The organism is Streptomyces sp. NPDC093260 (genome assembly GCF_040683715.1).
Taxonomy (GTDB): Bacteria; Actinomycetota; Actinomycetes; order Streptomycetales; family Streptomycetaceae; genus Streptomyces; species Streptomyces sennicomposti.
In genome coordinates, this window is sequence record NZ_JBFBEK010000015.1 from 112,359 (window position 1) to 170,029 (window position 57,671).

Here is a 57,671-nt window from a genome sequence, read left to right on the forward strand (position 1 = left end):
AGGGGTCGGCCTGCGCGGTCCACACCGACGCGGCGGTGGCCACCGCGGTCACCCCGAGCGCCGCCGCGAGCACCCGACCGTGCCATCCCCGTCCGTTGTGCCGTGCCATGTCCCCGCCCCGCTTCTCGCCAGTCCGTGTCCGTAGCGCGCGCCTCCTGGGCACACGCACTTCTGAGGACGGCGGAAACCCCCTCGGGGATCCCGCTGTTACCGATCACTGACAATTCCGCGGACGACCGGGCACCGAACGGCCGGCCACCGCCTGACACACCGTCGCGATCCGTGCCGTTCGCACCGGTTCGCACCGAGTACGGCCCCGGACGCACCACCGCACGGGGGAGACACCGGCGTGAGTGGCCCGGCTCACATGGCGTCACAGGAGTGTCGCCGACACCATGGTCCTCGTCACCGGCAGGCCGAAGGGATCCAGGATGTTCCGCAAGGTACTGGTCGCCAACCGCGGCGAGATCGCCATTCGCGCGTTCCGCGCCGGCTACGAGCTCGGAGCGCGCACCGTCGCCGTCTTCCCTCACGAGGACCGCAACTCGCTGCACCGGCTCAAGGCCGACGAGGCCTACGAGATCGGCGAGCCCGGCCACCCGGTGCGCGCCTACCTGTCGGTGGACGAGATCGTCCGCGCGGCCCGCCGGGCGGACGCGGACGCCGTCTACCCCGGCTACGGCTTCCTGTCGGAGAACCCCGAGCTGGCGCGCGCCTGCGCCGAGGCCGGCATCACCTTCGTCGGACCGGACGCCGACATCCTGGAGCTGACGGGCAACAAGGCCCGCGCGGTGGCGGCGGCCCGCGCGGCCGGGGTCCCGGTGCTGGGTTCCTCCGCGCCCTCCACCGACGTGGACGAACTGGTCCGCGCCGCCGACGACATCGGCTTCCCCGTCTTCGTCAAGGCCGTCGCCGGCGGCGGCGGGCGCGGCATGCGGCGGGTCGAGGACCCGGCCGCGCTGCGCGAGTCCATCGAGGCCGCCTCCCGCGAGGCGGCGTCCGCCTTCGGCGACCCGACCGTCTTCCTGGAGAAGGCCGTCGTCGAACCCCGCCACATCGAGGTGCAGATCCTCGCCGACGGCGAGGGCAACGTCATCCACCTCTTCGAGCGCGACTGCTCCGTGCAGCGCCGCCACCAGAAGGTCATCGAACTCGCCCCCGCCCCCAACCTCGACCCCGCACTGCGCGACCGCATCTGCGCCGACGCGGTCCGCTTCGCCCGCGAGATCGGCTACCGCAACGCCGGCACCGTGGAGTTCCTCCTCGACCGCGACGGCAACCACGTCTTCATCGAGATGAACCCGCGCATCCAGGTCGAGCACACCGTGACCGAGGAGGTCACCGACGTCGACCTGGTCCAGGCCCAGCTGCGCATCGCCGCCGGCGAGACCCTGGCCGACCTCGGACTCTCCCAGGACACCGTGCGGCTGCGCGGCGCCGCCCTGCAGTGCCGTATCACCACCGAGGACCCCGCCAACGGCTTCCGCCCGGACACCGGCCGGATCAGCGCCTACCGCTCACCGGGCGGTTCCGGCATCCGCCTGGACGGCGGAACCACCCACGCCGGCACCGAGATCAGCGCCCACTTCGACTCCATGCTGGTCAAACTGACCTGTCGCGGACGGGACTTCAAGGCCGCCATCGGCCGGGCCCGGCGCGCGGTCGCCGAGTTCCGCATCCGCGGCGTCGCCACCAACATCCCCTTCCTCCAAGCCGTCCTGGACGACCCCGACTTCCAGGCCGGGCGGGTCACCACCTCGTTCATCGAGCAGCGCCCGCACCTGCTGACCGCCCGCACCTCCGCCGACCGCGGCACCAAGCTGCTCACCTACCTCGCCGACGTCACCGTCAACAAGCCGCACGGCGAACGCCCCGAGACCGTCGACCCGGTCACCAAGCTGCCGCCGCTGCCCGCGGGCGAGGCGCCCGCCGGGTCCCGGCAGCGCCTGATCGAACTCGGCCCCGAGGGATTCGCCCGCGCGCTGCGCGACTCGCCCACCCTCGGCGTCACCGACACCACCTTCCGCGACGCCCACCAGTCCCTGCTCGCCACCCGGGTGCGCACCAAGGACCTCCTCGCCGCCGCCCCGGTCGTCGCCCGCACCCTGCCCGAACTGCTCTCCCTGGAGTGCTGGGGCGGCGCCACCTACGACGTCGCCCTGCGCTTCCTCGCCGAGGACCCCTGGGAGCGGCTGGCCGCGCTGCGCGAGGCGGTGCCCAACATCTGCCTCCAGATGCTGCTGCGCGGCCGCAACACCGTCGGCTACACGCCCTACCCGACCGAGGTCACCGACGCCTTCGTCCAGGAGGCCGCCGCCACCGGCATCGACGTCTTCCGCATCTTCGACGCGCTCAACGACGTGGGCCAGATGCGGCCCGCCATCGACGCCGTACGGGAGACCGGCGCCGCCGTCGCCGAAGTCGCCCTGTGCTACACCGCCGACCTGTCCGACCCCGCCGAGCGCCTCTACACCCTGGACTACTACCTGCGCCTGGCCGAGCAGATCGTCGAGGCCGGCGCACACGTGCTGGCCGTCAAGGACATGGCCGGGCTGCTGCGCGCGCCCGCCGCGGCCACGCTGGTCTCGGCGCTGCGCCGCGAGTTCGACCTCCCCGTCCATCTGCACACCCACGACACCGCGGGCGGCCAGCTCGCCACCTACCTCGCCGCGATCCAGGCCGGCGTCGACGCGGTGGACGGCGCGGTCGCCTCGATGGCCGGCACCACCTCGCAGCCCTCGCTGTCCGCGCTCGTCGCCGCCACCGACCACTCCGAACGGCCCACCGGCCTGGACCTGAAGGCGGTCGGCGACCTGGAGCCGTACTGGGAGGGCGTCCGCAAGATCTACGCTCCCTTCGAGGCGGGCCTCGCCTCCCCGACCGGCCGCGTCTACCACCACGAGATCCCCGGCGGCCAGCTGTCCAACCTGCGCACCCAGGCGGTCGCGCTCGGCCTCGGCGACCGCTTCGAGGAGATCGAGGCGATGTACGCCGCCGCCGACCGTATCCTCGGCCGCCTGGTCAAGGTCACCCCCTCCTCCAAGGTGGTGGGTGACCTGGCACTGCACCTGGTGGGCGCCGGGGTCGCCCCGGAGGACTTCGAGCGCTCACCCGACCGGTTCGACATCCCCGACTCCGTCATCGGGTTCCTGCGCGGCGAGCTGGGCACCCCGCCCGGCGGCTGGCCCGAGCCGTTCCGCACCAGGGCGCTCAAGGGCCGCGCACCGGCCAGGCCCGTGCGGGAGCTGACCGACGAGGACCGCGACGGCCTGGAGAAGACCCGCCGCGCCACGCTGAACCGGCTCCTCTTCCCCGGCCCCACGCGGGAGTTCGAGACCCACCGTCAGACCTACGGCGACACCGGCGTCCTGGACAGCAAGGACTTCTTCTACGGGCTGCGCCCCGCCAAGGAGTACGCCGTCGATCTGGAGCCGGGCGTCCGGCTGCTGATCGAGCTGCAGGCCGTGGGAGAGGCCGACGAGCGCGGCATGCGCACCGTGATGGCCACGCTCAACGGTCAGTTGCGGCCGATCCAGGTACGTGACAAGGCGGCCGCCTCCGACATCCCCGTGACGGAGAAGGCCGACCGGACGAACCCGGGTCATGTGGCGGCGCCGTTCGCCGGTGTGGTGACGCTCGCGGTCGCCGAGGGCGACGAGGTGACGGCGGGGGCGACGGTCGCCAGCATCGAGGCGATGAAGATGGAGGCGGCCATCACCGCCACCAAGGGCGGCCGGGTGGGCCGCCTCGCCATCAACCGCATCCAGCAGGTGGAGGGCGGCGACCTGCTGATCGAGATCGCCTGATCCGAACCCCTCCACGATCCGGCCCGGGGGCGCCGGCCACCGGAGACGGCGGTCGGCGCCCCTTCGCGCGCCTGCCGTCAGGGGGCCGAACGCGATCAGGGTCCGCCCGCCGTCAGGGTCCGCCGCCCTCAGGAGTCGCCGGCCGGGATGTCCCGGCCGTTCAGCGCCCGGTAGGCGAACCGGGTGACCACCTCGACGGCCTCCTCCTCGGGGACGTCCGGCCACAGCCGGCCGAGGCTGTCGAACATCGAGGCCAGCAGGGTCAGGGCGACGTCGGGGGAGGCCGGCAGGTCCGGGATGTGGCTCAGATGGCCGCGCAGATCCTCGAACTGGGCGCGCCGCCAGTGCCGCAGGGTGCGGGCGAAGTTCTCGTCGACCAGCGCCGCCTGCTGGAGCGCGAGCATGGTGGCCGCGTGCTCCCGGTACACCCGCGCGTAGCCGGCGACGTGGTCGCGGATCGCCTGCGGGTCGGTGAAGTCCGCCTTGTGCTCGGGGCGCGCCGCCTGGCGGTCGCCCGCCTCGGCCACCTCCGCGAGCAGCGCCTCCAGCAGTTCCTCCTTGCCCGCGAAGTGGGTGTAGAACGACCCCGCCGACCGGCCGGCCTCCGCCGTGATGTCGGTGATCTTGGTGTTCAGATACCCGCGTGCGGCGAACAGGCGCTTGGCCGCCGCCAGCAACGCGGCCCTGGTGTCGGCCGCCTGCGCCGCACGTCTCACATGATCCTCCTCGCCCTTCTTGACAGCGCACGCTAGCAGGCTCCACGATGAATCTAAATTCAGTGAATGGAGATTCAGTATGATGCGCGTGCTCGTCGCCGGCGCCGGACCCACCGGTCTCACCCTCGGCATCGACCTGGCCCGCCGGGGCGTCCGGGTGCGGATCGTCGACAAGGCGGAGCGGTTCTTCGGCGGCTCGCGCGGCGACGGGATCCAGCCGCGCACCCTGGAGGTCTTCGACGACCTCGGCGTCCTGGACGCCGTCCTGAAGGAGGGCGCGCCGCCCGCCCCGATCCGCGTCCACCTCGACGGCCGCCCGGCGGGCGTTCGCCGGATGTTCGAGCCGCGTGAACCCCGCCCGGACGTGCCGTACCCGAACGCCTGGGTGCTCGGCCAGTCCCAGCTCGAGGGCGTCCTGCGCGCCCGGCTGGCCGAGTTCGGCGTACAGGTCGAACTCGGCGTCGCGCTCGTCGGCCTGGAGCAGGACGACGAGCAGGTCACCGCCCGCCTGTCCACCGGCGAGAGCGCCCGCTTCGACTACCTGGTCGGTGCGGACGGCGGCGCGAGCCTCGTCCGCAAGGCGATCGGCGTGCCCTTCCCGGGCACCACCGACGAGACCTTCCGGGTCCTGGTCGGCGACGTGACCGCCCCCGGCCTCGACCCCGCCTTCGGCCACTGGTTCGCGGCCGCCGGCGACCCCATGTCCGGCATCGTCATGACCCCGCTGCCCGGCACCGGCATGTTCCAGTACGCCACCGTGCTCGGCGCGGGCGACGACGCCTCCCTGGCCACCATGCAGGCCGCCCTGGACCGGTTCTCCTCGGGTGTGCGCCTGACCGGGCACGGCTGGGCGACGGTGTGGCGGCCCAACGTACGGCTCGCCGAGCGCTACCGGGCCGGCCGGGTCTTCCTCGCCGGCGACGCCGCGCACGTCCACCCGCCCACCGGCGGCCAGGGCATGAACACCGGCGTCCAGGACGCCTACAACCTCGGCTGGCGGCTGGCCGCCGAGACCGGGCTCGACCGCTACGAGACCGAGCGGCGCGCCGTCGCCGCCCGCGTCCTCGGCGTCAGCACCGCACTGCTCGACCGCTACGCCGAGGGCCACGAGGACGCCTACCGGCGCGGTGAGGAGGGCTTCGGCCTCGACATCACCTACCGCGCCCCCGACGCCGCCGGCGCCCTCGTCACCGGCGACCGCGCGCCGGACGCCCCGCTGCGCGACGCGTCCGGCGCCGCCGTCCGCCTCTTCGACCTCTTCCGCGGACCGCACTTCACCCGCCTGGTCTTCGGCGCCGGCACACCCGACGCGGCCGCACCGGACACACGTGTCCCGGCCGCGTCCGGCGCGCCGCACACCTCTATCGTGCTGCGCCCCGGCGACAAGGCCCCGGCCGGCTCCGCCGACGGGGCCCGCGTCGTCGTGGACGCCGACGGGTACGCGTACGCCGCCTACGCCGCCGCCCCGGGCGACGTCTTCCTGGTCCGCCCCGACGGCTACCTGGCCTGACCGTCCCACCCGGCCGCCGGCCGGGACGGGTGCCTCCTCACCCGGCGGCCCGGACCCCCTGGGAGCCGTGGCCGCCTCGGCCGTACAGCACGACGCGCAGCGAGTCGGAGGCGGCGAACGCCGGTCCGGGGTGCAGTCCGAGACAGCCGGCCGGCAGCGGCGCCACATGCTGGCCGAGCACCGCCTCGGGCCGCCCGAACCGCTCGAACAGCCCGTCGTCGATCATCGCCCGGGCGCCCTGGCCCATCTCCTCGGCGGGCTGGAACACCAGCAGCAGGGTGCCCCGCCAGGAGGCGCGGTCCGCTGCGAGCGCGGCCGCCGCGCCGAGCAGACACGTGACGTGCATGTCGTGGCCGCAGGCGTGCATGAGGGGCACCGTGCGGCCCTCGCCGTCCGTGGTCCGCGCGGTGCTGGCGTAGGGCAGGGCGGTCTGCTCCTCCACCGGCAGGGCGTCCATGTCGGCGCGCAGCGCGACCGTGGGCCCGTCACCGTTGCGCAGCACCCCGACCACGCCCGTGCCGCCGATTCCCTCGGCCGTCTCGTACCCGGCGGCGCGCAGCCGCTCGGCCACGATCCGAGCGGTGCGGTGCTCGGCGAAGGCCAGCTCGGGATGGGCGTGCAGATCGCGGTAGAGGTCGGCGAGGTCGCCGTGCGCGGACGCAGTGCGGGGCATCGTGCCACCTTCCGGTGCTCGGGGCCGGCGGCGCCGTGCGGACGCGCCGCCAGGTGCCCGACATATCCAGTGGACGATCTTCCGGTCCGCCCCGGTTCCCGGCCGTCGGCCGAGCCCCGCGGCCGGTCAGCCGGTCGGGCGGTCGGTCGGGTGCGCGGCGCGCCGCCTGCGGCCCGCCAGCAGGGCGTGGACGACGACGCCGGCGAACAGGAACAGCACGCCCTGGTACACCGCCGCGTAACCGGCGCCGGCCACCAGCCACAGCGAGAACGCCGCCGCGACCGCGGCCACCGCCAGGTCCCGCGCCAGCCGCGCCGGGTTCACCAGCTCGCGCCGTCCGGAGACCAGGTGCATGAGCTGCGCCGCGGAGGCCAGCAGATACGGCACGGTCGCCGTGAACGTGGTCACCAGCACCAGGACCTGGAAGACCCGCGCCGAGCCCGACGTGTAGTTGTAGACGGTGAGCAGCGAGGCCAGCACCACGGTCACGCCCACGCCGACCGTCGGCACGCCCCGCCGCCGGCGCGCGAACACGGCAGGGAACAGCCCGTCCCGGGCCGCGGCGTACGGGGTCTGCGCGCTCAGCAGCGTCCAGCCGTTGAGGCAGCCGGTCATCGACACCAGCGCGGCCGCCGCGACGGCCCAGCCGCCCCAGCTGCCGCCGAACATCGCGTTGACCGCGTCCGAGAAGGGCGCGGCGGAGGTCACCAGGCGGTCGTGGGCGACCGTGCCGAAGACGGAGAGCGTGCCCAGCAGATAGACCAGGGCCGCGCCCGCGGTGCCGATCACGGTGGCGCGCCCCACGTTGCGCCGGGGGTTCTCGACCTCGCCCGCGCTCACGGCGGCCGACTCGACCCCGAGGTAGGAGAACAGCAGCAGCGCGGCGGAGGCGGAGACGGCGCCGACCGGGCTCTGCCCGCTCGCGTTGAACGGCCCGAGGTTGTGCGGATCGAGGAAGAACAGCCCGCCCACCGCGACCAGCAGCAGCGGCACGAACTTCAGCACCGTGGAGACCAGCTGCACGGCGCCCACATAGCGGGTGCCGGCGAAGTTGGCGAGCGCGGGCAGCCACTGGATCACCAGGGCGGCCAGACACGCGGACCAGCGGTGGCCGCCGACCGGGAGCAGCACGTCGAGGTAGCCGACGGCGGCGACGGCGAGCGCGGCGTTCGACACCCAGGTGGTGATCCAGTACGCCCACGCGGCGAGGAAGCCGGCGAAGTCGCCGAAGGCCTCGCGGGCGTAGACGTAGGGTCCGCCGGTGCGCGGGTCGCGCTGCGCGAGCCGGCCGAAGACCAGGGCGAGCGCGATGGCGCCGGCGGTCAGGACGCCGAAGGCGACCAGACTGACCGTGCCGTACGGGGCGACGGAGGCGGGCAGCAGGAAGATGCCGCCGCCGATGATGTTGCCCATGACCAGGGCGGTGGCGACGGGCAGCCCGAACCGGCGGGCGTGCCGGCCGGCGGCGGGGGAGTCCTGGCCCGGGGTGCCGGGGGAGTCCTGGCCGCGGGGGCCGGGGGCGGGGGCCGCAGAGGGGTCCTGCGGGGCCGGAGCCTGCTGCGCGGCGGTCCCGGTGACGTGCATGGGGTGGTGCGCCTCTCATCGAACTGGTGTCCAGGGTCGCCGGACGGACCCATGGTCCGGCATCTGCCGCAGTGGTGCCAAACCGGACATTTTTGTCCCGTGCGGCCTGGTGCGCCACCGGAAGAAGTGCGCCGCCGTGCTCGCGAGGCCGGGAATCCTTCGGGCGGGGAAGCCGCCTGCCGGAGTGGGGGCCGTCGGTGTCCGGATCGGGGAGCCGTCGGCGTCCGGGCGTGCTCGACGGCTTCCGGTGGAGCGGGAGCGTCCCTCTTCGGGTGCGGCGGCAGCGTCCCCGGCAGGTGGAGTGCGGGCGCAATGATCTAGCGTGGGCGCTATGTCAGAGTTGCCGCACGGAGAACACGGCCGGCCGCCCACCCTCGCCCAGCGGTGGGCCGCCTTCCGCGCCTCGCCCTTCCTGCCCGCGACCGTCCTGACGCTCATCCTGGCCGCCGCGGCCGGCCTCTTCGCCGGCTCCTACACCTACGCCATGGCCAACCCCACCCCGCACACCATCCCCACGGCCGTCGTCGGCCCCTACGAGCAGCCGCAGGGGCGGCGCTTCGTCGCCGGCATGGAGAAGGCGCTGGCCGCCTCCCTGCAACTGCACGCCTACGACGACCGGGCCGCGGCCGAGACGGACGTGGACGACCAGCGGGTGTTCGCCGTGCTGGAGATCCCCACGGCCGGCGACACCGTCGTCCTCGACGTCTCCGGGGCCTCGGGGGCCACGGTCGCCCAGGTGCTGGAGGAGGCGGCGCAGCGGGTCGGCAAGGCCACCGGCACACCCGTCACGATCCGCGACCTCAAACCGCTCCAGAAGGGCGACCCGCGCGGCCTGGCGATCTTCTACATCTCGCTCGCCGCCGTGATCATCGGCTTCGTCGGCGCGATCCAGCTCAGCGTGCACGCCCGCGCGCTCAACCCCTTCGAGCGCATCCTCTTCACGGCGGCCTACGCCCTGCTCGGCGGGTTCGTGATCGCCGCGGTGGTGGACTGGCTGCTGGGCGCGCTGAAACTGCCGTTCGTCGAGTCGTGGCTGATCCTCGCGCTGACGATGTTCGCCTCCGGCATGGTCTTCACCATGTTCAACACCCTCTTCGGCCGGTGGGCCATGCTGCCGACCTGGGGACTGATGGTGCTGCTCGGCAACCCCTCCTCGGGCGGCGCGGTGTCCTGGCCGCTGCTGCCCTCCCCGCTCGGCGTCATCGGCCAGTGGCTGCCGCCGGGCGCATCGGTGAACGCGCAGCACACCGCCGTGTACTTCACCGGCCACCAGCACGCCTTCCCCTTCCTGGTGCTGGCGGCCTGGGCCGTCGTCTCCTGCGCGGTCTTCTGGCTCTGGCGCCACCGCCATCCCGGCGGCCGCGCCGTCACCCCCGCCCACGCCGCACCCTGAACCCGCGCTCACCAGGGAGCACCCGCGCCCCCGCCCGGGAGGCGCCCCCACCCTCGCCCGGGAGACCCGGCGCCTTTACCCGAGAGGTCATCGCCCCGGTCCCCGGCGCGTGCGAGGCTCGTCGTCGTACGGAGCGACGGCCGGGACCGGCCGTACGAACCCGGCCGCGACAGACCGCGGCCGCACCGAGCCGACCGACCGGAGGACGCCATGACCGCCTACGCCATCGCCCACCTGCGCGAGGCCGCCCCGCACCCGGAGATCGCCGAGTACATCGAGCGGATCACCGGCACCTTCGAGCCGTACGGCGGCCGCTTCCTCGTGCACGGCGCACAGCACGAGGTGACGGAGGGCGCCTGGCCCGGCCACATCGTCGTCATCGCCTTCCCCGGCATGACCGAGGCGCGGACCTGGTGGGACTCGCCCGCCTACCGGGAGATCGCGCCGCTGCGCTCCCGCCACATCGAGGGCGACATCATCCTGGTGCCCGGCGTCCCCGAGGGCTACGACCCGGCGTCCACCGCCAAGGAGCTGCGGAAGGCGCTGTCCGCCGGATGAGCGCCGCCCGCGGTCACCGGGCGCGCCCCCCGGGGGCCGGCGGCGGTCACTGGTGGACGCGGCCCGTCCGGGGAGCGCCCACGTACTTCTCCTCCGCCCGCCGCCTCGCCTCCTCGGCGGACAGCCCCTGCTCCGTGAGTTCCCTCTGCAGGGCCTCCTTCAGCGGCTTGCTGCCCTGGGCCGCGGCGTTCACGGACCAGGGCGTGCGGCAGGCGTAGATCAGCAGCGCACCGTACTTCCGCAACGCCGGCGCGTTCTCGATGATGACAGGCAGCGGCGGCGTGTCGGCCTTGCGCGCCTCGGCGAACTCGTCGGCGACCGTGTCCGACCACTGGAAGTCCAGCAGCACCGCCACGTCGCAGTGCTCCACCAGCCCGGTCACCCGGTCGATCTCCAGCGTGAGTTCGCTGGCGTGGTGCGGCTGCACGTACTGGCCGGGCGCGCTGCCGGTGGGCTCCACCCCGGCGTTCGCGAACGCGCCCGGCAGCGACGCGAAGACATCCGCGCCGGCCCCGATGCGGTTCAGGCTCTGCTCCTCCTCGACGGCGAAGGCGTACTGGCGCTCGGTGTCGATGGCGATGCGTTGCTTGTCCTCGTACCCGTGGGAGAACCACGACAGCATGTGGGAGTGCTCGGGGCCGGAGGGGCTCTTGAGCATCGCGACGGTTCCCCGGCCGAGCCCCTGGATGTCGAAGGTGACCGTCTCCAGCCGGGGCATCCGCGCCTGCCGCTCCCGCCAGAGCTGATCGGCGCCCGCGACCATGGCCCGGGCCCGCTCCTCGTACTGCTCCATGGTCTCCGGGACCGCGTCCTGCTGCGCGGACGAGGCGCCGGCCCCCAGCTCCGCGTCCATCGCCGCCCGGGTCACCCCCATGTCGGCCAGCTGTTTCAGGGCCGCCGCAGGCGCCAGCTTCTTCACCCGCACCTCGTGGCCGCCGTTGAGTTGGACGAGCTGGTCCCACACCCAGTTGCGCTGGTCCGTGGTCAGGGCCGGGCCATCGCCGGCCCACTGCTTGAAGAAGTCACGCGAGGCCTTCGTCACCCGCTGGACGGCGCCGCCCGAGGTCGGAGCAGGTGAGCGGCCGGCCTCTCCGGGCGTGGCCCGCTGGACGTCCGTCGCCCCCCGCCCCAGCCTGGCCGCCGTGCTCTCCGCGTCGCGCTCCAGGGCGTCGGCGGGGTGACTGACGCCCGAGGGCACGCCTCCGACGCGCTGCTGGCGCACGTGCTGCAACTCGTGGCGCAGGGTGTGGTCGTCCATGTCGGCCGGGCTGCGGAAGACGATGCGGTTGGTCTTCGTGGTGTACGCCTTGGCCCCGAGCGCGTCCGCGGAGTCCCGGTCGACGTGGACGCGGACGTCGCTGAAGTCCTCGCCGCCGAAGTCGCTCTCCATCCGGCGCTGGACGTCCGTCCGCATCGGGCTGCCCGAACCCCGCGTCACCGCCTCCACCCGGTCCATGGCGTCGAACTGCGGGGCCTCGTCGTCGGCGCTGCGCTGCACGGCGGCGCCGTGGCCGCAGTCCGCGCTGTGCTGATGGCGTTCCTCCGCGACCATCCGGGCCACCGCGGCGTTGCCGGCCGTCCGCTGGAGGGACTGCGCGGCCGCGGCGGACATCCGTCCCGTGCGCCCCGCGGCGGCCGTCCCGGGGCCGAAGGCGGCGGCCGGGGCCTGGTCCGCCCGTCGAAGAAGCGCCCGCTGCCGCTCGGACTCCGCGAGGCGTCGCTGCCTGTCGGCACGCATGTCCGCTTCCTCTCGTGTGGGCACGCACAGGTCAGGTTCCCATGCTGCCGGGCCGGTGGCTCGTGAGGAAGGGCGAAGGGGGCAGTTCGGGGGGAACATCGGTCTGCCCCGGGGCACCGGCCGCGGTCGACCGGTGGGGCGGGTGCGGTGGGCGAGGAAGCCGGGCCGTGACGTGCGCGGAGAGCCTCCGGGCCGTCGTCGCCAACGCCGCTCACGGCGCCGGAACGCGGTGAGCGCCGTCACCGCATCCGGCCGCCGGGCGCGAGCAGGCCGGTGGCTCCGGAACCGGCGGCCCCGTCCCGGCCGGCGAGGCCTCCGGCCGCGCCCGACACCCGGGACCCACCCGGGACCCGTGCGGCCCCGCCCGAAGCCCTGGCGGCCCCGCTCGCGGCGGACACGCGGGCCGCCTCGGCCGCGCCCCGAGCCCCCCCGACCGCGCCCCGGGCCGTCCCGGCCGCTTGCGCCGCCCAGGCGGCCCCGCACAGCTCCGCGGCCCAGACCGCACCGCCCGCGGCGGCCCGCTCCAGCCACTCCCGGTACACCGGCGACTCCCGCGCCACCTCGCGATAGGCGTCCGCCAGCTCGGCGAAGACACCGTCGATCTCGGCCTCCGTGCGGGCCGCGAGCATCAGCCGCACTCCGATCGGGTCGCCCCGCAGCGGCCGCAGGGCGAGGTCGGAGCGCGGGTGCGCGGTGGGCTGGCTCACCGTGACCACCTCACCGGTCGCGGCGAGCGAGTACGCCGTGAGGTAGTCGCCGTGCAGGATGTCGGGCTCCTGCCCCGCCGCCCGCAACACCCGGCACAGCGCGTTCCATTCGCCGTCCACGGTGGAGTCGACCATCCACCGGTCCTCGGCGAGATCGGCCAGCGCCACCTCGCGCCGCGCCGCCGCCGGATGGTCCGCGCCCAGCGTCACGAACTGCGGCTCGCGTTCGACCAGTACCCGCAGGCACAGTTGCGGCGGCACCCGCAGCGGACTGCCCTCGACCTCGTGCACGAAGGCCATGTCGAGCCGTCCCGAAGCCACCATGCGCAGCAGGGAGTTCGCGGACACGTCCATCTGGAGCGTCGGTTCGGTCCGCGGCGCCCGGCCCCGCAGCCGGCGCAGCCAGCCCGGGATGGCCCGGCTCGCGGTCGCGCCGATGCGCAGCCGCCGCCCACCGGCGGCCCGCGCGGCCGCCGCCCTCGTCTCGGTGACGAGCGCCGCCAGTTCGGCGACCAACGGGCGTGCGCGGCTGAGCACTTCGTGCCCCAGCGGGGTGGCCCGGCATCCGGTGCGCGCCCGCACGAACAGCTGCCCGCCCAGCGTCTGCTCGATACGCCGCAACTGCGTGCTCAACGAGGGCTGGGCCATGCCGAGTTCACGAGCGGCTCGGTGCAGGCTGCCGGAGTCCGCGATGGCGCAGAGGACGCGCAGATGTCTGACCTCGAGCTCCATGGGCGCAGCGTAGGGCGGCGCCGGGAGAGCCCGCCAGATGTTCAAATCCCAACGGAAGTGCACGAGTCGGCCCCCGATAGCTCCGCGCTATCGCCAGTTGCCATCATCCGCGGGGACGTTGGTCTGCCCGAGACTCCTACGCAACCGATCGTTCACACCCCACAGGAACGAGTAGGAGCCCCCACATGTCTCACACCCGCAGCGACTCCCCGAAGACCGGCCGCAGACTCGTCGCCCTCGCGCTCGGCCTCGGTCTGGCCTCCGCCGCGCTCGGCACCGCGGTCCCCGCCACCGCCCAGCCGGCCGCCGCTCCCTCCACCACCGCCGTCGCCGGCTACTCCCCCTACGCGGGCTCGGCCCAGGAGAGCGCCGCCAACAAGGCGTTCTTCGACGCCGTGGTGCAGTCGGTCGCCAAGCGGCAGGCCGCCCAGCCGAGCCTGAAGTCGGTGACCGTCTACTACAACGCCTCCCAGGCGCCGAGCTTCCGCTCGCAGATATCGAGCGCCGCCTCCATCTGGAACAGTTCGGTCTCCAACGTCAAGCTCCAGGCCACCTCGGGCAGCGCGGACTTCGCCTACTACGAGGGCAACGACTCGCGGGGCTCCTACGCCTCCACCAACGGCCACGGCAGCGGCTACATCTTCCTGGACTACGCGCAGAACCAGCAGTACGACTCGATCCGCGTCGCCGCGCACGAGACCGGCCATGTGCTGGGTCTGCCGGACCACTACAGCGGCCCGTGCAGCGAGCTGATGTCGGGCGGCGGCCCCGGCCCGTCCTGCACCAACCGCTACCCGAACGCCACCGAGCGCTCCCGCGTCAACCAGCTGTGGGCCAACGGCCTGGCCCAGGCCGTGGCCAAGCTCGCCCAGGCGCGCTGACCTTCCGCGCCGGCCCCCGCACCGGCGCCCAGCAGCGGACCGGGGCCCCGCCCCGGTCCGCACCCCTGTTCCCGGTCCTTCCCGGCCGATCCCCCCACCGGCCGGGCGCTGCCCCACCCCGTGCGGCGGCGCCCCCACCGCAACGCGGCCGGGAAGGACCGTCACCACGCCCGCCCCCGCGGGCGGGCGCCGCCGGTCACTTGCTGACGGCGAAACGCATCAGGGCGTGCTCGTCGCCCTGCTTGATCTTCCCGGTCACGTTGATCACTTCCAGCTTCCAGGCTCCGCCGACCCGTACGGCCTTGGCCACCGCACAGCCGTTGTCCTGGGTGAGCAGGCTCGGCCAGATGTCGGCGACCTGCTGGGAACTGCCGCCGGTCGCGTCGTACACCTTGAAGCTGATGTTGCGCGCCTTCTGGAAGGAACTGCCCTTCTTGAACGCGGCCGCGACGAACACGATCGAGGTGATGTTCGGCGGTATCCGGGCGAACTCGACGGTCACGGTCTCGTCGTCGCCGTCCCCGCGGCCGGTCTGGTTGTCGCCGCTGTGGACCAGGGAGCCGTTGCCCATCGGGTCCAGGGAGTCAAGGCCCGCCAGGCGGACCGGGTCCGAGCCCTGCATGGCGATGGCGATGAGGTCCAGATCGGTGCCCGTCTTGCGGCGGAGCATCCCGATGACCCCGCCGCTGGACCCCGCGGTCGGGTCCCAGGACACCCCGATGGACAGATGGGTGACACCGTCCAGGTCGGCCGGGCCGTCTTCCTTCGTCAGCGTAATCATGCGTGGATCATCCTCCGTGGTGGGATCGCGTCACCGCAAAGTCTGCACGGAAGGCGCGCCCCCGCCCACAAGTGGTCCGCGGTTGACCGTTTCCTCCGCAAACGCCGCGGCGTTCCACGGCCTCCCCTGACCCCGGCCCGCCCGGTAGGGTCGGTCGCGCATCGGCGACGAGGCGAGGGGGAGACACCCGATGAGCAGCAACGTCTTCGGCAAGCGCGACGACGGCGGGCCGCCGCGCGACCGCACGGGCCAGGCCGAGGCCTTCGACGCCATCGGCGAGCGCTACGACGAGGCCTTCCCGCACAAGGAGGGGCAGATCTCGGCCACCGAGTGGCTCGTGGCGTCCCTGCCCGCCGGGTCCCGGGTGCTGGACCTCGGCTGCGGCACGGGAGTGCCGACCGCCCGCCGGCTGGCGCAGGCCGGGTTCGAGGTGGTCGGCGTGGACCTGTCGGCCGGGATGGTGGCACGGGCCCGCGCCCAGGTGCCCGGCGCGCGGTTCCACCAGGCCGACATCGCCGACCTCGGTCCCGGCGGCCCCTGCGACCTGGGCCGCTTCGACGCGGTCGCTGCCTTCTTCTCCCTGCTGATGCTGCCCCGCGCCGAGATCCCCGCCGCGCTCCGAACGGTCCGCCGACTCCTGCGTACCGGCGGGCTGTTCACGCTGTCGATGGTGGAGGCCGACGTGGACGACGTCGCGATCCCCTTCCTCGGCCGGCGCATCCGCGTCTCCGGCTACCCGCGCGCCGCCCTGCGCCAGGTGGTCGAGGAGGCCGGTTTCGACGTCGTCGAGGAGACCTCCCACGGGTACGCCCCGGGCGGCGCGGACGTACCGCCCGAGGAGCACCTGTTCCTGCGCTGCCGCCGCGGAGACTGAACGGGCCCCGGCCCGTGACCGGTCGCGGTCACGGGCCGGGGGAGGGGGCGGTCAGTGCAGCGCGGGCGGGGCGGCCTGCGGTCCCGTCGCCCATGCCGACGGCTGTGGGCCGACGGTGTAGTCGAGGGTCCGCAGCGAGCGCAGCGCGCCGGTGGTGAGGTAGGTCCGGTCATAGCGCGAGCCGTCGGCGCGCAGCCCCTGCACGTACCGGTCGGCGTCCGACGTCCCGGGCGCCGTGATCGTCAGCCGTCCGTGCGGGTAGTAGCGGCGGTCCAGGGACAGGTCGACCCGGTCGAACACGGGGGTGGACAGACCCCAGGTGTCGTATCCGGGCTGCACCGGGAACAGCCCGATGGACGACAGGACCACCCAGGCGGACATGGTGCCGAGGTCGTCGTTGCCGGTCATGCCCGTCGGGGTGTCGGTGAACAGGGTCAGCGCGGCGTGCACCACGTCCGTGGTCTTCCACGGCTGCCCGGTCGACAGATACGTGTACGGGGCGACGAGGTCGGGCTCGTTCTGCGGGTTGTACTTGTCGGCGTTGTAGTAGTCGTACGGCCCGTTGACCCACACCTCGCGGGCCGTCTTCGCCGGGTCCGCCAGCAACCGGTCGTAGGCGAAGAAGGAGTCGAGCCGGTCGTTCGCCGCCCGCGTGCCCCCGATGAGGCCGACCACCCCCGGCAGGTCCTGCGGCACCAGCCACTGGTACTGCCAGGACGTCCCCTCGTGGAAGCCCTCGCTCTGCGCGGGGTCGGCCGGCCCGGTGAAGGCGCCGGAGGCGTCACGCGCCCGGAAGAAGCCGGTCGACGCGTCGAAGACCGTGCGGTAGTTCAGCGACCGGGCGGCGTAGCGCTCGGCGTCCTGCCGGTGGCCGAGATCGCGGGCCATCTGCGCGAGCATCGCGTCCGACAGGGCGTACTCCAGCGTGGCCGAGGCGCCGTGGTCGTAGTCCGAGTCACCGGGCTTGGCGTGCGGGCGGTCCTTCAGGTACGGGACGAACCCGTTCGCCAGATACTCCTTGTTGCCCTCGCGGCCCACCGCCGGCGAGGTGGCCGGCGGCACCCCGTCGGCGTTCTTCTTCAGCACCCGGTACGCCCGCTCCTCGTACCCCTTGAGCAGGCCCTGCTGGTAGGCGTTGGTGAGGAACGGCGTCACCGGGTCCCCGGTCATGATGTTCGTCTCGACGGTGCCGTAGCCCCACTTGGGCAGCCAGCCGCTCTCCTCGGCGATCCGGATCACCGAGACCGCCATGTCCCTGGCCTCGCGCGGTGCGAGCAGCGACAGCAGCTGCGACTGGGTGCGGTAGGTGTCCCACAGCGACCAGTTCTGGTAGTACGTGTACCCGTCGGCGCGGTGTACGCGCTGGTCCCAGCCGGTGTAGCGGCCGTCGGCGTCGCTGCCGACGTTGGGCGCCAGGAACGACCGGTACAGCGCCGAGTAGAAGGTGCGCCGCGAGGTCTCACCGCCCCCGGACACCCGCACGTCCTCCAGCCGCTTCTCCCACGCGCGCTGCGCGGCGGAGCGCACGGCGTCGAACGAACGGCCGCCCTCCGCCCGCAGGTTGCCCGCCGCGCCGGCCGCGTCCACGTACGACAGCGCGGTGGTCGCCTCGACGGTACGGTCCTTCCGCGTGTCGAACCGGACGTAGGCGCCGCCGCTGCCGGTCGCCGAGCCCGGCGTCACCGCTGAGCCGTCCCAGGTGCCGTAGGAGGTGAAGGGACGGTCGAAACGGGTGACCGTGTAGACCGTGTACGGAAGCGTGTCCTGGCAGAAGCCGCGGCCGGTGATCGCCGTGCGCACGGTGCGGTTGTCGAGGACCTCCACCTTGGTGGAGACCGTCTGGTGCAGGGCCTGCCCGGCGTCGAGCAGGACGTTGGCCTTGTCGGTGGCGGGGAAGGTGTAGCGCTGCACGCCGGTGCGGGTGGTCGCGGTCAGCTCCGCCTCGATGCCGGAGGCCAGGCCGACCCGGTAGTAGCCGGGGCTCGCCGACTCGTCCTCGTGGGAGAAACCGGCCGCGTACTTCGCGTAGTCGGTCTGCGTCACCTCACCGGTGGTCGGCAGCACCGGCAGGTCGCCGCCGAGCCCGCAGCCGACACCCGAGAGATGGACGAGGGAGAAGCCGCGGATGTGGTCCTGGGAGTAGTCGTAGCCGGTGTTGTGACCGGTGTCCGGAGACAACTGCACCATGCCGAACGGCACGGCGGCCCCCGGATAGGTGTTGCCTTCGTTCTGGGTGCCGATGAACGGGTTGACCAGGTCGGTGAGCGGCCCGCCGCGCTGCTCGGCGGCCTGTGCGGCGACGGGTGCGGTCAGCAGCGCGGACGCCGCCACCGCCCCCGCCACGCACAGGCGCAGACCGCGCAGCCGGCCGGCACGGGTGTTTGTGAGGGATCCGGCGCGCACAGGACCTCCTGTCTCGGACAACGTTGTCAAGGAGTGAGTCAGGGGCATGACAGCACGGCGGGGACGGGCAGGGCAAGGGTCGTGACACAGCCGACAGCGGCCGGACCCGCGCCGGCCGGGGGAGTGCCGGTCACCACAATTCCGCCCGTCACACCCGCAACCGGACGTGACGGATCTCGCTCTCGCCCGTCGGTCCGTTTGCCGCTGCCACCAGTGAGCAGGCGGTGGTCTGAGCACGACCGCGCGCAGGCAGAGAGGAACCAGCATGGCGGACAACGAAGACGGTCTCCAGGACATCGACGCCGACCCGGCGGCCCTCAAACGCCACCGCACGCTGTTCCGGGCCGTCCAGCGGCGCAGAAACCCACCGTTGCGGCGCACCGACATCACGGTCACCGACGAGGCCGCCGTGAAACGGGCGGTCAAGGCCGCCTCGCTCGGCAACGCCATGGAGTGGTTCGACTTCGGCATCTACAGCTATCTCGCGGTCACCATCGGCCATGTGTTCTTCCCGTCCGGGAACGACACCGTCCAGCTGCTGTCGTCGTTCGCGACCTTCGCCGTGTCCTTCCTGGTGCGCCCGCTCGGCGGCATGGTGTTCGGCCCGATGGGCGACAAGATCGGCCGCAAGAAGGTCCTCGCCCTGACTATGATCATGATGGCGGTCGGCACCTTCGCCATCGGCCTGATCCCGCCCTACGCCCTCATCGGCTTCTGGGCGCCCGTGCTGCTGATCCTGTTCCGGCTGGTCCAGGGCTTCTCCACGGGCGGCGAGTACGGCGGCGCCTCCACGTTCATCGCCGAGTACGCTCCTGACCGCCGGCGCGGCTTCTTCGGGAGCTTCCTGGAACTGGGCACGCTGGCCGGCTACGTCGGCGCGGCCGGCCTGGTGACGATCCTGACCTCGCTGCTCGGCAGCGACGGGATGGAGTCCTGGGGCTGGCGGGTGCCGTTCCTGGTGGCCGGGCCCATCGGCCTGATCGGCCTGTACCTGCGGCTGAAGCTGGACGAGACCCCGGCCTTCCGGAAACTGGAGGACGCCTCCCTGCACCGGGCCTCGGAGGCCGCTTCCGCCGTCGAGACCAGCGCCAAGGGCGATCTGGCGAAGATCTTCCGCGACCACTGGCGGACCCTCGTCCTGTGCATCTGCCTGGTCGGCGGCTACAACGTCACCGACTACATGCTCCTGTCGTACATGCCGACCTATCTGTCGGACGAGATGGGCTACTCCGAGACCCACGGCCTGCTCATCCTCATCGCCACCATGATGGTGCTGATGCTGCTGGTCAGCCAGGTGGGCCGGCTTTCGGACCGGGTCGGCCGCAAGCCGGTCCTCATGGCCGGCATGCTCGGTTTCTTCGTGCTGTCGGTGCCGGCCTTCCTGCTGGTCCAGCGGGGCGGTCTGGCAGCGGTGTCCGCCGGGATGCTGATGCTCGGCCTCTCCCTGGTGTGCCTGCTCGGGACCATGTCCGCCGCACTGCCGGCCCTCTTCCCGACCCAGGTGCGCTACGGCTCCCTGTCCATCGGCTACAACGTCTCCACGTCCGTCTTCGGCGGCACCACACCGCTGGTGATCACCGCCCTGATCTCCGCCACCGGCAGTGAGCTGATGCCCGCCTACTACGCGATGGCGGCGGCCCTGGTCGGGGCGATCGCGGTGGCCTGCATGAAGGAGACGGCGCGCCGCCCGCTGGCGGGCTCCCCGCCGTCGGTGGCGACGCCCGAGGAGGCCGCGCGACTGGTGGAGAGCCAGGCGGCGACCCCCAGGTTCTGACCCGCCCGGGCCCTGACGCGAAGGGAAGCCCGCCGGATCACCGGCGGGCTCCGCCATGCCGCGCTCAGCGCGCCGGCCGCCTGCCGCGCCGGCCGCCGAGCCTGAGGCCCAGCAGCAGCACATCGGCGACGAACACCACGATGCCGATGATCAGCAGGTACATCAGACCGGAAGCGGCGACGCCGATCACTCCGAGGACGACGGCCACCAGGACGAGGAACAGGAAGAGGGCCAGCATTTTCCGATCGCTTTCTCGGGCCGCCGGCGAAGCGCTGCCGGGACGGTGATGGTCAGGGACTCGGGGGCCCGGGCCGGGCGGGGGCCCCGTGGGGCCGGCGCCTCAGCGGCGGGCGAGCCGCCGCTGCCCGGTGGCGCCGGTCTCGTACGGCAGCCCGTAGTGCTCGAACACCGCCGGCTCGTCCCCAACGGGAAGCTCCCCGTCGGTGTCGATGGACGGGGCGTCCTTGACGTACTTCTTGTCGTAGGCGACGTTCAGGTGGCCGGGGCTCACGGTCGCCCCGGCGAGCGGCACGAACACCAGCCGCTGCCGGCCGAGCATGCCCGTCTTCACGGTGGCGAAGAACGGCTCGTCCGTGATCGTGTCGACGTAGACGGCCTCCAGCTCGCCGATCTTGCTGCCGTCGCCCCCGTGCACGGGGTGTCCCCGCCACTCGCGGATGTCCTGGGCCTCGAACATGGGGTCCTCCACTGATGTGCGCGATTCACTGGCTGGAACATCACCTACCCCACCCCCCGCGAATCTCACGGTGCCGGAGGCCGCCGGAAGCCATCGGTCACCTCTTCGCCCGCCCGCTGCCGGGGCGGCGGCGGGCACCGGGGACCGGACAGGGGGACGTGCGGCGCGCCGGGGCCGTAGGATCGGAGCTTCCTTGGGGGAGGTGGCCATGGGCAGGCGGCGCCCGGACACGCCGACGCTGGAGGAGGTGGCCGCCCGCGCGGGTGTCGGGCGGGGCACCGTCTCGCGCGTCGTCAACAACGCGGCGGGTGTGAAGGAGTCGACCCGCCGCGCCGTGCGCGAGGCCATCGCGGAACTGGGCTACGTCCCCAATCTGGCGGCCCGCTCCCTGGCGGGACGGCGCGCGGACGCGGTCGCGCTCGCCATGACGGAGCGGGACTGGCGGCTGTTCGGCGAGCCGTTCTTCGCCGAGACCGTGCACAGCGTCGGCGACGCCCTCGCCGAGACCGGCGTCCAGCTCCTGCTCACCCTCATCCGCACCGACGACGAGCGCAAGCGGTTCGTGGAGTACGCGCGCGGCGGCCGGGTCGACGGAGTGCTGCTCGTGTCGGTACGCGCCGACGACCCGCTGCCCGACATGCTCGCCGAGGCCCGGCTGCCCACGGTCCTGCTCGGCCGGCGCTCGGGCGGCGAACGCGTCGCCTACGTCGACGCGGACAACACCGGCGGAGCCCGCGACGCCGTCGACCGTCTCCTCGGCCGGGGCCGCACCGCGATCGCCGCCATCACCGGGCCGCTGGACATGTACGTCGCCCAGTGCCGGCTGCAGGGCTACCGGGAGGCCCTGGCGCGGGCGGGCCTGGACGGCGGACCGTCCTGGACGGCCGAGGGCGACTTCACCGAGGCGAGCGGCCGCCGCGCGATGGCGGAACTCCTCGCGCGGCACCCGGACGTCGACGGGGTGCTGGCCGCCTCCGACACCACCGCCGCCGGGGCGCTGACCGCCCTGCGGGAGGCCGGCCGCCGGGTGCCCGAGGACGTCGCCGTGATCGGCTTCGACGACTTCCCGCTGGCCCGGGACACCGTCCCGCAGCTCACCACCGTCCGCCAGCCGATGGCGGAGATCGGCCGTGCGATGGTCCGCCTGCTGCTGGCGGAGATGGAGGACCGCCAGACGGTCCCGCGGCACGTGGTGCTGCCCACCGAACTGGTGATCCGCGAGTCGGCCTGAGGACGGTGCGGGACTCGTGCCGCGCTCCCTGCCGGGACCCGCGCCGTACGGCAGGCCTTGCACATCGAAACTTTTCGGGGGCGCGCCGGGCCGCGCACCACGTTCCCCGCGCCCACCGAAAGCCCTCTGACCAGGCCTTCGGTCACCGTCTCCCACCTCCTTCCGTCCACAGTCTTGTCAGGGACATGCGTTGCTCCTACAGTCCCGTGCAACCGGTGCTGGGAGCGCTCCCACTTCCGTGGGGTGGAGCGGGAGCGCTCACATGCCGCCGGTCCCGCTCCCTCGTCCGTCCGGCGGCGCCTCCCCCGGGCGGACGAGGGCTCCAGCACCCACCGGACACCGCACGACGAGAACGCACGGATCACGACGCAACGCAGCTGATCACGGCGACAACCCAACCGATCGACCTCGTCCGACGGAAGGACCGAACGTGGCTCGACGCAGCAGACTCCTGTCGGTGGCGGCGGCCTTCGCCACCCTCCTCGCGGCCCTGGGGCTGACCCTCCTCGGGCAGGGCCGCGCCGAAGCGCACGGCGTGGCGATGCTCCCCGGATCGCGCACCTACCTGTGCTATCTGGACGCCCAGACCAGCACCGGCGCCCTCGACCCGACGAACCCCGCGTGCAAGGACGCGCTGGCCAAGAGCGGCGCGACGGCGCTGTACAACTGGTTCGCCGTGCTCGACTCCAACGCCGGCGGCCGGGGCGCCGGTTACGTGCCGGACGGCACCCTGTGCAGCGCGGGCGACAGGTCGCCGTACGACTTCTCGGCCTACAACGCCGCCCGCTCCGACTGGCCGAGGACGCACCTCACCTCCGGCGCGACGATCCAGGCGCAGTACAGCAACTGGGCCGCGCACCCGGGCGACTTCCGGGTCTACGTGACCAAGGCGGGCTGGTCACCGTCCTCGCAACTACGCTGGTCCGACCTGGAGTTGATCCAGACGGTCACCAACCCGCCGCAAGTGGGCTCGCCCGGCACCAACGGCGGCCACTACTACTGGGACCTGAAGCTGCCCTCCGGCCGTTCCGGCGACGCGCTGGTGTTCATCCAGTGGGTGCGCTCGGACAGCCAGGAGAACTTCTTCTCCTGCTCGGACGTCGTCTTCGACGGCGGCCACGGCGAGGTGACCGGCATCCGCGGCCAGGGCTCCTCGACGCCCACCCCCACCCCCACGCCGACCCCCACCCCCACCCCCACGCCGACCCCCACCCCCACCCCCACCCCGAGCGACCCGCACACCGGCTCCTGCATGGCCGTGTACTCCGTGACCAACTCCTGGAGCGGCGGGTTCCAGGGCTCGGTGGAGGTGATGAACCACGGCACCACGCCGCTGAACGGCTGGTCGGTGGCGTGGAAGCCGGGTGCCGGCACCCGGATCGGCACCGCGTGGAACGGCGCCCTGACGACGGCCGCAGACGGCACGGTCACGGTCACGAACGCGGACTACAACCGGGTCGTGCCGCCCGACGGCAGCGTGACCTTCGGCTTCACCGCCACGTCCACGGGCAACGACTACCCGATCGGCTCGATCGGCTGCGTCAATCCGTGACGACCGGATAGCCCCGGTCCAGGGGTGGGGGCCGGAGACACCGGCCTCCGCCCCGCCGCATCCGTGACGCCCGTGCGGCCGTCCCGGGAAGCCCAAAGACGCCCGCGCGCCGGGCGACGGTACCGGCCAGGAACCGTACGTCCGAAAGCAATATTGCAGCCCCCTGCACGATTGCCTAGGGTGCCGAATACTGGAGAAACGCGACGGTCCGGGCACCGGACGCGAGCACCGGCCGCCCTCCGAGGCGGTATGACCGGCGCGCGGTCCCGTGCGGACGGCTCTCCCCCCACGAGAGGCGGCACCCCTTATGACCATCAGCAGTCCTCGGCCCTACCCGTTCAAGGTGACCGACGAGCTCTACGTCGAACCGCGCTTCGAACAGCTCCGCGAGAACGAGCCGCTGTGCCCGGTACGGCTGCCGCACGGCGAGCCGGCCTGGCTGGTGACCCGCTACGAGGACGTGAAGACCGTACTGGGCGACCCCCGCTTCAGCCGGGCCCGCGCGGTCACCGAGGACGAGCCCCGCACCCGTCCCTACCGCGGCCTGCCCGGCAACATCCTGGAGTTCGACCCGCCCGAGCACACCCGGCTCAGGCGTGTGGTCGCCAAGGCCTTCACCGTCCGCCGGGTGGAGGAACTGCGGGTGCGCGCCCAGGCGATCGCCGACGGACTCGTCGACGCCATGATCGCCCAGGGGCCGCCCGCCGACCTGGTGGCCGGCTTCGCCCTGCCGCTGCCCGTCACGGTGATCTGCGAGCTGCTCGGCGTGCCGCTGGAGGACCGTACCCGCTTCAGGCTCTGGTCGGACGCCCTGCTGTCCACCACCCGCTTCACCCCGGAGGAGGTGGAGCGGTACGCCGACGAACTGTCCGCCTACATGGCCGCCCTGATCGCCGAACGACGCACGGAGCCCACGGACGACCTGCTCGGCGTGATGGTCGCCGCCCGCGACGAGGAGGAGCGGCTCTCGGAGGACGAACTCGTGGCCATGGGCGTCGGCGTGCTCGTCGCGGGCCACGAGACGACCGCCAGCCAGATCCCGAACTTCGTGTACACACTGCTCGACCACCCCGACCAGCTGGCCCGCCTCCGCGCCGACCTGGACCTCGTGCCCCAGGCGGTGGAGGAGCTGATGCGGTTCGTGCCGCTCGGCGACGCCGGGATCGCCCGCTACGCCCTGGAGGACGTGGAGCTGAGCGGCGGCGTGGTGCGCGCCGGCGAACCCGTCGTCACCTCCAACGTGGCGGCCAACCGCGACGCCGCCGTCTTCACCTGCCCCGAGCAACTGGACGTGACCCGGCAGGAGGCCTCCCACGTCGGATTCGGCCACGGCCCGCACCACTGCCTGGGCGCGCAACTGGCCCGGATGGAACTCCAGGTGACCCTGCGCACCCTCCTCACCCGGCTGCCCGGCCTGCGTCTGGCCGGCACCGGCGCCGACCTCGAACGCAAGACCGGCTCCGGGGTGAAGGGCTTCTCGAAGATGCTCGTCACCTGGGACGAGGCGTGACCGGCCCGCCTCACACGCATCCCGGACCCAAGGGCGCACGGACGGGGGCAGTCCACCGCGACGGCCCCGTCCGTGCGCCGCCCGCCCCGGCTACGCTACGGGCCATGACTGGCGAGAGCGGAACCTCCCACCGGGAGCGGAGCAAGGCCCGGCGCCGGGAGGCGATCAGACGCTCGGGCATGCGCCTGTTCGCCGAGCGGGGCTACGACGGCACCACCATCGCCGACATCGCCCAGGCGGCCGAGGTCGCCCCCCGCACCGTCTCGCTGTACTTCCCCTCCAAGCACGACATCGCCCTGTCCGTGCCGAACGAGATCGCGGCCCGGCTCTCCGCCGTCTTCACGGCCCGCCCCGGCGCCGGCTTCCTGGACGTCGTCGACATCTGGCTCACCGGCGAGGCCGACGCCCTGGACCCGGAGCTGCTGGCCCTGCTCACCGCGATGTTCGAGGCCAACCCCGCGCTCGAGGCGCACGGCAGCAGCCAGCTGGCCGAAGCGGTACGCCTCACCGGCCCCGCGCTCGCCGCCGCGACCGGACTGCCCGAGACCCACCCGATGCACGCCGTCATCGGCTCCGCCGTGGGCGGCGCCCTGAGCCAGTACTTCGGCGCCGTCCTGCGGCACGACGACGCGCCCGCGCACCACCCCCTCTTCATGGCCTGCCTGCGCGCCCTCGTCGACACCGCCCGGCAGGGCGCCCCCGCGCGTCCGGCGGACCCGCACACCACCTGACGATCTTCTTCGCACATCGCCACGTTACGAATGCGAATTCGGGGGCAAGGTGGTGTGGTGGCCGATGTGACACCTGAAGGACAGACCGACCCCCTCGGCACGGAGCGGCTGAGGGAAGCTCTCGCGACGATGCCGCGGCAGGTCCGCGAGGAGCTGACCCGCAGGCTCAGGCGCAGCAGGAGAGCGCTGCGCGAGGAGGACGTGCAGGTCGTGGAACCGCCCCTGCTCAAACGGGCGGTCGGCGCCTCCGCCCTCGGCAACTGCATGGAGTGGTTCGACTTCGGCGTCTACAGCTACCTCGCCGCCACCATCGGCAAGGTGTTCTTCCCCGGCGCCTCCCCGGGCGCCCAGGTGATCTCCTCCTTCGCGACCTTCGCGGCCGCGTTCGTCGTACGGCCGCTCGGCGGCTTGGTGTTCGGACCCCTCGGCGACCGGCTCGGCCGGCAGAAGGTCCTCGCCACCACCATGATCATGATGGCGATCGGGACGTTCGCCATCGGCCTGATCCCGAGCTACGCCACCATCGGCATCGCCGCCCCCGTCCTGCTGCTGCTCGCCCGTATGGTGCAGGGTTTCTCCACCGGCGGCGAGTACGGCGGTGCGACCACCTTCGTGGCCGAGTACTCGCCCGACCGCCGCCGCGGCTTCCTCTCCAGCTGGCTCGACTTCGGCACCTTCGTCGGCTACGCGCTCGGTTCCGCCCTGGTCACGGTCCTCAACCTCGCCCTCACCGACGCCCAGATGCTCGCCTGGGGCTGGCGGGTGCCGTTCCTCATCGCCGGACCGCTCGGCGCCATCGGCCTGTACATGCGGCTCAGGCTGGAGGAGTCGCCGGCCTTCCAGCAGCAGCTGGACGAGCACGAGAAGTCCCTCGCCCAGAAGTCGGCGGGCAGCGAGTTCAAGACCATCGTCAGGAAGCACTGGAAGGCCCTGCTGGTCTGCATGGGCATCGTGCTGCTCTACAACGTCACCAACTACATGGTGACCGGCTACCTGCCCACTTACCAGACCGAGACCCTGCACCGCTCCAGCGGCTCCGCCGACCTCCTGGTGCTGCTCGGCATGGTGTGGATCGTGCTGCTCATCACCTTCGTCGGCCGGCTCAGCGACCACGTCGGCCGCCGCCCGGTGTACGCGGTCGCGGCGGCCGCGATGATCGTCCTGGCCGTCCCCGCCTTCCTGCTGATCAAGGCGCACGGCACCTGGCCGCCGATCCTCGGCGTGCTGATCCTCTCCACCCTGCTGGCCGGCTTCGCCGCGCCGAGCGCCGCCACCCTGCCCGCGCTCTTCCCGACCGCCGTCCGCTACGCCGCCATGGGCATCGGCTTCAACTTCGCCGTCGCCGCGTTCGGCGGCACCACTCCGCTGGTCACCGCCGCCCTGGTCGGCGCCACCGGCAACGATCTGATGCCCGCTTACTATCTGATGGCGGCCGGCGTCATCGGCCTGGTCACCGTGAAGTTCCTGCCCGAGAGCGCACAGGTGCCGCTGCACGGCTCCCAGCCGATGGTCGGCTCCGAGGAGGAGCAGCGCGAGCTGCTGTCCACCTCCGAGGCGCTGTACCGGGCCGCCCGCAAGACGGTCTGAGCCGGGCGGGCGGCCTGCCTCCGAGCCCTGGCGCCGGTGTCCGCGCCTATGCGCCGAGCCGGTCGGCGAGCCGCGTGAGGGTGGCGCCGAGGGGCAGCCCGAGCCGTACGGCGGCCAGGTCGTCGCCGCGCGTCGCCCCCTGGTTGACGATGGCGACCGGCTTGCCCTGCTTCGCCGCCCGGCGCACGAACCGCAGGCCGGACATGACGCTCAGCGAGGACCCGGCCACCAGCAGCGCGGACGCCGCGTCGACCAGCTCGTAGCACTGCGCCACCCGCGGCTTGGGTACGTTCTCGCCGAAGAAGACCACGTCCGGCTTGAGCGTCCCGGTGCCGCACACCTGGCAGGGCACCGTATGGAAATGGGCCTCCTGCTCGGGCGCCAGTTCCGCGTCGCCGTCGGGGTTGACCCGGGCGGCGAGGTCGCGGAAGCCCGGGTTGGCCTCCCGCAGCCGCTGGTCGAGATGCGCACGCGAGACGGTGTTGCCGCAGGTCAGGCAGATGACCCGGTGCAGGCTGCCGTGGAGTTCGACCGCCTCGCGGGTACCCGCCGCCGCGTGCAGGCCGTCCACGTTCTGGGTGATGACGCCGCAGACGGCGCCGGCCGAGGCAAGGCGGGCGACCGCCCGGTGCCCGGCGTTCGGCCGCGCGGCGGTGATCGTCTCCCACCCCAGATGGCTGCGGGCCCAGTAGCGGCGGCGGCTCTCCTCGCTGCCGGTGAACTCCTGGTAGGTCATCGGCGTGTGCCGGCGGCGGCTGCCCGTGGGCCCGCGGTAGTCGGGGATGCCGGACTCGGTGGAGATGCCGGCGCCGCTGAGTACGAGGACGCGCCCCGCCTCCAGCAGCCGTGAGACCGCCTCGAAGGCGCGGCTCCGGAGCGGCGCGGACGGCGGTGACATCGCGCCGCTCATCGGCGGATCGGGCAGCACACGAGCGTCCATGCGGGCAGGGTACGCCTCCCCGCCCCCCGGCCGGCCCCTTCGCGCCCCGCCGCCCACAGCTCCGCCCCCTGCCGAAAGCTGTCGGCAGGGGGCGAGCAGGAGCCGGGTGCGGGCCCCGGGAGGTGTCAGGCGGCCGACGCCGCCGCGGGCTGCGGCTCGCTGTAGACGCTCTCCAGGTCGTCGACGGCGGAGGCCGACGCGGTGTCGTACTTCGTCCGGTCCAGGATGTTCTCGCGGGCGGAGACGAGGACCGGGACGAGGGCCTGGCCGGCCACGTTGGTGGCGGTGCGCATCATGTCCAGGATCGGGTCGATGGCCAGCAGCAGACCCACGCCCTCCATCGGCAGGCCGAGGGTGGACAGGGTGAGCGTCAGCATGACCGTCGCACCGGTCAGACCGGCGGTGGCCGCCGAGCCGATCACCGAGACGAACGCGATGAGCAGGTACTCCTTGATGCCCAGCGGCACGTCGAAGATCTGCGCCACGAAGATCGCGGAGATGGCCGGGTAGATCGCCGCGCAGCCGTCCATCTTGGTCGTCGCGCCGAACGGCACGGCGAAGGAGGCGTAGTCCTTCGGGACGCCGAGGCGGATCGCCGACTGCTGGGTGACCGGCATGGTGCCGACCGAGGAGCGGGAGACGAACGCCAGCTGGATCGCGGGCCAGGCGCCCTTGAAGAACTGGAGCGGGTTCAGCTTGGCGACGGTGCCGAGCAGCAGCGGGTAGACGCCGAACAGGACCAGCGCGCAGCCGATGTAGATGTCGGCGGTGAAGGTGGCGTAGTCGCCGAGAAGGTTCCAGCCGTACTCCACGATCGCGCGGCCGATCAGACCGGCGGAACCGATCGGGGCGAGCAGGATCACCCACCACAGGGCCTTCTGCAGCAGCTCCAGGACCGACTCGGACAGGGTCAGGATCGGCTGGGCCTTCGTGCCGATCTTCAGGATGGCGATGCCGGCGACGACCGCCATGAAGACGATCTGGAGCACGTTCAGCTCGGTGAACGGGGTGACGACGTCCGTCGGGATGATGCCGGTGAGGAAGTCCAGCCAGCTGCCGGCGTGGTCCGGCTTGGCGCCGTCGGCCGCGGTGAGGTCGGAGCCGGAGCCCGGGTTGGAGATCAGGCCGATGGCCAGACCGATGACCACCGCGATCAGCGAGGTGATCATGAACCAGAGCAGGGTCCGGCCGGCCAGCCGGGCCGCGTTGTTGACCTTCCGCAGATTGGTGATGGACACCATGATCGCGAAGAAGACCAGCGGGGCCACGGCCAGCTTCAGCAGCTGCACGAAGATGCCGCCCACCTTGTCGAGGGTGGTGGCCAGCCATGACACGTCGTAGGTGCGGGCGACGAACCCGAGGACCAGTCCGACGGCGAGGCCGAGCAGGACCTGGGCCCAGAACGGTACGGGTATCCGGAAGCCGCGCTTCGCGGGCTTGGGATCGGTGGCGTCGGACACGGACACACTCCAGCTGGGAGACGCACGGAAGGGGACGGGAGGAACGGGCAACAAGGAAGCGGCGACCGTGAGAGAAGCGTCGACGGCGCCGCTGCGAGGGGGAGCGCGGTCAGGCGCGACAGACCGCGGACATGCAGCGGCAGAGATCGACGTGCAGACGCGCCACGAGCGCGACGCCCATGACGACGCGGCCGGCGCCGTGAGAGGCGTCGGCGCGGTGCGCTGCTGCTGACTTCATGGCAGAAACGTTAACACTTGTACTTTGAGAACATCAAAGCTGTTCTTTGGGAACGGCATACGTCGGCCGTTCTTCCGCGGCGCTCCCGACGGGCCGTCCCCGGGACGCCGCCCGTGCCTCAGAACGGCGGCCGCGCCTCCGTCAGCGGCCCCACCAGGGCGTCGGCATGGGCCAGCCCGCTCTCCTCGGAGATCTCCCGCAGCGTCTGCGCGCGCCGGACCGTCGCGAACACGATGCGCCCGTCGGCCTCCGCACAGCCGTACACCGCGGGCCGCGGCAGGCTGTTGTACGCCCAGGGCGTCGAGAAGTAGTAGGCCCCGGTGTCGTGCAGCACCACCAGATCGCCCTCGGCCAGCTCGGGCAGCGCCCGGTCGTGCGCGACCACGTCACCGGCGAAGCAGCAGGGCCCCGCCACGTCCTGCCGCAGCAGGGGAGCCCGCTTCGCGCCGCCGTCCGGCCCGTACGCCGACGCCCGCAGCGGCCACGCCTCGGGCATGAACACCGTGCGCGTGGCGATGTGCGCCCCGGCATGGGTGAGCGCGACCCGCCGCCCGCCCGCGTCCTTGACGTACTCCACGACCGCCGCCATGAAGCCGTTCTTGGCGAGGAGGGAGCGGCCGAACTCGGTGACGATCCCGTACCGCCCGCCCAGCAGGCCCGGCTCGGCGGCGTCCAGGGCGGCGACGTAGTCGGCGTAGGTGGGCAGTGTCCTGTCGTCGGCGAAGTTCACCGGCAGCCCGCCGCCGAGATCGAGACTGGTGACCTGTCGGCGCCCGGCCCGTTCGTTGATCTCCTCGGCCAGCCGGTACGCGGCGGCCAGCCCTTCGGCGATCAGCGGCAGCGGACACCCCTGCGAGCCGACGTGCGCGTGCAGCCGGGTCAGCCAGGGCCGCCGCACGAAGGCCTCGACGACCCGCTCCCGGGCGCCCGGGTCGCCCAGTGCCACACCGAACTTCGAGTGCCGGGTCGCGGTGCTCATGGCCTCGATCGCCCCGCCGCCGACCTGCGGATTGACCCGCAGCCCCAGCACGGAGGCGCAGCCGGGCGGGCGCAGCGCGTCGATCCGGTCCAGCTCGTCGAGGTTGTCGGCGTTCAGCGCCACCCCCAGGGCCAGCGCCCGCGCGATCTCCGGACGCGTCTTGGCGGGCGCGTCCAGGACGATGCGCTCCGGCGGGAACCCCGCGTCCAGGGCGAGCCGCAGTTCGCCGGGACTGGCGACCTCGCAGCCCATGCCGGTCTCGCGCAACAGCCGCAGCACCGGCACCAGGGAACAGGCTTTCACCGCGAAGGTGTGGAGGACGTCCGGCACACGTGTGAACGCCGCGTGCAGTCCGGCGACGCTCTCGCGCACACCCCGCACGTCGATGAACCCGGCCACCGGTTGCCGGGGGCCGAGGATCCCCTCGGCCACGGCACGCCGCAGGACTCGCTCCACGGACACACGCTCTCCCGCCAGCGGCCCGGGCGCGTCCTCGGCCGGCAGCGCGCCGGGTGTGTTCTCGGCGGGCAGGGGGCCGGGCGTCGGGCCCGGTGTGCGGTCGGCGGAGGCGGGCATCTGGGGGTCTCCTCGTTCGGCGGCGGCAGTGCGGTCCCGGCCGCGCGCCGTCACGCGGGCGGCGGACCGGGCACCAGCGTCGCGCCCGGCCGGCCCGGACGTCTTCGGACCGCGCCACAAAGCCGGACCACTTCTTCGTACACCCGCACAACACACCCGGCGGACCCGGCACGGCTCCCGCCGGGCCGGTCACCCGGGCGGGGGAACGGTGAGCCGGGCGGCCAGCGCGACCAGGAGCCGGGTGTCCGGATCGGCCAGGTCGATGCCGTACCGCTCGCGGACGCGCCCGAGCCGGTAGCGCAGGGTGTTGGGATGGACGACGAGCCGCCGCGCGGCCGCCTGCACATCGCCCCCGGCGTCGAGGAACGCGGCCAGCGTCCGCAGCAGCTCACCGCCCGCGGCGGCGTCCGTCCGCACGAACGTGTGCACCGGTCCCGCCCCCGACTCCCACACCGGCCGCGCGGCGTCCAGCACACGCAGGACCTCCAGCGTCGTGTCCACCCCGGACGGCCCGGAGTGCCGCGACGGCCGGGGCAGCCCGGCGGCCAGGGCGCGCGTCTCCCGCTCCCGCAGCGCCCGCACGACGAGTTCGGCGCGCTCGCGGGACTCCGCGGCCCGCACCGAGGGCAGTACGGGGCCGGCCCCCACCCACACCGGGGCGGCCCCGGCCACCACCGCGGCCGACAGGTCCAACTCCCGGACGAGAGCGAGCACTTCCCCGGCCTCCGCGCTCATCCCGTCCTCCTCGCCTCCGCTCTCCTCCGCTTCCCCGCCCGCCGCGCCGGTCCGGCCCTTCTCGTCGCGCCCGCGCCCTCCCGGCGTCCGCCGACGAGACCGCCCGTCCCGCTCGGCGAGGCCGCCCTGCCCGTTCCCCCCGGGCGGTGGCGAGCCGTTCCCTCCGGGCGGTGGCGTGTCGCAGACGACCAGCAGCACCAGCCGGTCCCCGTCCCGCACCACCCCGGTCCCCGGACGCAGGGCCGCGGCCTGAAGCGCCAGCACGTCCAGCGCCCGGTCGGCGCCCGCCACGCCCGGCGCGTCGGCCCGGCGCTCGGCCACGACGACCGCGCACGCCGTGTCCGCTGACAGACCCAGCGACCAGGCATGTGTACGCCGGTGACCGGAACCCTCCAGCAGCCCGCGCAGCGCGGACTCACGGCGTCGTGCCGTCCCGCTCTCCCGCAGCCGCTCGCCGACCAGCAGCGGAGCCGCCAGTCCCGCCGCCGCCCGCAGATGGGCGGCGGCGTCGGGAGCCAGCGGGCCGCCGTCCGCCGCCGCCCAGATCGAGCCCAGCACCTCGCGCCCGCCGCGCACCGCGACCACCAGCCGTTCGGGCCCGTCCGCGTCGGCCGGCCGGTGGATCACCTCCGGCGAGGTCCACAGCGCGCGCAGCAGACCGCTGTGCCGCAGTTCGGCGATCCGCCACGAGGGCACCCGGCCGCCCAGGATCGTGGTGCGGCGCAGCGGATCGGCCTCATCGCCGGTCGCGGAGTGGGCCAGGACCCGCAGCCGGGTGTCCTCGATGGTGATGGAGCCGCCGACCCGGACGGCCACCTGAGCGGCGAGTGCGGCGAGCGAGGAGGCCTCCTCGCCCGCCTCGGCGGCCCCGGCGTCCGGACCGGTCCGCCCGGCGACGGCGTAGGCCAGGGCGCTGCGCAGCAGCGCGGCCACCTGGCCCCAGTCGGCCCCCTCGGCGCGGGCGAGCAGGGCGACGCCGGTCTCCTCGGCCGCCGTGACCAACCCCGCCCGCGCATCGGGCTCGTGAGCAGGCGAGTCGCCCAGTACGACGGCACGGACCCCGCGCCGTGCCGCCCGCCGGACGGTCGAGGGCACGGCGGGCGCGCCCACGGCCAGCAGCAGCGCGTGCTCCCGCCCCGGCACCAAGTCGTCGAAGCCCACGGCGACATGAGCGACGGCGGTGTCCGCTCCGGCCGGTGCGCACAGCAGCCGGACGGCCTCCCCGTCGTCGAAGGACAGCAGGGCGCGCAGACTCGCGGCCCCCGCACCCCTGCCGAGAGTTCCGGCGCTCCGCGCCCCGCCGTCCATCAGCCGACCTCCCGCACCCGCCCCCAGTCCGCGGCGACCTTCGTCGCCATCGTCGCAGAGGACGCGCCCGGGGGACCGGTCAGGCCAGGCTTCCCAGCACCTCCCAGGTGCGCAACCGGTCCTCCGGGCCGCCGAGTTCGCTCGCGGAGACGACGACCTGGGTGGCGCCGGCGTCGCGGTAGCGGCGGACCGTGTCGGCGAGGTCCTTCTCGTCGCCGATGGCCGCGAGGTCCACCGGGTGGGAGACGCCGGACTGCTCGATCACCCGGGCGTAGGAGGGGATCTGCTGGTAGAAGCCGAGCGCCTCGTGGGCCGCGGTGCGGACCCGGTCGGGGGCGGAGGTGACGACGCCGGGCACGAAGGCGACCACGCGCGGCGCGGGCCGGCCGGCCTCCTCGGCGGCCCGGGTGAGGGCCGGGACGATGTGCTCCTCCAGGGCACGCGGGCCGGCGAGGTAGGGCAGGATGCCGTCGGCCAGGCGGCCGCTGACCCGCAGCGCCTGCGGGCCCATCGCGGCCACCAGCAGCGGCACGCGGGGTTCGGCGCCGGGCACGGACGCGGGCAGCGGGGTGCGCGCGGTGAGCAGTTCTCCCTCGAACTCGGACCGGCCGGTTTCGGTCAACTGGCGCAGCGCGGTGAGGAATTCCCGCAGCCGGGCGACCGGCCGCTCGAAGGGCAGCCCGAAGGCGCCCTCCGTGAACAGCTTGGTGCCGAGGGCGAGCCCGAGATGGTAGCGGCCCCCGGTGGCGGCCTGCACGGTCTGCGCCTGGCTGTTGACGAGCAGCGGATGCCGGCCGAACACCGGGAGCGCGGACGTGCCGAGGTGGATGTCGGGCACCTCGCGGCCGACGATCGCGGCGATCGTCGGCGAGTCGTAGCCGAAGGTCTGGCCGAACCAGAGGGAGGTGAGTCCGGACGCCCGCGCTTCACGCGCCTGGCGCACCACCTCCTCGACGGGCAAGGGGGATCCGGTCGTGTCGATGGTCGCTCCCACAGTCATGCCGGTACAACGCCCGCGCGTGACAGGGGGATTCCACCGCGAACATGAACAGTGTGTGTCGGCGTACGGCACCGGACGTGCGGAACGGACCGTCCCGGCGAGGAAGGGGGAGCGCCCCGTCCCCGTGAGTGCCCCGACCCGTGGCACACGCCACCGCGCCGCATACGCCACCTGGGTGCACGCGTGACCAGGCGGCACGCGGGTCGCGCCGGGACGCGGAGGCCCTGCACGGCTGTCTGACCCGTGGCCTGGGAGTCGGTGGCACGTCTCGAGACGGCCGGCTCCGGTGTCGCGGACGTACAAGGCGGCCGTCACCCCGCGCACCCCCTGACCGCGGCACGGCCGACGGCCCGGCGGACACCGCCGGGCCGTCCAAGGGCCGTCCCACGAGGCGCCGGCGGCGCCCTAACCGGCTTGCCGCTCCATGACGCGCCGGGCCGCCTCGGCCTCCGCCGCCGACGGGGACAGCTCGTCGAGGGTGTCCAGCTCGTCGTCCGCCTCGAGTTCGCGTTCCCAGGCCGCCGCGAGCCGCTCCTGCTCCTCACGCGGCCCGGCGGCGACGGCGTCCCGGTGCTCCGGGTCGAGGGCCGCCAGGAATCGTCCGACCGGGTCCGTCGGCATGCTGTGCTCCTTGTCGCCGGGAAGGGTCACTCGGCCGGCTCGGTGGAGTCGAGGTGGGCGAACACCACCAGGTTGGCCTCATAGTCCTGCGCGGTGCGGTCGTAGGGCCCACCGCAGGTGATCAGACGCAGTTCCGCGTCGGGGGTGTCGGCGTAGACCTCCTCGTCGGGGAAGTCCGCCTTGCTGAAGGTGTCCAGGGCGTCGACCTTGAAGCTCGCGACCGTGCCGTCCGCCCGCGTGATGTCGATGTCGCTGCCGGGCTCCAGCGTCGACAGGCCGGCGAAGACCGCGGGACCGGTCTTCGTGTCGACATGGCCCACGACGATCGACGCGCCGCGCTCACCCGGCGACGCCCCGCCCTGGAACCAGCCGACCAGATTGGTGTCGTCGGCCGGCGGCGCGTTCAGCTGTCCCGAGGTGCCGATCGACAGATTGGTGAACGGCGCGTCCACGCCGATGTCCGGGATCGAGATCCGCTTCGGCTCCGACCGGGGCAGGGCCGGGCCGTCGGGACTCGGGGAGGCCTTCGGCCGCGGGGTCGCCGGTGCGACCGTCTTGGAGCGGGCCGGGTACGGCAGACTCGCCTGCGTGGTGGTGCCGAGTGAGTTGTGGATCAGCACGAGCCCCAGTCCGACCGCCGCCGCGGGCCACAGCAGCCGACGTCGGTGAGGACCCCTGTGCCTGGTCCCGGACTGCTCGTTCTGGGACGGCTGCTGCACGGACATGCTCGGTGCCTTTCATGAACCGGTGGTGATGAGGATGGCTGCGGGCCGGCGGACACTCCGTCGCCTCGGCCCCTGCCACGCTCCGGGCATGTCGCCCGGAGCGCGCGGGGCTACGGAACCCGCGACAGCGGTGCGTGGCCGACCGGAGACCGGTCAGGCAGCGGAGCCGTCCGCGGCGCGCCGGCGACGCAGCATGTAGGCGCCGACCCCCAGACCGCCGAGCACCAGCGCGGCACCCGCGCCCATGCTGTTGGAGTCCTGGGCGAGGAAGCCGCCGCCGGCGTGGACGCCGCCGCGAGGCTTGTCCTTGCCGTGACCGCCCTCGTCGCCGCCGCGGCCACCGCGGTCGCCGCCGTTGTCGCCGCCGCGTCCGCCTTCGTCGCCGCCGCGGCCACCACGGTCGCCGCCGCCGTTGTCGCCGCCGCGACCGCCGCGGTCGCCGCCGTTGTCGCCGCCGCGGCCACCACGGTCGGAGCCGTTGTCGTCGCCGCCGTTGTCGCCGGTGGGAGCCAGGGCGAGGAAGCCGCCGCCGGCGTGGACGCCGCCGCGAGGCTTGTCCTTGCCGTGACCGCCCTCGTCGCCGCCGCGTCCGCCTTCGTCGCCGCCGCGACCGCCACGGTCGCCGCCGCCGTTGTCGCCGCCGCGACCGCCGCGGTCGCCGCCGTTGTCGCCGCCGCGGCCACCGCGGTCGCCGCCGTTGTCCCCGCCGTCGTCCGAGCCGTGGTCGTCGGAGTCACCCTTGGCCGTGACGCCGGCCGTGTGGGAGACGACGCCGGAGAGGGTGGCCGCAGTCACGGCACCCGCTCCCGGAGCTGAGAGGGCCACGGCGGTGGCGACCGCAGCAGAGGTGAACAGGGTACGAGTGATACGCATGGGTGTTCCCTTCGCCATTCGTGAGTCATCACGACTCCCGCTCTTCGGGATCACAGTCGTGACGTGATCACCTTGTGCGGGCTCGCGGCCCCGCACCACTTGAGCGCCGCATTCGGAGCACGGCACGACATCTGACGGCCGCTTCCCTGCTCCACCAGGGGGACGCCCGGGACGCCCCCGCAACGCCCCTACCTGCGCACATGCCCCACAGCGCGACACACCGGGCCGCCTACACGACGTCAGCCACGTATGGACGTGTCATGATCATGAGCTTAAATGCACACCCGTCACACCCGGATGACGGCGCGAAAGCCGCCCCACCCGCATCCATCGCGGCCGGGGCCGGACCGGGGGACGGGCAGTCGGAACCACTCCGTGTCCGCACCACCACGCCACGGCGTCCGCACCACGGTCCGCGACCGCGGGTGCCGGCCACACGTGTCGAGGAGCGCCGACCACACGTGCCGAACGCGGCACACCTGGCGGCGGCACACCTGGCGGCGACGGCGCGTCGCCGCCCACCGACGAGCCGCGGCATCCAGGCCTCGGCCCCGGCGTCCCGCACGCCCTGCCGACCTCGTGCGGCAACGGCACCGTACCGCCCATGGACCGAAGTCCCCCGTTCTGTAGGTGGCTTGGCGGCCATCAGCACCTCCTCGGTATGCCGCAGAGGCCGCCGGAGAGCCGGCCCTGGTTCCGTTCGAAGCAGTGCCACCCGGTGAGCGGGGGAGCTGATCGCCATGGGGCGTCCGCGGGGCGCTCGCCGCCCGCCTTCCCATCACCTCGTCGGTGCGAACTCATCGGAGCCTCCAGCAGATTGGAAGTTCGACACCGCATGTCTGATCGTCCGGTGACTTCTTGGCAGCAGGCATTGCGCCGTTTGGGGATCGGGAAGCCTTCACTGACCGGTGAGGGTTCAGTCGTGGGCGAGCACACGAAGTACGTCACGGGTTTCCTCGCCGCGGCCAGGCCCCGGTGGCCGCTCACCCGCGGCGATCCGGCTGCCCGCCTACACTGACGCCCATGGCATGCCGCATCAGTGAACTGGTCCTCGACTGCGCCGACCCGGAGCGGCTCGCCGCGTTCTGGAGCGAGGTCCTCGGCTACGTCGAACTGGGCCGGGAGGACGACGGAAGCATCGAGATCGGCCCGCCCGGCGCGGGATTCGGCGGCCCCCAGCCCACCCTGGTCCTCAGCCCCAGCACCGATGCCCGGGCCGGCAAGCTACCCCTGCACATCGACGTCAACGCCACCGACCGCGACCAGGACGCCGAACTGGAGCGCCTGCTCGCCCTCGGCGCCACTCCCGCCGACGTCGGCCAGACCGGCACCGAGAGCTGGCACGTGCTGACCGATCCCGAAGGCAACGAGTTCTGCCTCCTGCGCGCCCGCATCCAGCCCGCCTGAGCCGGTGGGCCGCCCGGCTGACGGGCGCCCGGGCCTCCCCACGCCCCACTGTCCAGGACCCAAAGCCCCTGCTCGGGCGGGACGTCGGGGCATATGCCCGTGATGCCATACCGGCCCGCGTCTCCACGGCGGTGGATCACCCGCGCCCAGGCGTGGCCGCCCATCGCCCTCCACCCCTGGCGCAGGAGTTCACCGATGGACGCGCAGAACGGGACGTACCACACCCCGCTCGCCCGGCACGAGGCGCGGCGCTGCTCGGCGGCGCGTCCGTGGTGGCCGGCCTGGCCAGTTCCCGCGTCCTCGCCCGGACAGGTCTGGCCCGCCTCGCGCTCCTGGGGCCGGCCGCGTTCGCCGTCGGCTCGGCCCTGCGTTCCGTCCCGTGGCCGCCCGCGGTGTGGCTGGGTTCCTCCGTCCTCGGCTTCGCACTTCCCCGAGTGTTCCCCGCCGCGCTCAACGCCGGCCAACCCGGTCTGCCGCAGCGCAGACGCGCCTCCCGGACCGGCGCACTCTCAGCACATCCGCCGTCCGGAGCTGTCTCCACCGCTACGGCTACCTTCGGGGACAGCCGCTCGCGGTGCATCTGACACATCCCGCCCCTGTGCGCTCATCACACCTTCTCCAGGAGCAGTGTTGTCACCCGTCCTGCTTTCCGCACTCCGCCGCGCGGCTGTGACCGCGACCCTCGTGCTGCCCGCCGCCCTGCTCGGCGGCGGATGCCCCCTCACGCACGGCGGGAGCTGCGACGGCACCGGGGCCGCCCGCGAGGACCTCGCCGCCCAACCGGTGCTGTCCGCTGCCCCCGACGGCGCTTGGGAACCCGCCAACTACCGCGGAGCGGCCGTGTCGACCGGCTGCGACGACGACAGCCCCGGCAAGGCGTGGCTGCACGCGGACCGCGTCTACGCCTTCACCGGCACCCGCCAGGCGGTCATCGAGCACTACGCCCGCACCGCCGCCGTTCAGGGCTGGCGCGACGAGCCCGACCCCGCCCCCGGCGGGGCTCCGGCCGCCGAGGAAGGCGCCTGCTGGACCAGGACCGCCCACGGCCGTCACCTGGTGCTCACCGTCGACTTCCGCCTCGGCGGCTGGTCTCCCGCCCCTGACGTGGGTCCAGGCCTCGCCTACGAGGTCTCGGTCGGCGCCAACGCCGACGGCAGTGCCGAGGACGCGGGGTGCTGGTCCTGACCGATCGTCGCTGCTGAACGCGGCGAGCACCGCGGCCTGGTCATCTCGGCCGAGACCTCGCCGCCACCGCGACCCACCGTACTGTCGAGCGAGGATCCGGCCCCGAAGTCCCGGCTGCCCGATATCCGGTCGTGCCGGGGCGCGCCTGCTGGAATGATCCCCTTGCGTGGTCACTACCATGTGGCCCTTAAGACACCCATCCGGCCGGTGCGTTGGACGCGCGTCGGCCGGGGTCGCCGATGCCGGGGACCGCTCCCCGGGCTGCGGTGATCTTCCTGTCCAGGAGGACCCCCCGCATGTTCCGACGAATAGGCAACGCTGTCGTCCGACACCCCGTCTGGACGATCGTGGCCTGGCTGATCGCCGCGGTGGCGATCGTCGCCACGGCTCCCGGCCTGCCTTCGAACAGTGACGAGAGCAGTTTCCTGCCGAAGAGTTACGAATCCATCCGAGCGGCGGACCTGCAGCAGAAGGCGTTCCCCAGCGCCTTCACGCCGTCCGCGATCGCGTTGTACCAGCGCACCGACGGCGGCCGGCTGACCGACGCCGACAAACAGGACGTCGCCCGGATCACCACCGAACTGAGCAAGAAGCACATCGACCAGGTGCAGAAGGTCGTCCCCGGCCAGCCGTCCAAGGACGGCAGGTACGACCTGACCCTGGTCCAGATGGACAGCAAGAAGGCCGGTCAGCCCGAACAGGCCGACGCGGCCGAGGTGTTGCGCGAAGACGTCAAGCAACTCGCCAAGGGCACGCACCTGGAGGTCAAACTGGGCGGCTCCGCGGCCCAGGCACTCGACCAGCAGGACTCGTCCAAACGCGGAGAGGCACTGATCGGCATCGGCACCTTCGTCATCATCCTGGTGACGCTGCTGATCATCTTCCGGGCACCGATCCTCGCCATCCTGCCGCTGATCCTGATCGGCCTGGTGTCCGCCGTCGCCAACGGGCTGATCGCCTACGCCACCAAGCTGTTCGGCCTCCAGGCCAACAGCTCGATCTCGTCGATCCTGATCGTCGTGCTCTTCGGCGTGGGCACGGACTACTTCCTGTTCCTGATGTTCCGCTACCGCGAGCGCCTGCGCGCCGGCGACGAACCCAAGCAGGCCATGGTCAACGCGGTCGACCGCGTCGGTGAGGCCATCGCCTCGGCCGCCGGCGCGGTCATCATCGCCTTCCTCGCGCTGGTGCTGTCCACGCTCGGCTTCCTCAAGCAGATGGGACCGGCCCTCGCCATCGCGGTCGCCGCCACGCTGGTCGCGGGCCTGACCCTGATCCCGGCCGTGGTCTCGCTCATCGGGCCGAAGGTCTTCTGGCCGTCAAAGTCCTGGCAGCGGGAACCGGAGAACGCCCGCTTCGCCGCCCTCGGCCGCGGAGTGCAGCGCCGTCCGGCGCTGACCGCCGGACTGTCCGGACTCGTCCTGGTCGTGCTGTCCCTGGGCATCCTGAACTTCAACGCCACCTTCGACCTGGCGTCCGGGTCCATGCCCAAGACCAAGGAGTCCATGGTCGCCCAGGACGAGATGCAGAAGGCGTACTCGGCGGGCGCGGCCGCTCCCACCGACGTCTACCTGTCCAGCACCGACGGCAAGCCGCTGGACCGGGGCGCGTTCGACTCCTACGTGCGCAAGCTCGGCGCCGTGGACGGGGTCGCGGACGCCCGCATGACCCAGGTCGACAAGGCGGGCACCACCGCCGACTTCACGGTCACGCTGAAGTACGAGGCGTCGACGGACGAGGCCATCGACGCCGTGGGCCGGGTGCGCGACGTCGCGCACGCCGGCGCCCCCGACGGCACGGAGGCCCTGGTCGGCGGCATGTCCTCGATCTACAAGGACATCGACGCCGCGGTCAACCACGACTACCGCACGGTCTTCCCCGTCGCCGCGGTCCTCATCATGATCATTCTGGGACTGCTGTTGCGCAGTGTGGTCGCACCCTGGTACCTGATGGCCTCCGTGGGCCTGGGCTTCGGCGCCACCCTCGGTGCCACCGTATGGATCTTCCAGAACGGCCAGGGGCACTCGGGCCTGATGTTCATGCTGCCGGTGATCATGTACCTCTTCGTGGTCGCCATCGGCACGGACTACAACATCCTCATGATCGCCCGGCTGCGCGAGGAGGCCCGCGAGGGCCGCGAGCCGCGCGAGGCCGCCGGCATGGCACTCAGGCACGCCGGGCCGACCGTCGCCGCGGCCGGCTTCATCCTGGCGGCCACCTTCGCCACGATGATGCTGGCGGGCAACTCGCTGCTCACGGAGATGGGTTTCGCCGTCTCCTTCGGCATCGCGGTCGCCGCCTTCGTGATGTCGATGTTCTTCACGCCCAGTCTCACCGCGCTCATCGGGCACGCGGCCTGGTGGCCCGGGCACGGCGACCGGGCCACCGGGACCGGGTCCGCCGGCGCGGTCCCGGCCCCCGGGGACGGGGGCCGCGACAGCGTCGCCCACGATCCCGCGGGCCGCAGCAACTAGCGGCAACGCGTGAGCGGCCCCGCCGGACGGTGTTCCGGCGGGGCCGTCCTCGTGCCTCGTGTGCTGCGGCCGCCGGCGGGCACTGCGATCGCGCATCCCCGTCGCGGCAGCCGGTTCGAGCGGCCGAGTCTGCCGTCGTCGCCGAGCGTGAGCAGCGACGCATGGTCCTCCGGTGCCCGGCGCGGTGAGCGACGGCTGCCGCGCGGGCGGTGGCGGCGGGAAAGCCCCCCCGGGTCGGGCGCGGCGGCTGTGCTCACCAGCCCGCCGCCGCCCGGGGAGGGCGCCGATCATCTGCCCGGGCAGGACTCAGATCGTCGCCGCGTCGATCACGAAGCGGTACCGCACGTCCGAGTTCACGACCCGCTCGTACGCCTCGTTGACCTGGCTCGCCTCGATGAGTTCGATCTCCGCGCCCAGACCGTGCTCCGCACAGAAGTCGAGCATTTCCTGGGTCTCGGCGATGCCGCCGATCATCGAGCCGGCGAGGGTCTTGTTGCCGCCGATGAGGGAGAACAGGTTCAGCGCGACCGGCTCCTCGGGGGCGCCGACGTTGACCAGGGCGCCGCCCGTCTTGAGCAGGCCGAGGTACGCGCCGAAGTCCAGCGGGGCCGACACCGTGGAGAGGACGACGTCGAACGTGCCCGCCAGCTCCTCGAAGGTCTTCGGGTCGCTCGTCGCGTAGTAGTGGTCCGCGCCGAGCTTCAGCCCGTCGTCCTTCTTGCGCAGCGACTGCGACAGGACGGTGACCTCCGCGCCGAGGGCATGGGCGATCTTGACGCCCATGTGGCCGAGACCGCCGAGGCCGACGACGGCGACCTTCTTGCCGGGGCCGGCGCCCCAGTGCCTGAGCGGGGAGTACGTGGTGATGCCGGCGCAGAGCAGCGGGGCGGCCACGTCGAGGGAGATGCCGTCGGGGATGCGCAGGGTGAACGCCTCGTCGACGACGATCTTCTGGGAGTAGCCGCCGTACGTCGGCCGGCCGTCCTTGCCGACGCCGTTGTACGTCGGGACGTTCCCTCGTACGCAGTGCTGCTCGCGGCCGCTGCGGCAGGGCTCGCACTCGCGGCAGGAGTCGACCATGCAGCCGACGCCGACGCGGTCGCCGACCTTGAACTTGGTGACGCCGGAGCCGACCTCGGAGACGACACCGGCGATCTCGTGGCCGGGGACCATCGGGAAGATGGCCTCGCCCCAGCCCTCACGGGCCTGGTGGATGTCGGAGTGGCAGATGCCGGCGTACTGGATGTCGATCAGTACATCGTGCTCGCCGACCGTGCGGCGCTCGATGGTGGTGCGCTCCAGCGGAGCCTTGGCGCTGGGCGCGGCGTATGCGGCAACAGTGGTGGTCATGACTCCCAGGGTGGCATCGTCACGCACGTTCACCCAGATCACCGCTTTGCGTACGCTCAGCGGTCCTACTACTGGCGGGGTCAGGCTCGTGGGCGTACGACCGGGAATACTGGACGGCATGGATGCCGAACCGGACAATCTCGAGGGCCTCGACCAGCGTGCCGGGCTGAGCGAGTTCCTGCGTACCCGGCGGGCCCGGCTCAAGCCCGAGGACGTGGGGATCGCGACGATCGGACGGCACCGGCGGGTGCCGGGCCTGCGGCGCGAGGAGCTGGCGCAACTGGCCGGGGTGTCGGTGGCGTACTACACCCGTCTGGAACAGGGCAACGGGCGCAATGTGTCGGCGGAGGTCCTCGACGCCATCGCGCGTGCCCTGCGGCTGAGCGAGACCGAGCACGCGCACCTGACCCACCTCGCCAAGCCGAGGCAGCAGCGCAGGAGGTACCGGGCGCCGAAGCGGCAGCAGGCGCGCGTGGCACTGCAGCAACTCGTCGACTCGATGGAGGGCGTGCCCGCGTACATCGGCGGGGCGCGCTCGGACATCCTCGCCTGGAACCGGATGGCGGCGGCCCTCTTCGGCGACTGGGGGGCGATGTCGGCCCACGAGCGCAACTGGGCGCGCCTGACGTTCCTCCACCCGGACTACCGGGAGCTGTTCCGCGACTGGGAGCAGAAGGCGTCGGACATGGTCAGCTATCTGCGCCTGTACGCGGGCCAGCATCCGGACGACCCGGAGCTTTCGGCTCTCGTCGGTGAACTCTCCGTCAAGAGCGAGGAGTTCCGGAAGCTGTGGGCCACGCACGACGTGAAGGAGAAGGGACACGGAGTGAAGCGGATGCGGCATCCGCTGGTAGGCGAGCTGGCCCTCGCCTACGAGACGCTGCACCTGCCGGACGACGACGGCCAGTTCCTGTGCGTGTACCACGCGGAGCCGGGTTCCACATCGGCGGAGGCGCTGCGCCTGCTGGCGAACTGGGGCGCCGACGCCGTACGCGCGGGCAACGAGGTCCCGCGTCCCTGACGCACCGACTCCCGCCCCGGTCCTGAGGCGCGCAGCGGGAGCGGGCCTCCCGCGCGAGTGTCAGGCGGCGGAGCCGTTCTCCGTCACCTCGACACGCTCCTGCGGACCGCCGCGAGGCGCGGTGCGTTGCTCTTTGAGGGCAGGTGCCCGGGCGTTCGCCGAGGCCGGCGGGCCCGGCCGCCTCGGCGGCGCCCTCGCGCCGACCGCAGCGCGCGCCGTGCCGTCTCACGCGCCTGCTGCGCCTGCAGGACCGCAGAGATGCGGTACAGCGGGTTGCGGTGGCATTCCTCAGCATCCGTACGGGACCGCGAAGGACGGTGGGCATGGGGGCGGACGGGTGGCAGGGATTCCAGCGGGGTCAGAGCGGCAGGACCTCCTTCGCGAACAGGCGCAGGGAGGCGAACGCCTTCTCGGTCGGCAGAGACCCGTACTCGAAGGCCGCGTTGACCTGGGTGACACCCGCGTCGGCGAGTCCGGCGAGCTGCTTGCGGATCTCGTCCGGCGACCCCGCCAGTAGGCGTTCCGCGGCCAGGGCCTCGTCCGCCGGGTCGACGCGAGCGGGCAGCGGAGGCAGACCGCCGTCGGGTACGGCGCCCTGGGCGAGGGCACGGGAGGTCTGGATCTGGCGGGCCACCTCACGGGCCGCGACGCGGCGGTCGTCGGGGTCGGTGCCGCAGTACACGAACCGGTTCACCCCGTACTCCAGGCCGTCCCTAACGGTGTTCTCCGCCGCGGCCAGGTCCTGGGCCGTCCGCCACTGCTGTGCCAGCTCGGCGGGGGTGGCGAGGGCGAGGCCCAGCAGGTGGAAACCGCGGCGGACGGCGAAACGCGTCGACTCGTGGCTCACCGCCGCCAGCCAGACGGGCGGACGCGGTGTCTGCACCGGGCGGGGAAGCACGGTCACCGGCGTGTCGACGGTGTGGTACGTGCCCGCGTACGAGTCGACCGGGCCCTCGAGGAGCCGCACCAGCAGGTCGGTCGCCTCCTCGAACCGGTCGCGGCTGGTGTCGAGTGCCCGCCCGAACCCCTGGAACTCGTGCGGCTGGTAGCCCCGTCCGATGCCGATGTCGAGCCGGCCGTCGGAGAGGGTGTCGAGCGTGCCGAGGTCGGCGGCGAGCCGCACCGGGTCCCACAGCGGCAGTACCAGGATGCCGGTGCCGATCCTGAGGGTCGAGGCCGCGGCGGCGGCCCGGGTGAGCAGCAGCAGAGGTGAGGCGCTCAGACTGTAGCCGGAGAAGTGGTGCTCGGTGATCCAGATGCCGGTGAAGTCGTGGCCGCCCGCCCACTCCACCTGGCGCAGGAACTCGTGATATTTCTCGCGTGCCGATTCCCGGTCGACGGCGGGCGATACGCCGAGGTACGTGATGCCGATCCGCACGGGAATCCCCTCAGGCCGGTGACACGGGCAGTGACAGCGGTGGTACGCGGCCAGCCTCCCAGGCCCCGGCAAACCCCTTCTTAGCCCCGCCTAAACCGGCTTGACAGGTTGCCTCATCTGACATGTTCGATAGCCTGCGGGTGTGGATCGTCGAGCGGCTGGTGCCGGACGGACTGTGGGAGTTGTTCCGGCGGGTGGTACCGGAGGCGCCGACTCGTCCGCAAGGCGGCGGACGGACCCTGGCCCGGTCAACATGTCGGGCGGTTCCGCCCCAGTGGCCCGCACCGGGCGCCGAACCGTACGTCCAGCAGTCGGCACCGGCGGGCCGGCGTGCCACTCCTTGACCGCCTCGGTCGACCAGTCCTTGACGGCCACTCGTCGACGAGCCGCGCACGGTCGGCCTGCACGGCCCGGAAGGCCGCCTGCTGGCGGAGAGCAGTACTCGGGCGCGCCGAATACCTCCAAGGGACCTCACGCTGTGTGACGTTGCTGCCCTCGGATCATTCTCACGGGCGTGCGCCAGGTTGCCCTGGCGCGGCATGCTGTGGTGTCGAGAGGTCAGACGCGGAGCAGGTGGCTCGAGAGGGTCCAGAGGCGCTGCGCGGCGGCGGGGTCGAGCGCCCATTCCTTGACACCATGCGGGTGCTGCGCGAGGTCGGCGTCGTTCGGCACGGTGTAGGCCTCCCGCGCATCGTCGAGATAGTGGCCGCCGGAGTGAGCGAACTCGGGGGCGACGGCCGCGATGATACTGGTGGCGGCCCCCTGCTCGACCGTCTTGTACGTGAAGACTCCGGCAGCCTCGGCCGCGTCGAGTGACGCCTTCTGTTCCGGTGTGAAGTTCCGCTGCAGTCCCGTCGCGACACCGCCGGGGTTCACCGCGTTGGCGACGATGCCGTCGGCCGCCCACAGGCGGGTCGCCTCGACGGCGAAGAGGGAGTTCGCCGTCTTCGACTGGGCGTAGGCGATCTGTGGGTCGTAGCTGCGGCGCTCGAAGTGGAGGTCGTCGAAGTCGAGGCCGGACCGCATGTGCGCCGTCGAACTGACCGAGACGATCCGTGCTCCGTCGCGGTCGGCCGCTCCCCGGGCCAGGGCGTGGTGAAGGCCGGTGGCCAGCGCGAAGTGGCCGAGATGGTTCGTCGCGAACTGCAGCTCCCAGCCCTCATGCGTTCGTTCGAGGCCGCCGGTGACCACGCCGGCGTTGTTGATCAGCAGGTGAAGCGGGCCGTCCCACGCGTCGACGAACCGTGTGACGGTGGCCTTGTCCGCGAGGTCGAGGCGGACGACCCGGGGCCGGATCCCTCCGGTCGACTTTCCGATCGTCTCGGCGACGGCGTCACCCGCAGTCGTGTTCCGGACGGCGAGCGTCACTTCCGCCCCGGCGGCGGTCAGCGCACGAGCCGTCTCGATCCCGAGCCCGGAGGAAGCTCCCGTCACGATCGCGCGGACGCCGGCGAGGTCGATGTCCCGCAGCACCTCGTCCGCGGTGCTGGAGGAGGTGAAGGGTGTGGAGATGAGTTTGCGCGCGTTCATGGCACGACTATACGAACTAGACTTGATTTGTATAGTCAGGTTCCCGCTCGTATGCTCGCTCCATGAGCAGTCCCGACGCCGGCCGCCCGCCGTCGACAGTCGCTGACAACGACCGTCGAACCATGGTTCTGGAGTCCGCCATGGCGACGTTCGCGCGGTTCGGTTACCGGAAGACCTCGATGGAGGAGGTGGCGCGGGCGGCGCGCATCTCCCGTCCCGGGCTCTACTTCCTCTTCTCCTCGAAGGAGACTCTGTTCCGTGCCGCGGTCGCCCAGGCCTTGGAGCGCGACATCGCCGCGGTCGAACAGATCCTGGCCGGGAGGGGCCGCCCCCTTTCGGAGCGCCTCGTCGAAGCGTTCGACCAGTGGGCGGGCCGTTACATCGGCCCGCTGACGCGCGATGTCGCGACGGTCATCGAGGACAATCCAGACATCCTCGGCGAGATCATCGAGACCATGCCGCGACGTTTCGAGGAACTGATCACAGACGCGATCGCCGTCGAGTCGGGACGCGAGAGGGCCCTCCCTGTCGCGCAGACGATGATCAGCGCCTCGATCGGCCTCAAGCACCAATCCGCGTCGCGGGAGTTCTACCTCGAACGGCTGGCGGTCGCCATCGGTCTCCTGGTGCGCTGAAGGCGCTCCCGGCACCCTGGTGAACCGCCCGCGGTCCCGGACGGCGACGCGCTCTTGCGACAGCAGGGGCTGCCCATGCCCTGGAAGCGGCCGTGCGCCGCGATCTCGGTCAGCGGGCTGCGCGGCCTCCGGGGTTCCCGTTCCCCCGCACGGGCACGGACCGTCTTCGAAACATTCGAAAGCTGTCAGCGCGCAGTTGATCCAGGCATCAGAATCCGTACCGTGTGGTGCGCCTGCGGCCGCTCTATTGGTCGAACTGAGCTGCAAGGAGAGCCATTTCGAGCGACTCGGCACGTCACGAAGCTTTCGAAATAATTACCGAAAGTGTTGACACCCGGCAGGGGCGGCCCAACACTCGGTCGTCGTCACCTCCTGGCCGCCGGCACTGCCCTCACGGGCCCGCCGCGCTGCCCACCCCCACCTGCCCGCACGAGGAGGAAGCACGGACATGAACGCACTCGCACGGCTCAACCGCCCCCGAGGCGGCCGGTTCAGGCTGCTCGTCAGAAGTGCCTGGGCCGTCGCGCTGCTCGCCCTGGCCGCCCTGGCGATGCCGGGCACCGCGAGCGCCGACACGGTCATCACCTCGAACCAGACCGGCACCAACAACGGCTACTACTACTCGTTCTGGACCGACGGCGGCGGCTCGACGTCCATGAACCTCGGCTCCGGCGGCAACTACAGCACCTCCTGGACCAACAGCGGCAACTTCGTGGCCGGCAAGGGCTGGAGTACCGGCGGTCGCAAGGCGGTCACCTACTCCGGCAGCTTCAACCCGTCCGGCAACGCCTACCTGTCGTTGTACGGCTGGACGACCAACCCACTGGTGGAGTACTACGTCGTCGACAACTGGGGCACCTACCGTCCCACCGGCACCTACAAGGGCACCGTCACCAGCGACGGCGGCACCTACGACATCTACGAGACGACCCGGGTCAACGCCCCTTCCATCGAGGGGACCAGGACCTTCAACCAGTACTGGAGCGTACGGCAGTCCAAGCGGACCGGCGGCACCATCACCACCGGCAACCACTTCGACGCCTGGGCCTCTCACGGCATGAACCTCGGCACCTTCAACTACATGATCCTCGCCACCGAGGGCTACCAGAGCAGCGGCAACTCCAACATCACGCTGGGTGACGGAGGTTCGGGCGGCGGCACCGGCGGTGGCGGTGGCGGTACGGGTGGTGGTTGTACGGCGACGTTGTCGGCGGGGCAGCAGTGGAGCGACCGGTACAACCTGAACGTGTCGGTGAGCGGGTCGAGCAACTGGACGGTGACGATGAACGTGCCGTCGCCGCAGAAGGTGCTCGCGACGTGGAACGTGAGCGCGAGCTATCCGAGTGCGCAGGTGTTGTCGGCGAAGCCGAACGGTAGCGGCAACAACTGGGGTGTGACCCTCCAGTCCAACGGATCGTGGACCTGGCCCACGGTCACCTGCACGGCGAACTGACCGCACCCGACCCGTGAGGGAGGACCCTTCCATGCGCGCTACCGCACCCCCGTCGTCGCGTGCCCTGGCCGTGAGAGCGGCAGTCGCGGCGCTCGCCGTGACCGGCGCCGCCGCCGTCGGCGCCACGCCGGGCCAGGCCGCCCCCGCACCCCGGGCGGCCGCCGCCTGCACCGGATACGTCGGGCTGACCTTCGACGACGGCCCGTCCAACGACCACACCCCGGCCCTGCTCAATGCGCTCCGGCAGAACGGCCTGCGGGCCACCATGTTCAACGAGGGCCAGTACGCCGCCGCCTACCCGGCGCAGGTCAAGGCGCAGGTGGACGCCGGCATGTGGGTCGGCAACCACAGCTACACCCACCCGCACCTCACCCAGCAGAGCCAGGCGCAGATCGACTCGGAGATCTCCCGCACCCAGCAGGCCGTCGCGAACGCGGGCGGCGGCACACCGAAGCTGTTCCGGCCGCCGTACGGGGAGACCAACGCCACGCTCAAGGCGGCCGAGGCGAAGTACGGTCTGACCGAGATCATCTGGGACGTCGACTCGCAGGACTGGAACGGCGCGAGCACCGACGCGATCGTGCAGGCCGTCGGCCGGCTCACCGACGGCCAGGTCATCCTGATGCACGAGTGGCCCGCCAACACCCTCGCGGCGATCCCGCGCATCGCGCAGACGCTGGCGAGCAAGGGCCTGTGCGCCGGCATGATCTCCCCGCAGACCGGCCGAGCGGTCGCCCCCACCGGCGGCGGCACCGGCGGTGGCGGTGGCGGTACGGGTGGTGGTTGTACGGCGACGTTGTCGGCGGGGCAGCAGTGGAGCGACCGGTACAACCTGAACGTGTCGGTGAGCGGGTCGAGCAACTGGACGGTGACGATGAACGTGCCGTCGCCGCAGAAGGTGCTCGCGACGTGGAACGTGAGCGCGAGTTATCCGAGTGCGCAGGTGTTGTCGGCGAAGCCGAACGGTAGCGGCAACAACTGGGGTGTGACCCTCCAGTCCAACGGATCGTGGACCTGGCCCACGGTCACCTGCACGGCGAACTGAGCTCACCGGCGCACCTGTGCCAGGCATGGAACACACCCACGTGTGACGCCGCGGTCCCGGCCGCCGCGTCACACGTGTCTTCCGTCGGCCATGTCACACGGACGCGACCCGACCGCCCGGCCCCGTCGCCCCCGCCTCCGGCGTCTTCCCGTCCCCCGGCCGGTTCCGTGCGGCGGGGGACTGAGACCGTTCGGCTCTGCACAGGGTTTCGTAGGCGTTGATCGTCCATGGCTGAGTGTCAGTTCAGCAGGCTGACGTGACGCAGGGGGCGGTGGCCGGCACGGCCGTACATCAGGCGCTTGAGGATCTTGATCTTGGTGTTGCCGCCCTCGGCGCGGCCGTTGCGGCAGGGCAGGGTGGGGGAGGGGCGTCGACGCGCTGCCGGGGAATGTGCACAGGCTCCGTCATGAAGTTGCTCGCTTTCGTGCGCTGGCGTGGGCTGCGTCGTCTCCCATCGCCGGACGGGCCACACAGCCAGGGCCCGGTGTGGAAGAGTCACGTGCCCAGGGCCGAGCCGGTCCCGGCGAGACAGCCGTCGATCACGCCCGGCCGGTACCGGAGCGTCTCGGAGCCGATGCTTCACCGCGGGGGTGACGTGGCTGAGGCTGGCGGCGGGCTCACCACAGGGGCGGCAACAGCCGGACGTATATGCGGCAAAGGCGCTTCGTACGGGCCGATGGGGCGCTACCCTCGCAATCCGACTGGCGTTCGGTGAGTAGCAGCAGGGAGACGGAATGTTGCCCGAGGCGTTGACGGCACTGGCCGCGGCAGGGGGTTCCGCGGTGGTGCAGGCGGCGGGAAGCGACGTGTGGGAAGGCCTGAGCAGCCGGCTGGCGCAGTGGTTCGGCCGCGGCGACGCGCAGCGCGCACGCGACGAACTGCAACGGCTGGAGCGCACCGCGTCCGATCTGACCACCGCCGACCCCGCTGTCGTCGAGCAGCTCGGGGCGCGGCAGGAGGCCATGTGGCAGCTCCGCATCGAAGCCCTGCTGGAGGCCCTGGACGACGCCGAGGAGCGTGAGCGGACCGCAGCCCGGCTACGGCAGTTGCTGCAAGAGGCCGCGCCGCCGGTGCCCGGTGGAGGCGGACAGACGTCCGGCAACACTTTCAACGGTCCGACCTTCTTGCAGAACGGGGCGAGGAGCGTCCAGAACATCCGCTTCGGCTCCTCGGCATGACCGGCCCGGAGACGGGCACGCCGGGCGGCGGTGTGCACGGCAGCATCTTCAACGGCTCCACCGTCGTCCAGACCGGCGCCAACAGCATCCAGCATGTCCAGATCGTCCGCCCACGTGAACTGCCGTACCGCATCGAGGACTTCCCGCTCGTGCCCCGCCCGGTGCGTCCCCGGGTGCTGGCGGAGCAGCCTTCCAGGCTGCTGCGGACGCTCCACCAGGTGGTGCCCTTCAGCGGCCGCCACGCCGAACTGGAGGCTCTGGCCTCCTGGCGTGACGACCCGGCGGAGGAGACGGCGGTCCGGTTGGTGCACGGCCCGGGCGGACAGGGCAAGTCCCGGCTGGCCGCGCAGGTCGCCCGGTTGTGGGCCGCCGACGGGTGGTCCGTGCTGGCCGCCCATCACCGCCGGGATCCCTCCGGACCGGACACGGAGTCCCCCCGCCCGACGACGGGCGTCCCCGGAACGCTGGTGGTGGTGGACTACGCCGAGCGGTGGGACGTCCACGATCTGCTGTCCCTGCTGAAGGACCTCGGCGTGTCCGGCGCCCCCGTCCGGGCACTCCTTCTCGCCCGGTCGACCGGCCACTGGTGGCAGCACCTCCGGCACAAGATCGAAGACACTCTGGACACAGTCGCGGACACCCAGGAGCTGGGCCCACTCGCCCGGCGTCCCGCCGACCGTGTCGACCTGTTCGCGGCGGCGCGCGACAGCTTCGCCGAGCAACTGGGCGTACCGGATCCGCAAGCCGTCGCGCCGCCGGCGGCCCTCGTGCGGCACGAGGAGTACGGTCTGGTCCTCAGCGTGCACATGGCCGCGCTCACCGCCGTCCTCGCCCATCTCGACGGCAGGCCGGCCCCCAGCGAGCCCACGGCGGTCTCCGCCTACCTCCTCACCCGCGAACGCGGCTACTGGCATGAGCTGCACGACAACCCCCAGCGCTTATTCCCCGCCGACCCGGACACCATGGCACGGACCGTCTACACCGCGACGCTCACCGGCCCCCTGCCCTACGGCGTCGGACTGGACGTCCTGCGGAAGAGCGGCCTGAACGGCACGCACTCCGCCGACCCCGCGCAGGTCCTCGCCAACCACTCCTTCTGCTATCCCCCGTCGGCCGCGGGCACGGTCCTCGAACCGCTCCGCCCGGACCGCCTCGGTGAGGACTTCCTCGCGCTCTCCACTCCCGGGCACACCTCCCCGTACCCGTCCGACCTGTGGGCGGACGAGGCGTTGGCGGTGCTGCTGCCCGACGCGCCGCAGGACCCGCCGGCCTCCTGGGTCCCACCGGCCCTGACCGCCCTGATCGAAACCGCGCGCCGATGGCCCCACATCGCCGGGCGACTGCGCCGGGCGCTGCGGACACGTCCCTGGCTCGCTCTGCGGGGCGGTAACAGCGTGCTGACCGCGCTGGCCGAACTCGACTTCCTCGACAGCGAGTTGCTGGAGGCGATCGGCGCCCACATCCCGGCCGGTCCCAGCCTCGAACTCGACGTCGGCATCGCCGCGTTCGCCCGGCGTCTGACCGAGGACCGGCTGGCCCGCACCGACGACGCCGCAACCCGTGCCTGGCTGCGCGCCGAACTCGGTGCCAGGCTGTCGTCCGCCGACCTCCATCGCGAGGCGGTGGTCGAGTACCAAGAGGCCCTCGCCATCTACCGTGGGCTCGACCCCGACCACTACACGCTCGACCAAGCGGGCGGGCTGGCGGTCTCCCTCGGCGGACTCGGCAACTCCCAAGCCGCGCTGGGGCGGTACGAGGAGGCGCTGACGAACACCACGTCAGCGGTCCAGGCCTACCGCGCGATGGCCTCGGTCTTTCCCACCACTCACGGACCGGTACTGGCCAGGACCCTGATCAACCAGGGCGGGCAGCTGTGGGAGCTGCGCCGCAGGCAGGAGGCGGTGCAGGCCACCGAAGAGGCCGTCCGGATCTGCCGGCCGGGGGACGACGGCCAGGTCACGCAGGAGGCCGCGGCGGCCCTCGGTGCCGCGCTGAGCAACCTCGGCATGATGCTGCTGCAGACGGGAGAACCGCAGCGGGCACTCGCCGCCACCGCCGAATCGGTGGAGGTCCATCAGCGGCTCGTCGAGGCCGATCCGGCCGCCCACCGCCCGGGCCTCGCGGAGAGCCTGCACAGATACGCGGCGGTCCGCGAGGTGCTCCGGACCGACACCGGCCACGCCGCCACCGCCGCGGCCGAGGCCACCGCTCTCTACACGGAGTTGACCGGTGTACGGCGGTCCCGGTTCGCCGGAGCCCTGGACTCCAGCCGACGGCTGGAGGAAGACCTCGATGACACCGCGTTCCCGGCCGAGCTGAGACGGGCCGCTCTCCAAGGGGGAGCCGTCCACATGTCGGCATCCCCCGGGGACGCCCATGCCATGGCAGCAGCCCTCCTGGTGCTCCGGGGGGACGAATGCCTCACCGAGGGCGCGTTCGCGGAGGGCCGCGACCTGTTCAACGAGGCCGCGGAACGGTACCGCCGCCTCGCCGAGCACGACCCCGGGACATACGGGCACGAGCTGGCGAACGCACTGCACCAGGCCGCTCTCGCGGAAGCCAAGCTGGAAGACTTCGAGCCGGCCCTGGCGCACTCTGCGGAAGCGGTGGAGCTCACCCGGCAGTGCGTACAGGCCGACCCCGCGGCCCAGCCGGCGCTGGCCGTCGTCCTCCTGGCGAACGCGAGCATCCGCTCCACGGCGGGGGCGGAGCTCTCCGCGGCACTCGACTCGACCCTGGAAGCGATAGAGATCTACCAGCAGCTCGCGAAGCGGGCGCCGGCCACGTTCGGCGAAGACCTCGTCTTCGCCCATCGCGTCCTCGTCGACATCCTGCACGACCTGGGCGAGCACGCGAAGGCCGACAGGATCTCCCACGCCCTCGACACGCTCGGTCAGGGCGAGTCGTAGGACAGGCACCCGCCGGAACCGGTTCGCCTCCGCACCGCTCGACGCGCCCCGCCTCGCCCGGCCCTGCGTCGCGCACCCCGGGCCACGTCACCGCCTTGGCGGCCAGGCGGCACCGGCTGGGCCGCCGACGTGAAGACGGTCGACGGGCGTATCCGCCACCCGGCGCGGCGGCGTCGAGGCCAAGCCGGAGGACCTCCAGCGCGTCGCCGACGCCGTCGCCGCCGGAAGGATCACCGTTCCGATCGCCGACACGGCTCCAGGCGGACCGCCACGTCCACGGAGAGATCGTCGTCACCCCGCAGGGAGCGCGAAGCTCCGAGATCCCGCCGGAAGGAACAGCGCGAGGTCACGATGTGATCCGGACGGCCGAGCCGCAGTCCACGCCTCGGGCCGGTCCGCGTCGCGCAGGGGCGCGGACGGCGGGGCGGGGGCCGCCGACTTCGCCGAGAGCCGGGTCGGTCTCCGTCAGCGGAGTCCGTCCGTCAGATGACCTCCTTCTCCTCGGTGACCATCACGGCCACCGAGTTCATGTCGATGAAGCGTGCTTCGTCGGGGTTGACCAGTTTCCGGTAGTTCTCGGAGGCGAAGAAGGCGTCGTGGTCCTCCCAGTTCTCGAACCAGATTTCCGTCAGGCCGTCGTAGGCCCGGGGCGGGTAGTTCTCGGCGGGGACCGGGTGGGACACGGTGTACTTGCGCATGTAGCGCTCCGCCTCCGGGATGGAGGTGAACAGCGGCGCGTGCCGGTCCCGGTGGTGCGCCACGAAGCGCTCCTACGACATTCCCTCGACACGGTTGATCATGAAGATGAGTTTCAGCATGGAGTTGACCTAAAAGCTCACATCGATGTCAGGGGCAAGTAAGCCAGCAGCATGCGGGGAGTTCGTCATGCGGATCGGTGAACTGTCCGCCCGTACGGGAGCCAGCCGCCGGTCGCTGCGCTACTACGAGGAACAGGGCCTGCTCGTCAGCTCCCGCTCACCCAGCGGGCAGCGCCACTACGAGGACGAGCACGTCCAGCGGGTGCTCCTCGTACGGGCGTTCCTGGCGGCCGGCATGCCCAGCGGCACCATCGCCGAGATGGCGCCGTGCATGTCCGAGCCGACCGAGGACAGGGCGCGGCAGGCGCTGGAGATCATGGGCCGCGAGCGGGCCCGGCTGTCTGAGGCCATCGACGGCCTCGCCGCCGCCAGGGACGCGCTGGACCACCTCATCGAGGACAACCAGGCGTACCTGGCGCGGTCGGCCGATGACGGTCCGTGACCCGGGGCCGTTCGGGTCAGCGCGCGGACCGCAGGAGGATGCCTGCGACATGGAGGCCCGGCCAGGGCATTTCCTTCTGCATCACTTCGCGTGGCCCCGCCCACGGGTGACTGTGCGCAGCCGTCACCGCTGGCCGGTGGCCGCGGAGGCTGCACCGGGCGCGGCCAGAAGCAGGACGAAGGCGCTGCAGGCGGTGCCGACCGCCGCCGTTATCGAGCGAACAGACACGGTCATCTCTTCCTGTGGGGTTGTTTGTCCTGTCAGTGGCAGCGATGTTCATGAAAGAGGAGAGGCAGGCGCTATGTCCCCCGGACGGGGACACTGAATCGTTCCTCTCGAGCAGCTGGTTACCTCGGTCGGTGCGGAAGAGCGACCAGCATCCGACGCGACTGGTCATCGGCGACGCTGACGACAACGCGATCCCGGAGGGGCGTGAGGACCTGAATCCCCCCGGCGGTGGCGGCACTGGTGGAAGCCCCGGGCACCCTGGTGATGGGGCGATGTCACATATCCGGCTGATAAACCGCAGTCAGTCGGTTGTCACTGCTTCGGGGTAAGCATCTCGCCTCACTGATGTGTGCGGCCGGTTCGGCGGCTAGCTTCCTGCGGGTGGACGGATCGGGCCGTGAACTCCCCGTTCGTTGCCTGCTCCTCCGTGTCTCCCGGCCGGCGTATCCGTGTGCGCCGGGCGCTCCGTCGTGCAAGGAGAAAGCCCCGCGATGTCCGTCGACAGCTCTCCGGAAGCCCGGATCACCCCAGAAGCGCCGCAGCAGTCCCTGAGCACCGCCGCCGCCCGCAACCTCGCCACGACCACCAAGTCCGCTCCGCAGATGCAGGAGATCACGTCCCGCTGGCTGCTGCGGATGTTGCCCTGGGTCGAGGCCAAGGGCGGCGCCTACCGCGTCAACCGGCGGCTGCGTCACACCCTTGGCGACGGGCTCATCGAGTTCGTCCAGGAGGGCGCCACAGTCCGGGTGATCCCCCGGGAGCTGGGCGAACTGGCCCTTCTGCGCGGCTTTGAGGACACCAGCGCCCTCACCGCCCTCGCCGACCGCTGCACCCAGCGCGACTTCACGCCGGGTGAGGTCCTTGCCGAGCGAGGCAGCCCCGCCGACCGGCTGTACATGATCGCCCACGGCCGGGTCAGCCAGACCTCCGAGGGCAAGTACGGCGGAGGGATCGGCATCGCCGTGCTCGCGGACGGCGACCACTTCGGCGAGCACGCATTACTGGACTCCGGCGCCCGCTACGACTCCACGGTCACCGCGGAGACCTCCGGCACCCTCCTGACCCTCTCCCGTGCCGACTTCGACGCGGTCCGGGCCTCCGCTCCGAACCTCCAGGCACACATCGACGAGTTCAGGTCCCGCACGCGGCAACGGCAGAACAAACACGGTGAGGCCGAGATCGCTGTGTCAGCCGGTCACGTCGGCGAGGCCGAGCTGCCGGGCACCTTCGTCGACTACGAACTCGATCCGCGCGAGTACGAGCTCTCCGTCGCACAGACCGTCCTGCGCATCCACACCCGGGTCGCGGACCTCTACAACGGCCCGATGAACCAGAGCGAGGAGCAACTCAGGCTCACGGTCGAGGCGTTGCGGGAGCGCCAGGAACACGAGCTGATCAACAACCGCGACTTCGGGCTGCTGCACAACGCCGACTACAAGCAACGCGTCCAGACCCGCTCCGGCCCGCCGACCCCGGACGACATGGACGAGCTGCTGTGCCGCCGACGGGGCACGAAAGTGTTCCTCGCCCACCCCAGGACGATCGCGGCCATCGGGCGCGGTCTCACCGCCTGCGGTCTCTATCCCGATCACGTCGACCTCGGCGGGCAGTCCGTCCCCGCCTGGCGCGGAGTCCCCATCCTGCCCTGCAACAAGATCCCGATCAGCAAGGAGCAGACCAGCTCCGTCATCGCGATGCGCACCGGCGAGGAGAACCAGGGCGTCA

At 72.3% G+C, this 57,671-nt stretch carries 44 protein-coding genes and 3 pseudogenes (2 of these 47 cut by a window edge); 24 read left to right on the top strand and 23 right to left on the bottom strand.

The window, feature by feature from the left end; genetic code table 11:
* A protein-coding gene (locus AB0N63_RS20660; protein WP_365530446.1) for a polysaccharide deacetylase family protein crosses the window boundary here: on the bottom strand, window positions 1-109 show its start. 689 nt of this gene lie to the left of the window's left edge; the window shows 109 of its 798 coding nt (coding positions 1-109); its start codon is at window positions 107-109; its stop codon lies off the left edge, out of view.
* 322 nt (window positions 110-431) lie between these two features.
* On the opposite strand from AB0N63_RS20660, the gene AB0N63_RS20665 reads away from it, so the two are divergent.
* A complete protein-coding gene (locus AB0N63_RS20665; protein WP_365530447.1) occupies window positions 432-3,806 on the top strand; it encodes a pyruvate carboxylase in 3,375 nt (1,124 codons plus the stop codon).
* A 128-nt stretch (window positions 3,807-3,934) separates the two neighbouring features.
* Here AB0N63_RS20665 and AB0N63_RS20670 read toward each other — a convergent pair whose 3' ends face one another.
* Window positions 3,935-4,522 (bottom strand): TetR/AcrR family transcriptional regulator, encoded by a 588-nt coding sequence (locus tag AB0N63_RS20670; protein WP_365530448.1) that lies wholly within the window; start codon window positions 4,520-4,522, stop codon window positions 3,935-3,937.
* A gap of 82 nt (window positions 4,523-4,604) precedes the next feature.
* Here AB0N63_RS20670 and AB0N63_RS20675 point away from each other — a divergent pair, with 82 nt between their 5' ends.
* On the top strand, window positions 4,605-6,032 hold the full coding sequence (locus AB0N63_RS20675; RefSeq protein ID WP_365530509.1) for an FAD-dependent monooxygenase: 1,428 nt from the start codon (window positions 4,605-4,607) through the stop codon (window positions 6,030-6,032).
* A 61-nt stretch (window positions 6,033-6,093) separates the two neighbouring features.
* Here AB0N63_RS20675 and AB0N63_RS20680 read toward each other — a convergent pair.
* Together AB0N63_RS20680 and AB0N63_RS20685 are read right to left on the bottom strand one after the other, a co-directional pair.
* Window positions 6,094-6,705: pseudogene (locus AB0N63_RS20680) on the bottom strand (amidohydrolase); the annotation flags it as partial.
* A 126-nt stretch (window positions 6,706-6,831) separates the two neighbouring features.
* The gene (locus AB0N63_RS20685) at window positions 6,832-8,289 is read right to left on the bottom strand and encodes an amino acid permease (protein WP_365530449.1); all 1,458 of its coding nucleotides are present in this window, start codon (window positions 8,287-8,289) and stop codon (window positions 6,832-6,834) included.
* Window positions 8,290-8,620: 331 nt separating this feature from the next.
* Between AB0N63_RS20685 and AB0N63_RS20690 the strand changes: the two genes are divergently transcribed.
* Both AB0N63_RS20690 and AB0N63_RS20695 read left to right on the top strand, forming a co-directional pair.
* The gene (locus AB0N63_RS20690) at window positions 8,621-9,682 is read left to right on the top strand and encodes an ABC transporter permease (protein ID WP_365530450.1); all 1,062 of its coding nucleotides are present in this window, start codon (window positions 8,621-8,623) and stop codon (window positions 9,680-9,682) included.
* A gap of 210 nt (window positions 9,683-9,892) precedes the next feature.
* Complete coding sequence (locus AB0N63_RS20695) at window positions 9,893-10,240, top strand: DUF1330 domain-containing protein (protein ID WP_365530451.1); 348 nt, start codon at window positions 9,893-9,895, stop codon at window positions 10,238-10,240.
* 46 nt (window positions 10,241-10,286) lie between these two features.
* Here the strand turns inward: AB0N63_RS20695 and AB0N63_RS20700 are convergent, their stop codons facing one another.
* Both AB0N63_RS20700 and AB0N63_RS20705 read right to left on the bottom strand, forming a co-directional pair.
* Window positions 10,287-11,978 (bottom strand): DUF4157 domain-containing protein, encoded by a 1,692-nt coding sequence (locus AB0N63_RS20700; protein WP_365530452.1) that lies wholly within the window; start codon window positions 11,976-11,978, stop codon window positions 10,287-10,289.
* A 515-nt stretch (window positions 11,979-12,493) separates the two neighbouring features.
* Window positions 12,494-13,417: pseudogene (locus AB0N63_RS20705) on the bottom strand (LysR family transcriptional regulator); the annotation flags it as partial.
* Between the two features lie 185 nt (window positions 13,418-13,602).
* Here AB0N63_RS20705 and snpA point away from each other — a divergent pair.
* Window positions 13,603-14,298 (top strand): snapalysin, encoded by a 696-nt coding sequence (gene snpA / locus AB0N63_RS20710; RefSeq protein ID WP_365530453.1) that lies wholly within the window; start codon window positions 13,603-13,605, stop codon window positions 14,296-14,298.
* A gap of 196 nt (window positions 14,299-14,494) precedes the next feature.
* Here snpA and AB0N63_RS20715 read toward each other — a convergent pair whose 3' ends face one another.
* A complete protein-coding gene (locus AB0N63_RS20715; protein WP_019983654.1) occupies window positions 14,495-15,079 on the bottom strand; it encodes a TerD family protein in 585 nt (194 codons plus the stop codon).
* A gap of 190 nt (window positions 15,080-15,269) precedes the next feature.
* Here AB0N63_RS20715 and AB0N63_RS20720 point away from each other — a divergent pair, with 190 nt between their 5' ends.
* Window positions 15,270-15,953 carry a class I SAM-dependent methyltransferase gene (locus AB0N63_RS20720; RefSeq protein ID WP_365530454.1) on the top strand — a complete coding sequence of 228 codons (684 nt, stop codon included), beginning with the start codon at window positions 15,270-15,272 and terminating at the stop codon, window positions 15,951-15,953.
* 51 nt (window positions 15,954-16,004) lie between these two features.
* Here the strand turns inward: AB0N63_RS20720 and AB0N63_RS20725 are convergent, their stop codons facing one another.
* Window positions 16,005-18,317: a GH92 family glycosyl hydrolase gene (locus AB0N63_RS20725; protein ID WP_365530510.1), complete on the bottom strand. Its 2,313-nt coding sequence runs from the start codon at window positions 18,315-18,317 to the stop codon at window positions 16,005-16,007.
* Between the two features lie 304 nt (window positions 18,318-18,621).
* On the opposite strand from AB0N63_RS20725, the gene proP reads away from it, so the two are divergent.
* Window positions 18,622-20,130 carry a glycine betaine/L-proline transporter ProP gene (gene proP, locus AB0N63_RS20730; RefSeq protein WP_365530455.1) on the top strand — a complete coding sequence of 503 codons (1,509 nt, stop codon included), beginning with the start codon at window positions 18,622-18,624 and terminating at the stop codon, window positions 20,128-20,130.
* A 64-nt stretch (window positions 20,131-20,194) separates the two neighbouring features.
* On the opposite strand, the gene AB0N63_RS20735 is transcribed toward proP, so the two are convergent.
* Together AB0N63_RS20735 and AB0N63_RS20740 are read right to left on the bottom strand one after the other, a co-directional pair.
* Window positions 20,195-20,368 carry a hypothetical protein gene (locus tag AB0N63_RS20735; RefSeq protein WP_019983658.1) on the bottom strand — a complete coding sequence of 58 codons (174 nt, stop codon included), beginning with the start codon at window positions 20,366-20,368 and terminating at the stop codon, window positions 20,195-20,197.
* Between the two features lie 102 nt (window positions 20,369-20,470).
* Window positions 20,471-20,827, bottom strand: a complete 357-nt coding sequence (locus AB0N63_RS20740) for a PRC-barrel domain-containing protein (RefSeq protein WP_365530456.1) — start codon at window positions 20,825-20,827, stop codon at window positions 20,471-20,473.
* Window positions 20,828-21,035: 208 nt separating this feature from the next.
* On the opposite strand from AB0N63_RS20740, the gene AB0N63_RS20745 reads away from it, so the two are divergent.
* From AB0N63_RS20745 to AB0N63_RS20765, 5 genes are all read left to right on the top strand, one after another.
* Window positions 21,036-22,058 carry a LacI family DNA-binding transcriptional regulator gene (locus AB0N63_RS20745; RefSeq protein WP_365530457.1) on the top strand — a complete coding sequence of 341 codons (1,023 nt, stop codon included), beginning with the start codon at window positions 21,036-21,038 and terminating at the stop codon, window positions 22,056-22,058.
* Window positions 22,059-22,488: 430 nt separating this feature from the next.
* Window positions 22,489-23,610, top strand: coding sequence for a lytic polysaccharide monooxygenase (locus tag AB0N63_RS20750; protein WP_365530458.1), 1,122 nt, complete (start codon window positions 22,489-22,491; stop codon window positions 23,608-23,610).
* A 307-nt stretch (window positions 23,611-23,917) separates the two neighbouring features.
* On the top strand, window positions 23,918-25,120 hold the full coding sequence (locus AB0N63_RS20755; protein ID WP_365530459.1) for a cytochrome P450: 1,203 nt from the start codon (window positions 23,918-23,920) through the stop codon (window positions 25,118-25,120).
* 104 nt (window positions 25,121-25,224) lie between these two features.
* A complete protein-coding gene (locus AB0N63_RS20760; protein ID WP_365530460.1) occupies window positions 25,225-25,851 on the top strand; it encodes a helix-turn-helix domain-containing protein in 627 nt (208 codons plus the stop codon).
* 54 nt (window positions 25,852-25,905) lie between these two features.
* Window positions 25,906-27,438, top strand: a complete 1,533-nt coding sequence (locus AB0N63_RS20765) for an MFS transporter (protein ID WP_365530461.1) — start codon at window positions 25,906-25,908, stop codon at window positions 27,436-27,438.
* A 46-nt stretch (window positions 27,439-27,484) separates the two neighbouring features.
* Here the strand turns inward: AB0N63_RS20765 and AB0N63_RS20770 are convergent, their stop codons facing one another.
* The 9 genes from AB0N63_RS20770 to AB0N63_RS20810 form a co-directional block, all read right to left on the bottom strand.
* Window positions 27,485-28,378 (bottom strand): NAD-dependent protein deacetylase, encoded by an 894-nt coding sequence (locus AB0N63_RS20770; protein WP_365530462.1) that lies wholly within the window; start codon window positions 28,376-28,378, stop codon window positions 27,485-27,487.
* A 125-nt stretch (window positions 28,379-28,503) separates the two neighbouring features.
* Window positions 28,504-29,844 (bottom strand): dicarboxylate/amino acid:cation symporter, encoded by a 1,341-nt coding sequence (locus AB0N63_RS20775; protein ID WP_365530463.1) that lies wholly within the window; start codon window positions 29,842-29,844, stop codon window positions 28,504-28,506.
* Window positions 29,845-29,947: 103 nt separating this feature from the next.
* Window positions 29,948-30,076, bottom strand: a complete 129-nt coding sequence (locus AB0N63_RS20780) for a hypothetical protein (protein WP_365530464.1) — start codon at window positions 30,074-30,076, stop codon at window positions 29,948-29,950.
* 118 nt (window positions 30,077-30,194) lie between these two features.
* Window positions 30,195-31,631 (bottom strand): diaminopimelate decarboxylase, encoded by a 1,437-nt coding sequence (locus tag AB0N63_RS20785; RefSeq protein WP_365530465.1) that lies wholly within the window; start codon window positions 31,629-31,631, stop codon window positions 30,195-30,197.
* Window positions 31,632-31,820: 189 nt separating this feature from the next.
* Window positions 31,821-33,674, bottom strand: coding sequence for a helix-turn-helix domain-containing protein (locus tag AB0N63_RS20790; protein ID WP_365530466.1), 1,854 nt, complete (start codon window positions 33,672-33,674; stop codon window positions 31,821-31,823).
* Between the two features lie 79 nt (window positions 33,675-33,753).
* Complete coding sequence (locus AB0N63_RS20795; RefSeq protein WP_365530467.1) at window positions 33,754-34,674, bottom strand: LLM class F420-dependent oxidoreductase; 921 nt, start codon at window positions 34,672-34,674, stop codon at window positions 33,754-33,756.
* Window positions 34,675-35,079: 405 nt separating this feature from the next.
* Window positions 35,080-35,295 (bottom strand): hypothetical protein, encoded by a 216-nt coding sequence (locus tag AB0N63_RS20800; protein ID WP_365530468.1) that lies wholly within the window; start codon window positions 35,293-35,295, stop codon window positions 35,080-35,082.
* A 26-nt stretch (window positions 35,296-35,321) separates the two neighbouring features.
* Window positions 35,322-36,020, bottom strand: a complete 699-nt coding sequence (locus AB0N63_RS20805) for a class F sortase (protein WP_365530469.1) — start codon at window positions 36,018-36,020, stop codon at window positions 35,322-35,324.
* A 153-nt stretch (window positions 36,021-36,173) separates the two neighbouring features.
* The gene (locus tag AB0N63_RS20810; RefSeq protein ID WP_365530470.1) at window positions 36,174-36,893 is read right to left on the bottom strand and encodes a hypothetical protein; all 720 of its coding nucleotides are present in this window, start codon (window positions 36,891-36,893) and stop codon (window positions 36,174-36,176) included.
* Window positions 36,894-37,916: 1,023 nt separating this feature from the next.
* On the opposite strand from AB0N63_RS20810, the gene AB0N63_RS20815 reads away from it, so the two are divergent.
* The 3 genes from AB0N63_RS20815 (at window position 37,917) to AB0N63_RS20825 (ending at window position 41,959) form a co-directional block, all read left to right on the top strand.
* The gene (locus AB0N63_RS20815) at window positions 37,917-38,300 is read left to right on the top strand and encodes a VOC family protein (protein ID WP_365530471.1); all 384 of its coding nucleotides are present in this window, start codon (window positions 37,917-37,919) and stop codon (window positions 38,298-38,300) included.
* 669 nt (window positions 38,301-38,969) lie between these two features.
* Window positions 38,970-39,485, top strand: a complete 516-nt coding sequence (locus tag AB0N63_RS20820; RefSeq protein ID WP_365530472.1) for a hypothetical protein — start codon at window positions 38,970-38,972, stop codon at window positions 39,483-39,485.
* Between the two features lie 296 nt (window positions 39,486-39,781).
* Window positions 39,782-41,959 carry an MMPL family transporter gene (locus AB0N63_RS20825; RefSeq protein WP_365530473.1) on the top strand — a complete coding sequence of 726 codons (2,178 nt, stop codon included), beginning with the start codon at window positions 39,782-39,784 and terminating at the stop codon, window positions 41,957-41,959.
* Between the two features lie 306 nt (window positions 41,960-42,265).
* Here AB0N63_RS20825 and AB0N63_RS20830 read toward each other — a convergent pair whose 3' ends face one another.
* A complete protein-coding gene (locus AB0N63_RS20830) occupies window positions 42,266-43,309 on the bottom strand; it encodes an NAD(P)-dependent alcohol dehydrogenase (RefSeq protein ID WP_365530474.1) in 1,044 nt (347 codons plus the stop codon).
* A 118-nt stretch (window positions 43,310-43,427) separates the two neighbouring features.
* On the opposite strand from AB0N63_RS20830, the gene AB0N63_RS20835 reads away from it, so the two are divergent.
* Entirely contained in the window at window positions 43,428-44,330 is a 903-nt protein-coding gene (locus AB0N63_RS20835) for a helix-turn-helix transcriptional regulator (protein ID WP_365530475.1), read from the top strand.
* A 358-nt stretch (window positions 44,331-44,688) separates the two neighbouring features.
* Here AB0N63_RS20835 and AB0N63_RS20840 read toward each other — a convergent pair whose 3' ends face one another.
* On the bottom strand, window positions 44,689-45,708 hold the full coding sequence (locus AB0N63_RS20840) for an LLM class flavin-dependent oxidoreductase (RefSeq protein ID WP_365530476.1): 1,020 nt from the start codon (window positions 45,706-45,708) through the stop codon (window positions 44,689-44,691).
* A gap of 134 nt (window positions 45,709-45,842) precedes the next feature.
* On the opposite strand from AB0N63_RS20840, the pseudogene AB0N63_RS20845 reads away from it, so the two are divergent.
* A pseudogene (locus tag AB0N63_RS20845) lies at window positions 45,843-45,941 on the top strand (IS5/IS1182 family transposase); the annotation flags it as partial.
* A 325-nt stretch (window positions 45,942-46,266) separates the two neighbouring features.
* Here AB0N63_RS20845 and AB0N63_RS20850 read toward each other — a convergent pair.
* On the bottom strand, window positions 46,267-47,238 hold the full coding sequence (locus AB0N63_RS20850) for an SDR family NAD(P)-dependent oxidoreductase (protein ID WP_365530477.1): 972 nt from the start codon (window positions 47,236-47,238) through the stop codon (window positions 46,267-46,269).
* Between the two features lie 62 nt (window positions 47,239-47,300).
* Here AB0N63_RS20850 and AB0N63_RS20855 point away from each other — a divergent pair, with 62 nt between their 5' ends.
* The 5 genes from AB0N63_RS20855 (at window position 47,301) to AB0N63_RS20875 (ending at window position 54,458) form a co-directional block, all read left to right on the top strand.
* A complete protein-coding gene (locus AB0N63_RS20855; protein WP_365530478.1) occupies window positions 47,301-47,873 on the top strand; it encodes a TetR/AcrR family transcriptional regulator in 573 nt (190 codons plus the stop codon).
* A gap of 448 nt (window positions 47,874-48,321) precedes the next feature.
* Window positions 48,322-49,326, top strand: a complete 1,005-nt coding sequence (locus tag AB0N63_RS20860; protein ID WP_365530479.1) for a glycoside hydrolase family 11 protein — start codon at window positions 48,322-48,324, stop codon at window positions 49,324-49,326.
* Window positions 49,327-49,357: 31 nt separating this feature from the next.
* Window positions 49,358-50,371 carry a polysaccharide deacetylase family protein gene (locus AB0N63_RS20865; protein WP_365530480.1) on the top strand — a complete coding sequence of 338 codons (1,014 nt, stop codon included), beginning with the start codon at window positions 49,358-49,360 and terminating at the stop codon, window positions 50,369-50,371.
* A 734-nt stretch (window positions 50,372-51,105) separates the two neighbouring features.
* Window positions 51,106-51,549: a hypothetical protein gene (locus AB0N63_RS20870; RefSeq protein WP_365530481.1), complete on the top strand. Its 444-nt coding sequence runs from the start codon at window positions 51,106-51,108 to the stop codon at window positions 51,547-51,549.
* On the top strand, window positions 51,546-54,458 hold the full coding sequence (locus AB0N63_RS20875) for a tetratricopeptide repeat protein (RefSeq protein WP_365530482.1): 2,913 nt from the start codon (window positions 51,546-51,548) through the stop codon (window positions 54,456-54,458). The genes AB0N63_RS20870 and AB0N63_RS20875 overlap by 4 nt, the downstream gene beginning before the upstream one ends.
* A 482-nt stretch (window positions 54,459-54,940) precedes the next feature.
* Here AB0N63_RS20875 and AB0N63_RS20880 read toward each other — a convergent pair whose 3' ends face one another.
* Complete coding sequence (locus AB0N63_RS20880) at window positions 54,941-55,219, bottom strand: EthD domain-containing protein (RefSeq protein WP_365530483.1); 279 nt, start codon at window positions 55,217-55,219, stop codon at window positions 54,941-54,943.
* A 124-nt stretch (window positions 55,220-55,343) separates the two neighbouring features.
* Between AB0N63_RS20880 and AB0N63_RS20885 the strand changes: the two genes are divergently transcribed.
* Window positions 55,344-55,718, top strand: coding sequence for a MerR family transcriptional regulator (locus tag AB0N63_RS20885; protein WP_365530484.1), 375 nt, complete (start codon window positions 55,344-55,346; stop codon window positions 55,716-55,718).
* Window positions 55,719-56,437: 719 nt separating this feature from the next.
* Window positions 56,438-57,671, top strand: the 5' portion of a protein-coding gene (locus AB0N63_RS20890; RefSeq protein WP_365530485.1) for a family 2B encapsulin nanocompartment shell protein. Its footprint extends 182 nt past the window's final position; 1,234 of the gene's 1,416 nt are visible here — the first part of the coding sequence; it begins with the start codon at window positions 56,438-56,440; its stop codon lies off the right edge, out of view.

Coding starts and splice junctions, on each gene's coding strand:
- AB0N63_RS20850 (WP_365530477.1), bottom strand. CDS start 47,238: ATGAACGCGCGCAAACTCATCTCCACACCCTTCACCTCCTCCAGCACC.
- AB0N63_RS20870 (WP_365530481.1), top strand. CDS start 51,106: ATGTTGCCCGAGGCGTTGACGGCACTGGCCGCGGCAGGGGGTTCCGCG.
- AB0N63_RS20715 (WP_019983654.1), bottom strand. CDS start 15,079: ATGATTACGCTGACGAAGGAAGACGGCCCGGCCGACCTGGACGGTGTC.
- proP (WP_365530455.1), top strand. CDS start 18,622: ATGGCGGACAACGAAGACGGTCTCCAGGACATCGACGCCGACCCGGCG.
- AB0N63_RS20720 (WP_365530454.1), top strand. CDS start 15,270: ATGAGCAGCAACGTCTTCGGCAAGCGCGACGACGGCGGGCCGCCGCGC.
- AB0N63_RS20665 (WP_365530447.1), top strand. CDS start 432: ATGTTCCGCAAGGTACTGGTCGCCAACCGCGGCGAGATCGCCATTCGC.
- AB0N63_RS20825 (WP_365530473.1), top strand. CDS start 39,782: ATGTTCCGACGAATAGGCAACGCTGTCGTCCGACACCCCGTCTGGACG.
- AB0N63_RS20770 (WP_365530462.1), bottom strand. CDS start 28,378: ATGGACGCTCGTGTGCTGCCCGATCCGCCGATGAGCGGCGCGATGTCA.
- AB0N63_RS20805 (WP_365530469.1), bottom strand. CDS start 36,020: ATGTCCGTGCAGCAGCCGTCCCAGAACGAGCAGTCCGGGACCAGGCAC.
- AB0N63_RS20860 (WP_365530479.1), top strand. CDS start 48,322: ATGAACGCACTCGCACGGCTCAACCGCCCCCGAGGCGGCCGGTTCAGG.
- AB0N63_RS20865 (WP_365530480.1), top strand. CDS start 49,358: ATGCGCGCTACCGCACCCCCGTCGTCGCGTGCCCTGGCCGTGAGAGCG.
- AB0N63_RS20830 (WP_365530474.1), bottom strand. CDS start 43,309: ATGACCACCACTGTTGCCGCATACGCCGCGCCCAGCGCCAAGGCTCCG.
- AB0N63_RS20885 (WP_365530484.1), top strand. CDS start 55,344: ATGCGGATCGGTGAACTGTCCGCCCGTACGGGAGCCAGCCGCCGGTCG.
- AB0N63_RS20700 (WP_365530452.1), bottom strand. CDS start 11,978: ATGCGTGCCGACAGGCAGCGACGCCTCGCGGAGTCCGAGCGGCAGCGG.
- AB0N63_RS20740 (WP_365530456.1), bottom strand. CDS start 20,827: ATGTTCGAGGCCCAGGACATCCGCGAGTGGCGGGGACACCCCGTGCAC.
- AB0N63_RS20835 (WP_365530475.1), top strand. CDS start 43,428: ATGGATGCCGAACCGGACAATCTCGAGGGCCTCGACCAGCGTGCCGGG.
- AB0N63_RS20795 (WP_365530467.1), bottom strand. CDS start 34,674: ATGACTGTGGGAGCGACCATCGACACGACCGGATCCCCCTTGCCCGTC.
- AB0N63_RS20790 (WP_365530466.1), bottom strand. CDS start 33,674: ATGGACGGCGGGGCGCGGAGCGCCGGAACTCTCGGCAGGGGTGCGGGG.
- AB0N63_RS20800 (WP_365530468.1), bottom strand. CDS start 35,295: ATGCCGACGGACCCGGTCGGACGATTCCTGGCGGCCCTCGACCCGGAG.
- snpA (WP_365530453.1), top strand. CDS start 13,603: ATGTCTCACACCCGCAGCGACTCCCCGAAGACCGGCCGCAGACTCGTC.
- AB0N63_RS20690 (WP_365530450.1), top strand. CDS start 8,621: ATGTCAGAGTTGCCGCACGGAGAACACGGCCGGCCGCCCACCCTCGCC.
- AB0N63_RS20785 (WP_365530465.1), bottom strand. CDS start 31,631: ATGCCCGCCTCCGCCGACCGCACACCGGGCCCGACGCCCGGCCCCCTG.
- AB0N63_RS20675 (WP_365530509.1), top strand. CDS start 4,605: ATGCGCGTGCTCGTCGCCGGCGCCGGACCCACCGGTCTCACCCTCGGC.
- AB0N63_RS20685 (WP_365530449.1), bottom strand. CDS start 8,289: ATGCACGTCACCGGGACCGCCGCGCAGCAGGCTCCGGCCCCGCAGGAC.
- AB0N63_RS20695 (WP_365530451.1), top strand. CDS start 9,893: ATGACCGCCTACGCCATCGCCCACCTGCGCGAGGCCGCCCCGCACCCG.
- AB0N63_RS20875 (WP_365530482.1), top strand. CDS start 51,546: ATGACCGGCCCGGAGACGGGCACGCCGGGCGGCGGTGTGCACGGCAGC.
- AB0N63_RS20755 (WP_365530459.1), top strand. CDS start 23,918: ATGACCATCAGCAGTCCTCGGCCCTACCCGTTCAAGGTGACCGACGAG.
- AB0N63_RS20855 (WP_365530478.1), top strand. CDS start 47,301: ATGAGCAGTCCCGACGCCGGCCGCCCGCCGTCGACAGTCGCTGACAAC.
- AB0N63_RS20760 (WP_365530460.1), top strand. CDS start 25,225: ATGACTGGCGAGAGCGGAACCTCCCACCGGGAGCGGAGCAAGGCCCGG.
- AB0N63_RS20745 (WP_365530457.1), top strand. CDS start 21,036: ATGGGCAGGCGGCGCCCGGACACGCCGACGCTGGAGGAGGTGGCCGCC.
- AB0N63_RS20780 (WP_365530464.1), bottom strand. CDS start 30,076: ATGAAGTCAGCAGCAGCGCACCGCGCCGACGCCTCTCACGGCGCCGGC.
- AB0N63_RS20735 (WP_019983658.1), bottom strand. CDS start 20,368: ATGCTGGCCCTCTTCCTGTTCCTCGTCCTGGTGGCCGTCGTCCTCGGA.
- AB0N63_RS20815 (WP_365530471.1), top strand. CDS start 37,917: ATGGCATGCCGCATCAGTGAACTGGTCCTCGACTGCGCCGACCCGGAG.
- AB0N63_RS20810 (WP_365530470.1), bottom strand. CDS start 36,893: ATGCGTATCACTCGTACCCTGTTCACCTCTGCTGCGGTCGCCACCGCC.